This is a genomic window from Streptomyces sp. NPDC001796, from assembly GCF_042892355.1.
Lineage (GTDB): Bacteria > Actinomycetota > Actinomycetes > Streptomycetales > Streptomycetaceae > Streptomyces.
On sequence record NZ_JBIAUC010000001.1, the window covers coordinates 228,990 to 276,123 of the forward strand.

27 protein-coding genes and 2 pseudogenes are annotated in these 47,134 nt (G+C 70.9%); 14 read left to right on the forward strand and 15 right to left on the reverse strand.

The features are described from left to right. Positions 1-314: 314 nt before the first annotated feature. Positions 315-3,008 carry a pyruvate, phosphate dikinase gene (ppdK, locus tag ACFYZE_RS01020; RefSeq protein WP_388986576.1) on the forward strand — a complete coding sequence of 898 codons (2,694 nt, stop codon included), beginning with the start codon at positions 315-317 and terminating at the stop codon, positions 3,006-3,008. 128 nt (positions 3,009-3,136) lie between these two features. Here ppdK and ACFYZE_RS01025 read toward each other — a convergent pair whose 3' ends face one another. After that, complete coding sequence (locus ACFYZE_RS01025; RefSeq protein ID WP_388986579.1) at positions 3,137-3,736, reverse strand: hypothetical protein; 600 nt, start codon at positions 3,734-3,736, stop codon at positions 3,137-3,139. 235 nt (positions 3,737-3,971) lie between these two features. Between ACFYZE_RS01025 and ACFYZE_RS01030 the strand changes: the two genes are divergently transcribed. The 4 genes from ACFYZE_RS01030 to ACFYZE_RS01045 all read left to right on the forward strand — a co-directional run bounded on the left by ACFYZE_RS01030 (position 3,972) and on the right by ACFYZE_RS01045 (position 9,061). Further along, positions 3,972-5,189, forward strand: coding sequence for an NAD(P)/FAD-dependent oxidoreductase (locus ACFYZE_RS01030; RefSeq protein ID WP_388986582.1), 1,218 nt, complete (start codon positions 3,972-3,974; stop codon positions 5,187-5,189). After that, positions 5,189-7,780 (forward strand): nitrite reductase large subunit NirB, encoded by a 2,592-nt coding sequence (gene nirB / locus ACFYZE_RS01035; RefSeq protein ID WP_388986585.1) that lies wholly within the window; start codon positions 5,189-5,191, stop codon positions 7,778-7,780. The genes ACFYZE_RS01030 and nirB overlap by 1 nt, the downstream gene beginning before the upstream one ends. Beyond that, positions 7,777-8,130 carry a nitrite reductase small subunit NirD gene (nirD, locus tag ACFYZE_RS01040; RefSeq protein ID WP_388986588.1) on the forward strand — a complete coding sequence of 118 codons (354 nt, stop codon included), beginning with the start codon at positions 7,777-7,779 and terminating at the stop codon, positions 8,128-8,130. Before nirB ends, nirD begins: the two co-directional genes overlap by 4 nt. A gap of 148 nt (positions 8,131-8,278) precedes the next feature. Then, positions 8,279-9,061, forward strand: a complete 783-nt coding sequence (locus ACFYZE_RS01045) for a sulfite exporter TauE/SafE family protein (protein ID WP_388986591.1) — start codon at positions 8,279-8,281, stop codon at positions 9,059-9,061. 29 nt (positions 9,062-9,090) lie between these two features. Here ACFYZE_RS01045 and ACFYZE_RS01050 read toward each other — a convergent pair whose 3' ends face one another. From ACFYZE_RS01050 to ACFYZE_RS01065, 4 genes are all read right to left on the reverse strand, one after another. Then, complete coding sequence (locus ACFYZE_RS01050; protein WP_388986593.1) at positions 9,091-9,711, reverse strand: class F sortase; 621 nt, start codon at positions 9,709-9,711, stop codon at positions 9,091-9,093. A 157-nt stretch (positions 9,712-9,868) separates the two neighbouring features. Continuing rightward, entirely contained in the window at positions 9,869-10,393 is a 525-nt protein-coding gene (locus tag ACFYZE_RS01055) for a hypothetical protein (RefSeq protein WP_388986596.1), read from the reverse strand. A 261-nt stretch (positions 10,394-10,654) separates the two neighbouring features. Then, on the reverse strand, positions 10,655-11,584 hold the full coding sequence (locus tag ACFYZE_RS01060; protein WP_388986599.1) for an aminoglycoside phosphotransferase family protein: 930 nt from the start codon (positions 11,582-11,584) through the stop codon (positions 10,655-10,657). A 76-nt stretch (positions 11,585-11,660) separates the two neighbouring features. Then, the gene (locus tag ACFYZE_RS01065; RefSeq protein ID WP_388986602.1) at positions 11,661-13,313 is read right to left on the reverse strand and encodes a M4 family metallopeptidase; all 1,653 of its coding nucleotides are present in this window, start codon (positions 13,311-13,313) and stop codon (positions 11,661-11,663) included. Positions 13,314-13,456: 143 nt separating this feature from the next. On the opposite strand from ACFYZE_RS01065, the gene ACFYZE_RS01070 reads away from it, so the two are divergent. Beyond that, positions 13,457-13,885 carry a gamma-glutamylcyclotransferase family protein gene (locus tag ACFYZE_RS01070; RefSeq protein WP_388986606.1) on the forward strand — a complete coding sequence of 143 codons (429 nt, stop codon included), beginning with the start codon at positions 13,457-13,459 and terminating at the stop codon, positions 13,883-13,885. Between the two features lie 48 nt (positions 13,886-13,933). Here the strand turns inward: ACFYZE_RS01070 and ACFYZE_RS01075 are convergent, their stop codons facing one another. Continuing rightward, a complete protein-coding gene (locus ACFYZE_RS01075; protein WP_388986609.1) occupies positions 13,934-17,071 on the reverse strand; it encodes a DNRLRE domain-containing protein in 3,138 nt (1,045 codons plus the stop codon). Between the two features lie 607 nt (positions 17,072-17,678). Between ACFYZE_RS01075 and ACFYZE_RS01080 the strand changes: the two genes are divergently transcribed. After that, positions 17,679-25,445 carry a ricin-type beta-trefoil lectin domain protein gene (locus ACFYZE_RS01080; RefSeq protein ID WP_388987901.1) on the forward strand — a complete coding sequence of 2,589 codons (7,767 nt, stop codon included), beginning with the start codon at positions 17,679-17,681 and terminating at the stop codon, positions 25,443-25,445. Between the two features lie 260 nt (positions 25,446-25,705). Continuing rightward, entirely contained in the window at positions 25,706-26,080 is a 375-nt protein-coding gene (locus ACFYZE_RS01085; RefSeq protein WP_388986612.1) for a hypothetical protein, read from the forward strand. Between the two features lie 116 nt (positions 26,081-26,196). On the opposite strand, the pseudogene ACFYZE_RS01090 reads toward ACFYZE_RS01085, so the two are convergent. The 3 genes and pseudogenes from ACFYZE_RS01090 to ACFYZE_RS01100 form a co-directional block, all read right to left on the reverse strand. Beyond that, positions 26,197-26,460: pseudogene (locus ACFYZE_RS01090) on the reverse strand (DALR anticodon-binding domain-containing protein); the annotation flags it as partial. A gap of 480 nt (positions 26,461-26,940) precedes the next feature. Further along, the gene (locus tag ACFYZE_RS01095) at positions 26,941-27,588 is read right to left on the reverse strand and encodes a DUF1963 domain-containing protein (protein WP_388986615.1); all 648 of its coding nucleotides are present in this window, start codon (positions 27,586-27,588) and stop codon (positions 26,941-26,943) included. A 144-nt stretch (positions 27,589-27,732) separates the two neighbouring features. Further along, positions 27,733-28,662, reverse strand: a complete 930-nt coding sequence (locus ACFYZE_RS01100) for a hypothetical protein (protein WP_388986618.1) — start codon at positions 28,660-28,662, stop codon at positions 27,733-27,735. Positions 28,663-28,885: 223 nt separating this feature from the next. Here ACFYZE_RS01100 and ACFYZE_RS01105 point away from each other — a divergent pair, with 223 nt between their 5' ends. Then, the gene (locus ACFYZE_RS01105; protein WP_388986622.1) at positions 28,886-29,824 is read left to right on the forward strand and encodes a protocatechuate dioxygenase; all 939 of its coding nucleotides are present in this window, start codon (positions 28,886-28,888) and stop codon (positions 29,822-29,824) included. On the opposite strand, the gene ACFYZE_RS01110 is transcribed toward ACFYZE_RS01105, so the two are convergent. The 3 genes from ACFYZE_RS01110 to ACFYZE_RS01120 form a co-directional block, all read right to left on the reverse strand. Next, on the reverse strand, positions 29,772-31,997 hold the full coding sequence (locus tag ACFYZE_RS01110; protein ID WP_388986625.1) for a molybdopterin oxidoreductase family protein: 2,226 nt from the start codon (positions 31,995-31,997) through the stop codon (positions 29,772-29,774). The two genes, ACFYZE_RS01105 and ACFYZE_RS01110, sit on opposite strands and share 53 nt — an antisense overlap. Before the next feature lie 113 nt (positions 31,998-32,110). Further along, positions 32,111-33,580, reverse strand: a complete 1,470-nt coding sequence (locus ACFYZE_RS01115; protein WP_388986628.1) for a membrane-associated oxidoreductase — start codon at positions 33,578-33,580, stop codon at positions 32,111-32,113. A gap of 2 nt (positions 33,581-33,582) precedes the next feature. Further along, complete coding sequence (locus ACFYZE_RS01120) at positions 33,583-34,263, reverse strand: vancomycin high temperature exclusion protein (RefSeq protein ID WP_388986630.1); 681 nt, start codon at positions 34,261-34,263, stop codon at positions 33,583-33,585. A 158-nt stretch (positions 34,264-34,421) separates the two neighbouring features. On the opposite strand from ACFYZE_RS01120, the gene ACFYZE_RS01125 reads away from it, so the two are divergent. The 5 genes and pseudogenes from ACFYZE_RS01125 (at position 34,422) to ACFYZE_RS01145 (ending at position 41,550) form a co-directional block, all read left to right on the forward strand. Continuing rightward, a complete protein-coding gene (locus ACFYZE_RS01125) occupies positions 34,422-35,324 on the forward strand; it encodes a sirohydrochlorin chelatase (RefSeq protein WP_388986633.1) in 903 nt (300 codons plus the stop codon). A 73-nt stretch (positions 35,325-35,397) separates the two neighbouring features. Then, complete coding sequence (locus ACFYZE_RS01130; protein WP_388986636.1) at positions 35,398-36,756, forward strand: deoxyguanosinetriphosphate triphosphohydrolase; 1,359 nt, start codon at positions 35,398-35,400, stop codon at positions 36,754-36,756. Positions 36,757-36,909: 153 nt separating this feature from the next. Then, on the forward strand, positions 36,910-38,175 hold the full coding sequence (locus ACFYZE_RS01135) for an NAD(P)/FAD-dependent oxidoreductase (protein WP_388986639.1): 1,266 nt from the start codon (positions 36,910-36,912) through the stop codon (positions 38,173-38,175). A 47-nt stretch (positions 38,176-38,222) separates the two neighbouring features. Next, positions 38,223-40,127, forward strand: coding sequence for a DNA primase (dnaG, locus tag ACFYZE_RS01140; RefSeq protein WP_388986642.1), 1,905 nt, complete (start codon positions 38,223-38,225; stop codon positions 40,125-40,127). Positions 40,128-40,240: 113 nt separating this feature from the next. Beyond that, a pseudogene (locus ACFYZE_RS01145) lies at positions 40,241-41,550 on the forward strand (sigma-70 family RNA polymerase sigma factor). A gap of 38 nt (positions 41,551-41,588) precedes the next feature. Here the strand turns inward: ACFYZE_RS01145 and ACFYZE_RS01150 are convergent. The 3 genes from ACFYZE_RS01150 to ACFYZE_RS01160 form a co-directional block, all read right to left on the reverse strand. Further along, positions 41,589-43,517: an ABC transporter ATP-binding protein gene (locus ACFYZE_RS01150; RefSeq protein WP_388986645.1), complete on the reverse strand. Its 1,929-nt coding sequence runs from the start codon at positions 43,515-43,517 to the stop codon at positions 41,589-41,591. Next, positions 43,517-45,250, reverse strand: a complete 1,734-nt coding sequence (locus ACFYZE_RS01155; protein WP_388986649.1) for an ABC transporter ATP-binding protein — start codon at positions 45,248-45,250, stop codon at positions 43,517-43,519. The genes ACFYZE_RS01150 and ACFYZE_RS01155 overlap by 1 nt, the downstream gene beginning before the upstream one ends. A gap of 248 nt (positions 45,251-45,498) precedes the next feature. After that, complete coding sequence (locus ACFYZE_RS01160; protein ID WP_388986652.1) at positions 45,499-46,953, reverse strand: FGGY-family carbohydrate kinase; 1,455 nt, start codon at positions 46,951-46,953, stop codon at positions 45,499-45,501. Positions 46,954-47,134: the final 181 nt, after the last annotated feature.

Here is a 47,134-nt window from a genome sequence, read left to right on the forward strand (position 1 = left end):
GAGTGTCACCCCTTGATCGTTCATCGATCGAAAATCAGAAGTGTCGGGACCCGCTCATGTGAGCATCAAACCCCCTCTACGGGCGTTGATGCCTTCAACAAGTGAAAACATCGCCCGGACGCCACTTGCCAAGCCTTGACTTTCGATCCGGTGGCGGACGAGTGGTTACGGGCGCATGACGCGCAAGTGGACGTACCCAGACGCCTTTGATCTGGGTATGTTCCTCGCCGTCAGGGCAGCCACCGCGTCCTCGAGGAGTCGAGACCGTGTCGGAAAACAAAGATCGCCACGTAACAGAGAACGGCGTCGAGGGCATGAAGTTCGTTTACGACTTCACCGAAGGCAACAAGGACCTCAAGGACCTTCTCGGCGGCAAGGGCGCGAACCTCGCCGAGATGACCAACCTGGGCCTGCCGGTCCCTCCGGGCTTCACCATCACCACCGAGGCCTGCAAGGTCTACCTGGACAGCGGCGAGGAACCCCCGGCACTGCGTGACGAGGTCAGTGCGCACCTCGAGGCCCTCGAGCAGAAGATGGGCAAGAAGCTCGGCCAGCCCGACAACCCGCTGCTCGTCTCCGTCCGCTCCGGGGCGAAGTTCTCGATGCCCGGCATGATGGACACCGTCCTGAACATCGGGCTCTCCGACAAGTCCGTGCAGGGCCTGGCGAAGCAGGCCGGCGACGACCGCTTCGCGTGGGACTCCTACCGCAGGCTCATCCAGATGTTCGGCAAGACGGTCCTCGGCGTCGACGGCGAGCTCTTCGAGGACGCGCTGGAGGCGGCCAAGGAGGCCAAGAAGGTCGCCGACGACACCCAGCTCGACGCGGCCGACCTGAAGAAGCTGGTCACCAAGTTCAAGAAGATCGTCAAGACCGAGGCCGGGCGCGACTTCCCGCAGGACCCGCGCGAGCAGATGGACCTCGCCATCAAGGCGGTCTTCGACTCCTGGAACGGCGACCGCGCCAAGCTCTACCGCCGCCAGGAGCGCATCCCGCACGACCTCGGCACCGCGGTCAACGTCTGCTCGATGGTCTTCGGCAACCTCGGCCCCGACTCCGGCACGGGCGTCGCCTTCACCCGGGACCCCGCCTCCGGCCACCAGGGCGTCTACGGCGACTACCTGCAGAACGCGCAGGGCGAGGACGTGGTCGCGGGCATCCGCAACACCGTCCCGCTCGCGGAGCTGGAGAACATCGACAAGAAGTCGTACGACCAGCTGATGCAGATCATGGAGACGCTGGAGAACCACTACAAGGACCTCTGCGACATCGAGTTCACCATCGAGCGCGGCAAGCTGTGGATGCTGCAGACCCGCGTCGGCAAGCGCACGGCGGCCGCGGCCTTCCGCATCGCGACCCAGCTGGTGGACCAGGGACTGATCGACGAGGCCGAGGCGCTGCAGCGGGTGACGGGCGCGCAGCTCGCGCAGCTGATGTTCCCCCGGTTCGACGAGAAGGCGAAGGTCCAGCAGGTCGCCCGCGGCATCGCGGCCTCGCCGGGCGCGGCGGTCGGCAAGGCGGTCTTCGACTCGTACACCGCGGTGAAGTGGTCCCGCTCCGGCGAGAAGGTCATCCTGGTCCGCCGCGAGACCAACCCCGACGACCTGGACGGCATGATCGCGGCCGAGGGCATCCTGACCTCGCGCGGCGGCAAGACCTCCCACGCGGCCGTCGTCGCACGCGGCATGGGCAAGACCTGTGTGTGCGGTGCGGAGGAGCTGGAGGTCGACACCAAGCGCCGCCGGATGACGGTGCCGGGCGGGCAGGTCGTCGAGGAGGGCGACCTGATCTCCATCGACGGCTCGAGCGGCAAGGTGTACCTGGGCGAGGTACCGGTCGTCCCGTCCCCGGTCGTGGAGTACTTCGAGGGCCGGATGCACGCGGGCGCCGACGACGCCGACGAGCTGGTCGAGGCGGTTCACCGGATCATGGCCTTCGCGGACCGCAAGCGCCGCCTGCGCGTCCGGGCCAACGCCGACAACGCCGAGGACGCGCTGCGCGCACGGCGCTTCGGCGCCCAGGGCATCGGCCTGTGCCGCACCGAGCACATGTTCCTCGGCGACCGGCGTGAGCTCGTGGAGCGCCTGATCCTGGCGGACACGGAAGCCGAGCGCGAGGAGTCGCTCAAGCAGCTCCTGCCGCTGCAGAAGCAGGACTTCGTGGAACTTTTCGAGGCGATGGACGGCCTCCCGGTCACGGTCCGCCTCCTGGACCCGCCGCTGCACGAGTTCCTCCCGGACATCACCGAGCTGTCGGTCCGCGTGGCCCTCGCCGAGTCCCGCCAGGAGCCGCACGAGAACGAGCTGCGTCTGCTCCAGGCCGTGCACCGGCTGCACGAGCAGAACCCGATGCTCGGCCTGCGCGGCGTACGCCTCGGCCTGGTCATCCCCGGCCTGTTCACCATGCAGGTCCGGGCGATCGCGGAGGCGGCGGCCGAGCGCAAGGCGGCCAAGGGCGACCCGCGCGCCGAGGTCATGATCCCGCTCGTCGGCACGGTCCAGGAGCTGGAGATCGTCCGCGACGAGGCCGACAAGGTCATCGCGGAGGTCGAGTCGGCGACGGGCACGGAGCTGAACCTCGCGATCGGCACCATGATCGAGCTGCCGCGCGCCGCGCTGACGGCCGGTCAGATCGCGGAGGCCGCCGAGTTCTTCTCCTTCGGCACCAACGACCTCACGCAGACGGTGTGGGGCTTCAGCCGGGACGACGTGGAGGCGAGCTTCTTCACGGCCTACCTGGAGAAGGGCATCTTCGGCGTCTCCCCGTTCGAGACGATCGACAAGGACGGCGTGGGCAAGCTGGTCCGCGACGCCGCGAAGGCGGGCCGCGCCACCCGCCCCGACCTCAAGCTCGGCGTGTGCGGCGAGCACGGCGGCGACCCGGAGTCGGTGCACTTCTTCCACGAGGTGGGCCTGGACTACGTCTCCTGCTCCCCGTTCCGCATCCCCGTGGCCCGCCTGGAGGCCGGCCGGGCGGCGTCGCAGTCGCAGGGAAGCGACCACCGGTAGGGCTTCGGACGGACCCTCACCGAACGCCGGAACCGCCGCCGGTCACCCCGACCCTCACCGACACGGCAACGGTTCCGGAGCACCGAGAGAGGGCGGCACCCCTGTGCGGGGGGTGCCGCCCTCTCGTGTCAGTGCAGGAATCGGTGCAGCGGAGCGGACTCGGTCAGCAGCATGGTGACGCGGTGGGCGAGCCGCTGCCACGCCTCCTCCTGGGCGTAGGAGAGCCGCACGTCCTCGTCCCCGGCCGCCTCCAGCGCGGCGAGGAGGACATCGGTGTCGGCGTCGGGCGCGAGGTCCACCATCGACAGCACCCGCGCCAGCGCACCGACCAGGCCGGCCGCGGACTCGCCGTTCGACGAGACCTCGCCGAGGAACGCGGCGACGCCGCGCGACGGCTCGGGAGGCGCGACGAGGGCCCCGGACAGTTCACGCAGCAGTGCGTACAAAAGGTCCGTCTCTTCGGTGGGCAGCCGAACGACCCGCAGACCTTCGTGCTCCCAGCGGCCGTTCGGCGTCCACACCCGAGGTCCGCGCGCCACCGCTTCGGCCAGTGTCGCCCGGACGCGCCGGAAGGCGGCGAGCCCGCCCGCGAACAGCGCGTGATCACCTCCCTCACGGGGAGCTTCGGCCAGGGGAACCAGCACATGCTGCTCCACCCGATCGCATTGAGCGTCGAGTTCCGGGTCCACGACGACGAGGCGAACTGACGTGCGCTGCTGGTGCTCCATGTCGAACACTCTGCCAGTCGGCTCTGACAACGGCCCTGGGGCGTCCCGCGTTCTCGGCGCCCGGCGCCCGGCGCCCGGCGTCACGCCGCCCCGCGACTCGGCTTCCGCCTCACACCGCGCCCCCGCCCCGCCCCCGGAACCCTCACACCCACCCCCCGCCCCCGCTGAGGGCAGCGTTCCCCGTGGGAAACAGTCGTGATGCGGCCGGGTAACGTCGGCACCGCACGCTCGGCACATGACCTCGAATACGCGTGTGGTGGTGATCGGCGCCGGGCTCGCGGGCGTCCGTCTCGCCCGGCGGCTCGGCGAGCTCGGTGTGCCCGCCCTGGTCGTCGGCGAGGAGGAGCACCCCCCGTACAACCGCGTCCTGCTCGCGGACGTGCTGGCCGGCCGCTACGCGCCCGAGGTGATCTCCCTCCCGGCCCCCGAGCGCCTCGTCCGTTCCCGGGTCACCCGGATCGACCGGGCGGCCCGCGAGATCCACTGCTCGGACGGCGCGGTGATCGCATACGAAACACTCGTCCTCGCCACCGGTTCGAACCCCGTCCTGCCGCCCCTGCGCGGTCTGCTCACCCCCGGTCGGGCCGAGCTGCCCGAGGGCGTCCACGCGTTCCGTACGATGGACGACTGCCTGGGCCTCGCCAAGGCCGTCCGCGCGGGTGTGCGAGCCGTCGTCATCGGCGGCGGGCTCCTCGGCGTCTCCGCCGCCCGTGCGCTCGCCGCCCGCGGCGCCCAGGTGGTCCTGGCCCAGCAGGCCGAGCGCCTGATGGAACGCCAGCTCGACCCCTCCGCCTCGAAGCTGGTGTGCCGCCACCTCACCGATCTCGGCGTCGAGGTCCACACCGAGACCCGGGTGCGCGGCGTGTGCACCCTCGGCGGCGCCGTCCGCACCGTGGAGATGGCCGACGGCTACGCCCTCGACACCGACCTCGTCGTCCTGGCCTGCGGCGTCCACCCCCGCGTGGGCCTCGCCCAGGACGCGGGCCTCGCCGTCCACAAGGGCATCCTCGTCGACGACGAACTGCGCACCTCCGACCCGCACATCCGGGCCATCGGCGACTGCGCCCAGCACGACGGCACGGTGTACGGGCTGGCCACCCCCGCTCTCGAACAGGCCGAGGCGCTGGCGCAGTCGCTGGCCGGAGACCCGGACTCCCGCTACACGGGCACCCGCTCCCTGACCCGGCTCACCCTCGCCGGGCACGACTTCCTCGACCTCGCCGCCTTCGGCGAGACCGAACCCCGCCCCGGCGACGACGTCGTTCAGCTCACCGACGCGACCCGCGGCACCTACAGGAAGGTCGTCGTCCGCGACGACCGCCTGGTCGGCGGCGTACTCGTCGGCGAACTCGGCACCGTCGGCGCGCTCGCCCGCGCCTGGGAGGGAGCAGAGCCGCTCCCCACGGACGGTGCCCCGCTGCTCCACCTGCTCACCAACGATGGAGGCTCCTGATGTCCACGGACACCACCCCCACGATCGTGCTCGTCGGCCATGGCATGGTCGGCCAGCGCTTCCTCGAAGCGCTCGCCGAGCGCGGCCTGACCGCCACGCACCGGGTGGTCGTGCTGTGCGAGGAGCCTCGCCCCGCCTACGACCGTGTCCAGCTCACCTCGTACTTCTCGGGCACCACGCCCGACGAGCTGTCCATGACCGACATGGAGTTCATCGCCACGCACGGCATCGAACTGCACATCGGCGACCCGGCCGAGACCATCGACCGGGAGGCGAAGACGGTCACCGCCCGCTCCGGACTGACGGTCGCGTACGACACCCTCGTCCTCGCCACCGGCTCCTACCCCTTCGTCCCGCCGGTCCCCGGCAAGGACGCCGAGGGCTGTTTCGTCTACCGCACCATCGAGGACCTCCTCGCCATCGAGGAGTACGCGAAGACCAGGGCGACGACGGGCGCGGTGGTCGGCGGCGGTCTGCTCGGTCTCGAAGCGGCCGGCGCGCTCAAGGGCCTCGGACTGAACACGCACATCGTGGAGTTCGCGCCGCGTCTGATGCCCGTGCAGGTCGACGAGGGCGGCGGCGCCGCGCTGCTGCGCACGATCGAGGACATGGGCCTGACCGTGCACACCGGTACGGGCACCCAGGAGATCGTGGTCGGTGAGGACGGCTCCGTCACCGGTATGAAGCTCTCCGACGGCTCCGAACTGGCCACCGACATGGTGGTGTTCTCGGCCGGTGTCCGCCCGCGCGACCAGCTCGCCCGCGCCTGTGGTCTGACGGTGGGCGAGCGCGGCGGTATCACCGTCGACGAGCGGTGCCGCACGGTCACCGACCCGCACGTGTTCGCGATCGGCGAGTGCGCGCTCGCGGCGGACGGCCGCGTGTACGGCCTGGTCGCCCCCGGTTACGAGCAGGCCGAGACGGCCGCCGCGACGATCGCCGCCGACGAGGCGGAGTTCACCGGTGCCGACCTGTCCACCAAGCTGAAGCTGCTCGGCGTGGACGTGGCCTCCTTCGGCGACGCGCACGGCACCACCGAGGACTGCCTCGACGTCGTCTACTCCGACTCCCGCTCGGGCCTGTACAAGAAGCTGGTCATCGGCCGCGACGGCACGCTGCTCGGCGGCATCCTGGTCGGCGACGCGGAGGCGTACGGCACGCTGAAGGCCTTCACCGGTTCGGTCCCGCCGGTCTCGCCCGAGTCGCTGGTGCTGCCCGCGGGCGCCGGGGAGCCCGCCCAGCTCGGCCCGACCGCGCTGCCGGACGACGCGATCATCTGCTCCTGCAACAACGTCACCAAGGGCACGATCCGCGGCGCGGTCACCGAGCACAAGTGCACCACCGTGCCCGAGGTGAAGAAGTGCACCAAGGCGGGCACGACGTGCGGCAGTTGCGTCAAGGTGCTGGGCCAGCTGGTCGACGCCGAACTCGAGGCGAGCGGCGTCGAGGTCGACAAGGGCCTGTGCGGCTGCTTCTCGCAGACCCGCGAGGAGCTGTACGAGATCGTCCTCGCCCTGCGCATCAACTCCTACCAGGAACTGCTCGACCGCTACGGCCGCGAGGGCGCCCGCGGCGGCGACGGCTGCGAGACCTGCAAGCCGGCCGTCGCCTCGATCATCGCCTCGCTCGCCCCGACGATCGGCGCGAGCGGCTACGTCCTGGACGGCGAGCAGGCCGCGCTGCAGGACAGCAACGACCACTTCCTGGCCAACCTGCAGAAGAACGGCTCCTACTCGGTCGTGCCGCGCATCCCCGGCGGTGAGATCACCCCGGAGAAGCTGATCGTGATCGGCGAGATCGCCCGGGACTTCGGCCTCTACACGAAGATCACCGGGGGTCAGCGGATCGACCTGTTCGGTGCGCGCGTCGAGCAGCTCCCGCTGATCTGGGCCCGGCTGGTCGACGCCGGCTTCGAGTCCGGCCACGCCTACGGCAAGGCGCTGCGTACGGTGAAGTCCTGCGTGGGTTCCACCTGGTGCCGCTACGGCGTCCAGGACTCCGTCCGCATGGCGATCGACCTGGAGCTGCGCTACCGGGGCCTGCGCTCTCCGCACAAGCTGAAGTCGGCCGTCTCCGGCTGCGCCCGCGAGTGCGCCGAGGCCCAGTCGAAGGACTTCGGCGTGATCGCCACCGCGGGCGGCTGGAACCTCTACGTCGGCGGCAACGGCGGCGCCACCCCGCGCCACGCTGACCTCCTCGCCCAGGACCTGTCCGACGCCGAGCTGATCCGCCTCATCGACCGGTTCCTGATGTTCTACATCCGCACCGCCGACCGCCTGGAGCGCACCTCGGTGTGGCTGGAGCGGATCCCCGGCGGACTGGACCACGTGCGCGACGTGGTCGTCCACGACTCGCTCGGCATCTGCGACGAACTGGAGGCCCTGATGGCCGCGCACGTCGCGAACTACCGCGACGAGTGGGCCGAGACCATCAACGACCCCGAGAAGCTGGCCCGGTTCGTGTCCTTCGTCAACGCGCCGGACACCCCCGACCCGGTCGTCGGCTTCGTCCCCGAGCGCGACCAGATCAAGCCCGACCTGCAGCTGCTCACCATCGGCACGCGACCCCTGGAAGGAAGCGCCCAGCGATGACCCTGGCACTCGAGACCACCGACCTGAAGATCGAGCTGCGGATCGACGAGGACACCTGGTTCCCGGTCTGCGACATGAGCGCGCTGACGCCGGGACGTGGCGTGGCGGCGCTGCTGCCGGACGGCCGCCAGGTCGCGCTCTTCCGGGACCGCTCGGGCCGGCTGTACGGCATCGACAACCGGGACCCCTTCGGCGGCGCCGCGGTCCTCTCCCGGGGGCTGACCGGCACCCACCAGGGCCGCCCCTTCGTCGCCTCGCCGTTGCTGAAGCAGCGCTTCGACCTGGAGACCGGCCAGTGCCTGGACGACGAGACGGTCAGGGTGGCGGCATACGAGGTGCGGGCCGCCTGAGGACGGCGCCGAGGACCCCTTCCCTCTGTCCGCCGGGCCGGCCACAGGCCCGGCGGCGGGGCCGTCGGCCTCGGACGACCCTCGTGCAACCTCAGAAGACCCTCATATGGATGGACGGGCCACCGACCCCGTCCCTAGGGTCACGATCATGCCCGACATCTCGCTGACCATGGTCGCCGCCCTGTGCCTCGCCGCGCTCGCGGCCGGCTGGATCGACGCCGTGGTCGGAGGTGGCGGACTGCTGCTGCTTCCCGTACTGCTGCTGGGGCTGCCCGGCGGCACTCCGGCGTCGTTCGCGCTCGGCACCAACAAGGCCGTCGCGATCGTCGGGACGACGGGTGCCGCCGTGACGTACGCGCGCCGGACACCGGTCGACGTGGGAACGGCCGTACGGATCGGGATCGCGGCGCTCGCCGGGTCCACGGCCGGGGCGTTCGTGGCCGCCGGGCTGAGCACCGACGTCCTCAAGCCGGTCGTCATGGGGGTGCTGCTCGGAGTCGGCGCCTTCGTGATCCTGCGTCCCGCGTTCGGCACCGCCCCCTCCACCGGGCCGGTCTCCGCACGCCGGGTGCTCGCCGCGATCGGGCTCGCGGGCCTCGGCATCGGCTTCTACGACGGCCTCATCGGCCCCGGCACCGGTACCTTCCTCGTCCTGGCACTCACCGCGGTGCTGCACCTGGACCTGGTGACCGCCTCCGCCACCGCGAAGATCGTCAACTGCTGCACGAACGCGGGCGCGCTCGCCACGTTCGCCTGGAAGGGCACGGTGTTCTGGCAGCTGGCGGTGCTGATGGCGGGCTTCAACCTGGCGGGCGGCATGATCGGGGCGCGGACGGCGCTGAAGCGGGGCAGCGGGTTTGTTCGGATCGTGCTGCTTACGGTGGTGTTCGCCCTCGTCGCGAACCTGGCCTACGAGCAGTGGCTGGCCTGAGCGGTGGTGCCGCAGGTGCCGTGGGCGGTTCAGCGGCTGCCCGTCAGGTGGGCGAAGACGACCACGTTGCCCTGGTAGCCCGTCGCCTTCGAGTAGCCGCCGCCACAGGTGATCACCCGTAGCTCCGGGCGCCCCGCCGCGCCGTACACCTTGTCGTCGGGGAAGTTCCGCGCGGCGTAGACCTCGACCGCGTCCACGGTGAACACGGCGGTCGAGCCGTCGCGGCGGCCGATCTCGATCGTGCTGCCCTTGCTCAGGGCGCCCAGGTCGTAGAAGACCGCCGGGCCCCGGGTGTTGTCGACGTGCCCGGCGACGATCGCGGTGCCGGTCTCGCCGGGTATGGTGCCGGCCTCGTACCAGCCGGCGAGGTTCTTGTCGTCGGCGGGCGGGACGTCAAGGCTGCCCGCACCGGTCAGCCTCAGGCCCATCAGGGGCGCGTCCACGTGGATCGAGGGTATGCGGATGCGGTCGGGCGGGGAGGGCGGCAGCGCGGGCGCGGCGGAGCCCTCGCGGTCCGGGTCCACGGCGCCCTGGGCCGCCGAGGGTTGAGGGGGAGTGTCGCTCCGGTAGGCGCTGTGCAGCAGCCAGGCGCCGGAGCAGAGGGAGACCGCCGTGACGGACGCTATCGCCGCGTTGCCGACCTTGTGCACACGAAGCTCCTTCCGGCAGGGCCAGGGCCCGTCTTTTTGCGGCCGGCCTGATCCGGGAGACAGACCCTGGTCCCGGACCCCCTCCGGGCCGCGAGGGGCGGTCGGACCCGGAGGGGATGGGGACGGCGGTACCGGCGACGGACAGCGGAGGAGTCCGTCAGATCCCGTCGCCTCTCAGTCGGCGATGCAGGAGCCAGGTACCGCCCGCGGCGGCGACGGCGAGTGCCGCCACACCGGCCGCGGTCCGCACGGGGTCGGGGCCGAGTGCACCGCCGACCCCCGTCTTCACGCTTCCTCGCGGACGCGTCTGATCCTTGGCCGCGCTGAGGGTGACCGTCAGGTCGCCGGTCACCCTGGCCCGCCGGCCCCCGGAGCACGTGGCGACGATCTCGTACGTCCCCGGCTGCGCGCCGGGCGGCACCCGGAACCGGCCGATCACGTCCTGCTCGTGCGTGCTGGGCGCGAGCGTGAACGTGCCGCCGCCGACCGCCGTCGCGTCGCCCGCCGCGGATCCGTTCGCGCCGCACGCCGCCGTGTTGACGGTGACCACACTCCCGGGCACGGCCATGGAGGGGAAGACCTCCAGCCTCCCGGTCTCACCGCCGTACGCGGGCGCGGCGGCGAGCCCCGCGGCGGCGAGGGCGAGCGCGGTGCCGGTCAGCGAACGGGCCGTACGTCGCATCGTGGTGCTCCTCGGGCGGGACACGGCCCGCGGCATCACCGGCGTGCCGCTGTGTCGGTCGTGTCCCCGCACTGTCGAGGAAAAGGGCAACGGGCCGCGGCCGCTCGCTGACGATGTGTCAGGAATACGGTGAACGGGTGCCGGGTAAAGGCGGTGGCGGCGGCGTTTGGGCAGGTCAGCGGCGTAGGGGGGCGGGTGGGCGAAGAACACCGGAGGGTGAACGGGGCTGGTGAACAGGGGTGGTGAACGGGTGAGCGGTCGTCAGGCGCCGCATTCCGCCCCCTGTGCGGCCGGGAAACCACGGTCCGCCAGAGCCTCGGTCACCGTCCGGTGCCCCACCGCCGCCAGGACCGGATTGGTCTCCCGGTAGTAGTGCTCCGCCGTCAGGCCGAAGCACAGGGCCCAGACCCGGCCCCGGGCCCAGGTCGCGTCGTCCACGGCGGCCGCCTCGCGGAACAGGTCGCGGGTGCCGCGGGTGAAGACCGCCCACGCGGCCAGGGTGTCGGCCGCCGGGTCGCCCACGCCCAGGCCGCCGAAGTCGATCACCGCGGTCAGCCGGCCCGCGGTCGTGAGCAGGTTCCCTGGCAGCAGGTCCCCGTGCAGCCAGACGGGATCGCCCTCCCACTGCGGGAGCCGGACGACCTCCTCCCACAGCGCGGTCGCCGCGGCGGCGTCCACCGTGCCGTCCGCGCCCAGGTCGCGGATGGCCGCACGGACGTACGCGTCGTTCGCCGCCACCGGGCCGCCCCGCCAGGACGCCGGACCTCCGCTCGCGTCGACGCGCCGCAGGGCCGTCACGAAACGGCCCAACTCCACGGCTGCCGTGCCGAGTTCGGTGATCGGGTCGTCGTAGGCGTTCTTGCCGTCCAGCCAGCGCAGCACCGACCACGGCTGCGCGTACCCGGGTGCCGGGGCGCCTCTGCCCAGCGGCAACGGGACGGTCAGCGGCAGATGCGGGGCCAGCAGCGGCAGCCAGCGCTGCTCCTTGTCCACCTGCCGCGCCCCGTCGGGCCGCCGGGGCAGCCGTACGACCATGTCGTCGCCCAGCCGGTACATGGCGTTGTCCGTCCCGGCGGACGGCACCTCGGTGACCGGCAGCCCGGCCCACCGGGGGAACTGCCCGGCGACCAGCCGGCGCACCAGCGCGGTGTCCACGTCCAGTTCGTCGGCGTGCATCTTCGCGGCGGGCATCGGTCTCCAGCGGGAGTACGGCGGTCGGGTGCCGCAGCGTAGGCAGGGCGGCACCCGGCCCGCCACCGTATTTCCCTCAGCCGACGTTCACGGCGCTCCAGGCCGCCGCCACCGCGTCGTACTCCGTGCTCCCCGCCCCGTACAGGTCCTTCGCCGCGTTCAGCGTCGCCGTGCGGGCGCCCGCGTAGTTCGTGGAGGACGTCATGTAGACCGTCAGCGCCCGGTACCAGATCTTGCCGAGCTTGTCCCGGCCGATGCCCGCCACCGTGGAGCCGTCGCAGGTCGGGGAGTCGTAGCTGACGCCGTTGACGGTCTTGGCGCCGCTGCCCTCCGCGAGCAGGTACGCGAAGTGGTTCGCGACGCCCGACGAGTAGTGCACGTCCAGCTTGCCCACCGAACTGCTCCAGCAGTCCGCCGAATTGCCGTCCTTGGACGGCTTGTCCATGTAGCGCAGCGCCGACTTGCCGAAGCCCGAGCGGACGATCTTCTCGCCGATCAGGTAGTCACCGGGGTCCGAGGCGTTGTTCGCGTACCACTCCACCAGCGTTCCGAAGATGTCGGAGGTGGCCTCGTTCAGCCCGCCCGACTCCCCGGAGTACGCCAGCGCCGCCGTCTTGGACGTCACGCCGTGCGTCATCTCGTGCCCGGCCACGTCCAGCGCCACCAGCGGCCCGAGCGTCGTGCCGTCACCGTCGCCGTACGTCATGCAGAAGCAGTTGTCGTCCCAGAAGGCGTTGTTGTAGTTCGTGCCGTAGTGGACGCGGTTGTAGGAACCCTTGCCGTCGCCCGCGATGCCGCTGCGGCCGTGCACGTTCTTGTAGTAGTCCCAGGTCACGTCGGTGCCGTACTGCGCGTCCACCGCCGCCGAGGAGCGGTCCGACACCGTGCCCGACCCCCAGTGGTTGTCGGAGTCGGTGAAGAGGGTGGCGGGCGCGCGGCTGACGCAGATGGTGGTGAGGAAGCACAGGTCGGTCTTGTTCTCGGCGTCGCCCGTGTACGTGTCGCCCCGCGTGGGGTCCTTGAGCTGGTACGCCGACCCGGACTGCGTCGTCTGAAGCGGAACCGTCCCGCTGTAGAGGGACTTGCCGTCACCGGACGCCGTCTCGATGCTGTCCCAGGCGTCGATCTGCCGCCCGGTCCCGGCGTCCGTGACCACGGTGCGCGCGACCGGGTTGCCGAGCGTGTCCTGCCCGGTGACCTCGGTGCGCCAGGCGAGCCGGGGCGCGCCGTGCAGCGCGTCGACGACGAGCTGCGGCTTGGCGGTCAGGTGCCTGAGCAATTCCCCGGCGTTCGCGGCGCGCAGCGCGGCGGTGGCCAGGTCGGCGGCCTTGGGGGCCTTCACGGCCGGAGTGATGGTCGGCAGGGAAATGGCGCGCCGGGTGGCCCGGTCGGCGCTGCGGTACGACCCGTCGGGCGCCAGATGGAGCACGAAGTCGCCGCCGAGGACGGGCAGCTGACGGTATGTCCGGTCGTAGCGCACATGCCGGCTGCCGTCCGGGTCGATGACGACGTCTCGTACGCTCGTGCCCTGCGCCGGTGTCAGGCCCAGGCGGGCGGCCTCGCGCGCCAACACCGCCGCGGCGTCGCGGATCACGGTGGACCGGCTGGGTCTGGCGGCCGCCTCGGCGGCGGGGGCCGGGGCGAGTGCTGCGGCCAGCAGGGCGGCGGCGGTCGCGGCGGTGCCGGCCACGGTGAGACGGGAACCTCGGGCAGGCCGTATCCGGCTCATCGGTCTCCTAGGGAAGGCGCCCGGGGGCGCGTGGGGAGGGCAGGGGGTGGGGAACCCCCTGGCGTCCCTCCGATTGAAGGGTCCAGGGCGTGTCATGTCCATGGAGCGGCCGGGGAGATGTGTGAGGGGGAAGAATCGGTTCTGTGAGACTGCCGTTCTTCGTCTACGGGACGCTTCGCCCGGGGGAGCACAACCACGCCCTCTTCCTGCGCGGCCGCACCGGCTCCGAGGAGCCGGGCCTGCTGCGCGGCGCGGTGCTGTACGAAGGCCCCGGCTACCCCTACGCGGTGGCGGACGAGGACGGCGGCACGGTCACGGGCGAGATCGTCACCGCGCGGCCCGAGGCGTACGACGGCCTGCTCGTCCTGCTGGACCGTCTCGAGGAGTACGTGCCGGGTGATCCGCGCAGCCTCTACGAGCGGGTGCAGCGGGAGGTGACCGCCGCGGACGGCAGGACCGCCCGGGCCTGGGTGTACCTGGCCGCCCCCGCCGTCGCGACCCGGCTGCGGCGGCGGGGCAAGCTGATCGGGAGCGGGGACTGGCTGAGCCGGCGGACTGTCGGAAACGGGTGAGCCCCGGCACGGGGTGCCGGGGCTCACGCGAGGGAACGGAATCGACCGTCAGCCGAAGGCCTTGATCGTGTTCCAGTTCACCGACAGGACGACCTTCACCGCGGCGTTGGTGTTCGTCCGCGACGGGTTGTAGATCCGCGTGTACCCGTCGGAGGCGAAGCGGGCCCAGATGTCGGGGATGCCGTCCGCGTTGATGTCCGGGATGCCGATGGCCGTCGGCACGTCGACATCCGTCCAGCCGGTGCCGTAGGACTCGTCCTTCCCGGTCAGCGAGTTGGCGGCCAGCTTCAGCGACTCCAGGTCGACGCTGCCGGTGACGGCGCCGGGCTTGCCCTGGCGGTCGTACATGTTGCCGTTGTCCAGGTTGCGCCACAGCAGGTCGGGAGTGCCGTCGCCGCTGATGTCGGTCACGTTGACGATCTCCCGGCGGGCCCAGGCGGTGCCCTCCATCAGGGTCGCGGTCTGGAAGGTGGCGCCGGTGTAGCCGGACAGGGTCCAGAACGCGGTGCCGGCCCGCAGCACCAGGTCGGGCAGCTTGTCGCCGGTGATGTCGCCGACGGCCCTGATCTGCGTCCACGTCGAGGGCGCGGGGGCGTTCGACGGGAGGCGGACCTCCAGGCGCTGGGAGACGTCGTAGCTGCCGTAGCCGTCGCCGGGGTAGAGGTAGAAGTGCCCGTCGGGGGTGACCGCGAACAGGTCGGTGGAGCCGTCGCCGGGGTAGACGTCCTGGTAGTGCGTGATCAGGGCGGCCTTGCCGGTGGCCGGGTCGAACCAGTGGCCCTGCGGGTCGGTCTGCTGGTCCTTCGGCTTGGTGCTGTCGTAGGACGCGGTCAGGCAGTTGTACAGGTCGCCGCCGTCGCCGCCGACGCAGTTGCGCAGGTTGCCGTCGGCGTTGACGATCAGCAGGTCGGGGTAGGGGTCACCGCCGGTGTCCATGGGGCCGTCGGCGGTGTCCCGCGGCGGCACGTAGAAGGTGTAGTCGGTGCGCTGGCTGGCGTTGCCGGCGGCGTCATAGGCGTACACCTGGAGGGTGTTGGGCCCGGCGTGCGCGGGGGACATCGGGTCGACGGTCGCGGTGCCGTTGGTGGCGTTCACGTAGACCGGGTTGTTGCCCTCGAAGGACCAGCGGAACTTCGTCGCGCCCTCGGAGGTGAAGGTCACCGCGCCATGGCCGCCGAACTTCACCGTGGACCAGGTCTGCCCGTCGGGCGTGGCCGCGGGGAAGTCGTCGCTGTCGACGGTGGGCTGCGGCGGGGCGCTGGCGTCGATGTTGAGCCGGCACGGGTCGGTGCCGGGAGGGAAGTACGAGGAGGTCAGGCCGCCGGAGTCCTCCGCGCGCACGTCCCACGAGTAGGTGGTCTTGTCCTCCAGCGGGAACGTGGCGGGCACGGTGTAGGTGGCGGTTCCGCTGGAGTTGGGAGTGACCAGCCAGCCGGACGGGACCGTGCCGCCGGTCTTCCAGAAGCGGAAGCGCAGCTTGCTGAGGTTGCCGTCGGCATCCTTGGCGTTGGCCGACAGCACGATGTTGGTCTTGCCGACGGTCACGCCCGAGCCGCCGACGGAGCAGGTGCCGCCCGGCGTGGTCTTGCCGCCGGTGGGCTCGGAGGGCGGCCGGTTGTAGACGACCTCGAGGGTGGCGCTGGTCGCCTGGAACTTGCGCCACGTCTGCACGTCCGACTCGCTGCTCGCGCGCATGCCGAAGGTGATGTTCGACCAGCCGCCGTCGGCGGCCTTCTGCGCGCCGGCCGTGACCGGGAACGCCTCGTAGTCGTCGGGGCAGGAGCTGGAGGACCAGCCGTGCGCGAAGGAGTGGTGGTCCAGCTGCGTGGACCAGCTCGGCTGCTTGTTCCAGGTGGTGCCCGACGAGATGGCCCCGGTCAGCCAGAACTGGAAGTCACGGGTGGTGCAGGACCAGGAGTGGTTGTTGAGCACCTTGAAGGTGGCCTTGGAGACGTCCGCGCCCTTGATGCTGGTGTCGAACTTCATCCGCCAGAAGGAGCGGGCGGTGCCGCCGGTCTCGTTCTCATAGCCGACGCGGGCGTCGGAGGTGCCGGAGGAGAAGTTGGTGCCGTCCCAGAAGCTCGAGTTCGGGTACGGCTTGTAGGCGACGGTCCAGGCGAGCCAGCCGCTGTTCATGGTCGGGTCGACGAACACCGGGAACTTGACGTCGGCGTTCTTGAACAGCCCGGCCTGCGCGGCGTGCAGGTCGAGGCGGGCGGTGCCGGTGCCGTCGCCGGCGAGCTTGACCGGCATGGGGGCGCTGTGCGCGCCGGGCTCGATGCCGCTCAGGCCGGACAGCTTCAGCACGTCGGTGGGGGTGTCGACCGAGGTGCGCGGGGTGCCCCTGCCCTCGTCGAGCTCGGGGTCGCGGCCGGCGGAGTCCCAGGCGAACGGGGTGGGGATGGAGCCGATTTCCTTGCCGGAGCGGTCCTGGACCAGGATGCGGCCGCTGCCGGCGTCGTTGTGGAAGACGGCCGTCTTGGAGCGCAGGCCGTAGGCCACGGTGGCCAGCGCCGGGGACTGCGCGGCCTCCTTGGTCTTGACGATCAGCAGCTGGGCGAAGCCGCCCTCGGCGCGGGCGACGAGCAGCAGGTCGACGCCGGGCAGCACCTCGGAGTACAGGGCGCGCGGGCCGTCGAGCACCGGCTCGGGCAGGGTGCCGGGCCAGGTGTAGGCGACGGTGTGACCGTCGAAGTCGACCTCGGCCAGCACGGTTTCCCGGCCGCCCGTCAAAGGCGCACGTACAAAGGAGCGGTCGGCGCGGGTGTCCTTGCTGCCGCTGGAGAAGCGGACGGGCTGCGCGGGGTTGACCGGCTGGATGCCGAGGCCGCGCGGGGCGTTCTTCACCCGCCGCAGGTGGTTGTCGATCGGCGCCCACTGACCCGTGGCGGTCTTCGCCCGGGCCGGCGTGGCCGTGATTCGGGTGCGCAGCTGGCCGTCCGGCTGGGCCCACGTCTGGGAGGTGGCCGTGGTGGCCGTCTCGACGAGGACCGGCTTGTGGGTGCGGCGGGCCTCGGCCTGGGCGTCGGCTTCGTCGCGCGGGCCGGTGGCGGCCTGGCGGGCGCGGGTGGCCTTGTCCGCCTGCGGTGGTGAGGCGTCGTCGGGTTGCCACCAGGGCAACAGTGCGGCGGTCAGGGCGGCCAGGACAAGGCCGAGGGTGACAGCCAGCCTGGTGCGCGTGCGCACAAAGGGGCTGAGAAAACGAGGCGGCGCGGACACGGCGGCGTTCTACTCCCGTGTGGACCAGGTGGATACGGACAGCACGAACAGCCCCGGTCGGCGGGCCGCGGGGCAGAGTTGCGCACACGATCACATGAACGTCACGTCCGGTCCACATATGAAGTGTTTATGAAGTTGTGACGAACGAATGGGGCGGCGTTGACTCGGCTTTGACCGTGCCTCAAGTGCGGCTTTTGATCACCTGAAGTGCGGTCATAGGGATGAGTAATCACGATCTTGCCGACTTGTCCTGTAGGTGAGTGTCAGTCAGGTCTCGTCCTATGGCGCAGATCACACAACACTCGGGAACCATCTCGGACGGATCTTGAAACCTGCGGGGGTCATGACAGAAGGTGCGGATTCCATCTGTCGTTTTTCTTTGCATGCCTTGGTGGGGTCGACGCGTATGCGCGCTCAAAGTCCACCGTCATGGCTGAGGCGGTCGCGCCCAGCTATGACGGAGTCACAACGACGGCGCCGCCGGCAAGGCCGCGCGGCGACCGTCCTTTTGTTGTCCACGGCCTTGTTGGTGAGCAGTCTCGGCACGGAGGCATGGGCGATACCCGCCCCCGGCATGGCCCGGGAGGAGGTCAAGCTCCCCGACCTGCCGAAGCCCACGGCGGTTCCGGAGGACCAGGAGGCCGAGAAGAACCTCACCACCGCGCCCGAGGTGCCCGTCGACCCGTACGCGCCGACCGCCGTCACGCCCTGGGCGGAGGATCAGGGTGTCGCCAGTCTGACGCCGGACGCTCAGCCCGGCACCACGGTCGCCGTCGGGAACCTGCCGGTCGCGATCGGTGTGCCCGCAGGCACCGATCCGACGGCGATCGACGGAGACTGGCAGGTCAAGCTGGCCGCTCCGACCGCGTCGCAGGACGCGAACGTCTCCGGCATGATCATGAAGGTCACGCCGCCGGCCGACGCCGACCCGACCGCACAGGTCACGATCGACGTCGACACCACCGGCTTCGCCGACCTGTACGGCCCGCAGGCCGCCGACCGCTTCGGCCTGGTCCTGCTGCCCAACTGCGTCATGGACGCGCCCGACACCGGCGACTGCGCCACCGACAGCGGTGTGACCACCATGTCGGGCAAGAACACCAAGCAGCCCGAGCGGCTGCGCAGTTCGATCAAGGTGGTCCCCGCCGACAAGGCGCCGACCAAGAACAAGCTCGCGAAGAAGGCCACGAAGCGGAAGATCCTCACCGGCTCGGTGCCGGTGTCGAACCTGCTCGGCGGCGACGCCGGTTCGACGGCGTCCAAGGCTTCGGTGCGCACCGCGTCGTACCGCAGCGGCGACGTGCTCCCGGTGGTCGACGCCTCCGGTCCGCAGGTCATCGGCGCGATGGACACCGGCTCCTCCCCCTCCGGCGACTTCACGGCCACCCCGCTGCTGTCGTCCGGCTCCTGGGCGGCCGGCTCCTCCTCCGGTGCGTTCACGTACTCCTACGACGTGCAGGTGCCGCAGACCGCCGGCGGCCTGATGCCGAAGATCTCGCTGGGCTACTCCTCGCAGTCGGTCGACGGCCGTACCTCCGCCACCAACAACCAGGCCTCCTGGATCGGTGACGGCTGGGACTACAACCCGGGCTCGATCACCCGGACCTACGTCAACTGCCGTCAGGACTCCAAGAAGTCCGGCTCGAACAACGCCACGCACCGCACCGCGGACCTGTGCTGGGGTTCGATGAACGCCACGCTGTCGCTGGGCGGTATGACCACCGAGTTGGTCTGGGACAAGGACCAGGGCAAGTGGTTCACCGCCAACGGTGACGGCTCGAAGATCGAGCGGCTCACCGACTCCGGCAACGGCAACGGCGCCCGCAACGGCGAGTACTGGGTCGTCACCACCAAGGACGGCACCCGCTACTACTTCGGCCTGAACAAGCTGCCCGGCTGGTCCGACGGCCAGTCGACCACCGACTCGGTGCTGACCGTGCCGGTGTACGGCAACCACGAGGGCGAGGACTGCTACAAGGCCGGCGACTGGGTCAACTCCGCGTGCACCCAGGGCTGGCGGTGGAACCTCGACTATGTCGAGGACATCCACGGCAACGCCATGTCCCTGTGGTGGAAGAAGGCGCAGAACTACTACGCCCGCAACTTCGACTTCAAGGCGCCGGTCGTCTACGACCGGGACGGCTGGCTCGACCACATCGACTACGGCCAGCGCAAGGACACCCTGTTCTCCGCGACCGCCCCGGCCCGCGTGACTTTCAAGGTGGACGAGCGCTGCCTCCCCGAATCCACGCTGACCTGCTCGGACACCAACTTCGAGGACAAGGACCCGGGCAAGTACCGCATCTGGTACGACACCCCGGCCGACCTGAACTGCAAGCAGGTCACCTCCACCTACACACGCAAGTGCTGGAACGCCGGCCCCTCCTTCTGGAGCCGCAAGCGTCTGGTGCAGATCCAGACCTCCGCACAGCGCCGCACCGACACCACCGCACGCCAGGTGGTGGACCAGTACAACCTCAAGCACAGCTTCCCCGTCCTCAAGACCGGCCCGAACACCGCGCTGTGGCTGGAGTCGATCCAGCGCACCGGCTACGGCCGCAACGGCACCACGGACCGCAGCGTCACCATGAACGCGGTGCGCTTCGAGTCCAACGCCGAGGACATGCCCAACCGGGTGATGCGCCCCAATGACCCGCGCCCCGGCTTCTCCCGGCTGCGTGTCGCGCGCGTCATCAACGAGTACGGCGGCGAGACCGTCGTCACCTACAAGAAGCCCGAGGGCGACTGCGCGACCGGCACCAACCTGCCCGGCAAGAGCGACACCGCGGCGCTGAAGTCCAACACGCGCCTGTGCTACCCGGCGTTCTGGAACCCCGACCCCGAGGTCGAGGACATCGACTGGTTCCACAAGTACGTCGTGGACTCCATCGAGGAACTCCCCAACGTCGACGGAGCGTTCGCGACCAAGACGGCCTACCAGTACAAGAACCCGGGCTGGAAGCTCGCCGACGCCGAGTTCACCAAGAAGTCCACGCGCACGTACTCGCAGTTCGCGGGGTTCGAGCAGACCACGGTGATCACCGGTGCCGACGACGCGTCGATCGGCTCCAAGCGGTCCAAGGCCGTCACCCGTTACTTCCGTGGCATGGGCGACACCGTGTCGGTGAAGGACATCGAGGGCAACGAGATCGCCAAGGACCGCGAGCCGTTCGCGGGCCGGATCGCCGAGGAACTCGACTACGACAACGCCGACGACCCCGACACGGCGTGGGTCTCCCGCTCCGTCACCGTCCCGGAGGCCACCGAGCTGGCCCACCGCGACCGTGACGACGGCCTGGACCCGCTGCGCGCCTGGCGCGTGACCGAGCCGGACGAGATCGCGTACACCAAGTCCTCCACCACGAACACCGACGACAACCGGCCCGAGCGGATCGTCAAGACGCACACCACCTACGAGTCGACCTATGGTCTGCCCGTGCTGGTGGAGTCCCTCGGCGACACCGGCCGTCCCGGCGACGAGTCGTGCACCAAGTCGGAGTACGTCCACAACACCGCCAAGAACCTGATCGGTCTGACCCGGCAGGTCCTGGTCTCCCCGACCACCTGTGCGGCGGCGGACTTCAGCAACCTCGCCACGCTCAGCAGCGGTCTGCGCACCGCCTACGACGGCCAGGCCTACGGCGCCGCGCTCGACGACACCACCAAGGGCGAGGCGTCCGAGACCTGGTCCATCAACGGTGACGGCACCGGCTGGCAGTCCGACGGCACCACCGAGTTCGACGCCGTCGGCCGCGTCACCCGTACCACGGACCAGGACCACAAGACCTCGGGCCTGATCACCTACGAGCCGTCCACCGGCCAGGTCTTCAAGGTGACCGAGACCAACGCGGTCGGCCACTCCGAGACCCGGGAGATCGAGCCGGGCCGTGGCACCACCACGAAGACGACCGACGCCAACAACCACGTCACCCAGGCCGAGTTCGACCCGCTGGGCCGCCTCGAGAAGGCCTGGGCCGCGGACCGCGCCCCGTCCGACACGGCCGTGCCGGACTTCCGCGCCGTCTACACCGTGCCGGAGTACAAGGAGAACGAGGACCGCAAGCCCTCCTACGTCACCACCTACACCCGCGGCTACAACGACCGCATCGAGACCTCCGTCACCCTCTACGACGGCCTCGGGCGGGAGCGGCAGCAGCAGGAGCAGGCGGACGGCGGCGGCTGGCTGATCACCGACACGCTGTACAACAGCTCCGGTGAGGTCTGGCAGACCAACAACGCCTACCTGACCTACCAGGCCACGCCGGGCGAGCTGTTCACCCCGGACGCCGACACGCAGGTCCCCAACATCACGCGCTACACCTACGACGGCTCCGGCCGCGTGCTGCAGGAGACCCCGGTCCTCAAGGTCGCGGACCCGCAGACCGGCACGGTCAGCTCGCAGGAAGTCCCGGAGCGGGCCACCAAGTACCAGTACGGCCTGGACTGGTCGAAGGTCGACAACCCGACCGGCGCCTCCGACTACCGCGTCTACACCGACGCCCTCGGCCGCACCTCCCGGGTCGACACCTTCAACCCGGACGCGCCCGGCGGCTTCACGTCGATGAAGTACGAGTACGACGCGCGCGGCATGCTCGTGAAGGCGACCAACTCGGCCGACTCCACGCATCCGTGGACATGGACGTACGACCACCGCGGCCGTCAGTCGACCGCCACCGACCCGGACTCGGGCACCGTGTCGACGTGGTACGACAACCACGACCGGGTGCAGCACAGCAAGAACGCTCGTGGCATCGACGTCTGGTACGCCTACGACCAGCTGTCGCGGCCCACGGAAGAGCGCCTGAACAGCTCAACCGGCACGCTGCTGTCCCAGTTCACCTACGACCTGGCGCCCGGCGGCAAGGGCATGCCCTACACCGCCACCCGCTACACCGACGGTGACGCCTACACCCAGCAGGTCGACGGCTACAACAAGGACTACCAGCCGACCTCGACCACGCTGACCCTGCCGGACACCCTGGCCACCGCCTGGGGCCTGGACAAGTCGTACACGTACTCCTACAAGTACAGCGACAACGGCATGCTCGAGGAGTCGACCCTGCCGAAGATCGGCAAGCTCGCCTCCGAGAAGCTGGTCGTCCGCTACAACCAGGACGGCAAGCCGCTCTCCATCTCCGGCAAGGACTGGTACGGCTCCGAGACCGTCTACGACCCCTACGGCCAGGTGCTGCGCTCCACGCTCGGCGCCCAGCCCTACCGGGTGTGGACGCAGAACACCTACGACGAGTCCAGCGGTGAGCTGAAGGACCAGCAGGTCTACCGGGAGAAGGGCGCCACCAACGGCGGCGACACCTCCCTGCTCCCAGGCAACCTCGTCTCGAAGCGGTCGTACACCTACGACCCGGCCGGCAACGTCACCTCCATCTCGGAGTCGGCGACCGGTATCGAGGAGCGGCAGTGCTTCGCGTACAACCCGCTGGGTGAGCTGAAGACGGCGTGGACGGCGAAGGACCTCACCTCCAAGCCCGACACCGCCTGCGCGAGCACCAAGAACACCGACGGCACGCTGAACGTCGCCGCCGGCAAGGACAACTCCGGCTACTGGCAGGAGTACGAGTACGACCTGCTCGGCAACCGCACCAAGCTGACCGAGAAGGACCTCACCGGCACCACCGCCAAGGACGCCACGACCACCTACGCCTACGGCAAGGCCGACGGCACCCAGCCGCACACGCTGACCAAGGTGTCGAAGACCTACACCACCCCGCAGGGGGCGCAGGTCAAGGCCGAGGCGGAGCGTCTGTACGAGCTCACCGGCGAGACCAAGACGATCACCTCGCTCCAGAACGGTGACAAGCAGTCGCTGAGCTGGACCTACGACGGCAAGATCGACCGCATCACCGGCGCGGGCAGCGGCGGCAAGACCCCGTACGTGGGCCTCGCCGACAAGTGCCTCGACCTCAAGGGCGGCCTGGCCGTGGCGGGTACGGCGATCCAGCTGTACCAGTGCAACGGCTCCATAGCGCAGAACTGGCGCTTCAGCCCCACCCCGGGCGGGACCAACCCCGACCAGGGCACGCTGAACGTCTACGACAAGTGGTGCGTCCAGCCCGCCGGCAACACCGCCGGGTCGGCCGTCCAGCTGCAGAAGTGCGACGGCTCGGCCGGCCAGGAGCTCAAGCGGAACGCGTCCGGCCAGTTGACCCACGTGTCCTCGGGCCTGTGCCTGGCGGTCCAGGGCGCCAACTCGGCGAACTCGACCCCCATCGTGCTGGCCACCTGTGACGGCACGAAGGCCGAGCAGCTGTGGGCGCCGCAGAACGACACCCGTTACATCTACGGCCCCGGCGGCGAGCAGCTGCTGACGATCAAGGGCAAGCAGGCCACGCTGTCCCTGGGCGAGGCGGAGGTCACCGTCCAGAAGGGCGGCGTCCTGGTCAACACCCAGCGCACCTACGACGCCCCCGGCGGCGCGGTGATGCGGTACGCCTACGGCACCGCCAGCGAGAAGCTGGTCGCCATCACCGGCGACCACCAGGGCAGCCCGTACGCCGAGGTCGCCCTCGACGGCGGGATGTCGGTCCGCATCCGCAAGCAGGACCCGTTCGGCAACCAGCGCGGCGCCGACACGACCGGCACCAACCGGCAGGCGCACACCGGGTTCCTCGGCGCCACCGACGACAACGCCTCGGGCTTCGTCGGGCTGGGCGCGCGGTTGTACGACCCCGTGGTGGGCCGCTTCCTGTCCGCCGACCCGCTGCTGGACCTGAACGACGTCCTGCAGTCCAACGGGTACGCCTACGCACACAACAACCCGGTGACGTACGCGGACCCGACGGGCGAGTCCATCGCCCTGACCGCTTCCGAGCGGGCCGCGGCCCTCGCGGGCGCGGGTCTGTCGGCGGCGCAGGTCGCGCAGGCGCAGGCGATGCAGGGCAAGTCCCTCACGTCCGTGATCCTCGCCGTGGCGTGGGAGACGCTGAAGGACTTCATCGGCATCAACGACGCCATCGCCTGCTTCGGCGGTGACATGTGGTCCTGCATGGGCATCGTGATCGACGCCATCCCGTGGGGGAAGCTCGGCAAGATCCCGGCGGTGATGAAGGCCGTCAAGCGCACCATCAAGGCGGTCGAGTCCTTCCGCGCGGCCAAGAAGGCGGCGGAGATCGTCCTGAAGGCGGCGAAGGCGGCCGAGAGGGTGGCGCTACGGGCCAAGAAGCTGGCTATCGAGCGAGCGAAGAAGCTGGCGGCGCAACGGGCGAGGAAGAAGGCGGCGGAAGAAGCCAGACGAACCGCCGACAAGGCCCTCGACCTCGCCAAGAAAACCGGCAACCCACGCCAGAAGCACGCCGCGGCCGAGGCAGCCCCGAAGGTGCACTCCCACGGAGGCGGAGGCAAGGGCGGCGGCGACTCCCATCCGGGAGGCAAGGCCGGCGGCTCCTCCAAGAGCAAGGGAGGAACCAGCGGCAGCGGCGGCTCGGGCAAGGCCGAGGGCGGCGGTGGCTCCTGCCCGATCAACAACAGCTTCGTGCCCGGCACCAAGGTCCTCATGGCCGACGGTTCCACGAAGCCGATCGAGCAGGTCAAGGCTGGCGACAAGGTCGTCGCGACCAACCCGAGGACCGGCGAGACCCGTGTCGAGACGGTCGCGGCCGAGATCAAGGGTCACGGCCTGAAGCACCTGGTCAAGGTCACGATCGACGTCGACGGAAAGAAGGGCGGTAAGACGGCTCAGGTCACCGCGACCGACGGCCACCCGTTCTGGGTGACCGAGCTGCACGCGTGGATCAAGGCCACGGACCTGAAGTCCGGTGAGTGGCTGCAGACCAGTGCGGGCACGTACGTCCAGGTCACGTCGGTCGAGCGGTGGACGAGCCGAGGGGCAACCGTCCACAACCTCTCGGTCGGCGATGCCCACACGTACTACGTGCTGGCCGGCGTGGCACCGGTTCTCGTACACAACTGCGGGAACGGTGGCGGAGCCGATGCCGACCACCTTCAGGACATGGTGGACGACATGACCGGCATCGCCGGCGCCGGCGCGGGCTGGCGCACCCAGGGTGCTCTCCACGCCGACACCCCGGCCGGAGGACTGGACATCGTCGCGGTGGGAGCGCGTGCGGACCTCACCCAGAGGCAGTGGCAGGCCCTCCCCGATCTCGGGACAGGCACGCTCGCCATTCGCGTTCCTCAACCGGCGCGAACGGTACGCTCGGAGAACTTGTGGCATGCCGAGGTGAAGTTGTGGACCGAGGCGGCGGGTATTCTCCAGATCCAGCCGCGCCTCCTGGTGGTCAGCAGACCGATCTGCCCCGCCTGCGCGAACTTCCTGTCGCGCAGGGGTGCCACCATCACATCGGCGACCACAGCCGAGTGGTAGCCAAGTGACCTGGGCGGTGCGGGGCGGAGGAAACTCCGCCCCGCACCGCCGTTTCCAGTACATAAGGACGGAGAACACACATGCCGGACTCGCCTGAAGGGCCCGACTTGGCCTACAGCGCCTCCTTGGTCCTCCGTATCGGAGGCGCGGCCTTCGTCGCGTGTCCTGATGAACGCCATCAAGCCGTGTACTACCGCGTGGACGCCGGGGTCCGCGCCGTATGGAGGCATCTGCGTGGATCCGAGATCGACCCTGACCTCGTGAGCGCGGCCGAGAAAGCCAACCGCAAGCTGGGGGAGCAGGCTGCGGCCCTCACCGTGCCCGAGGAGTTCGTCACCGGCTTCCGCGACCTTGCGGCCGCCTCGCTCGGGCAGTTGGCCCGAGGCGAATCAGTGTCCCGGCAGGAGCTGTCCACTCGGGCCGTCGAGACGGTCGGCTTCCTCGAGAGAGACCTGGGGAGTGCGACGGGCGCCGTGGACTTCGAGCGGTCCTGCCAGGCAACCACCGAGTCGCTGCTCGAAGGCTGGGGCGACGACCCGTCGGCGACGTTGAGGCGGGTACGACGCGAGACCGATGTATGGGCTCTTGCCTATCAGCGGTACGTGAGGCCTGAACTGGGCCAGTACCACGGCTGACCACAACGGCAGTCCCCGCCAGCACCTTCGCCGGTCGGGGCCTCCATGCGGCATCGAGCCATGAGTAAGCCCCGTCGAGTGATGCCCGACGGAACTTGCTTGATGGTCGGTCGGCGTCAGAGCCGCTCAGGCGTCCGGATGCCCAGCAGGGCATGCCCTGGTGGAGGGTCTTCGCCGTCACGTCGCACAGGAACAGGCGGTTCTCGACCTGGGTCGTCGTTTCGACCTTCAGGGCAGGGAACTTGTCGTAGAGCGACGTGAACAGGTACGCCAGCTGGTACACGCCGTCATCTTGTGGGGGCGTACTCCGCCGCCGCATCAGTGACGACCTCCGCGAACGCGTTCACGTGCGGAACCAGCGCCCGCTCCGCCGCGTGCAGTGTCTCGGATCCGGTCCGCGCGCTCGCTTTGGCCTACAGCGCGTGTCCGGTCCTTCGGATCGGCAGCGTGGTCTTCGCCGCGGGCCCCGACGATCTGCTTCGAGCCGTGTACTACCGCGTGGATGCGGACGTCCGCGCTCGAAGCGGTGATGAATGCGCTCCCCGCCGGGGTACACCCGATGCCTTGGCCTAGTCCGCCGGTGGTTTCAGGCGGCGCGAACGTCAGGCCGCCGGGTACGCAGTGCAACAGTTCTCGCAAAACCGTTGCGCGGGCTGACCCTCCCGGTGGCTCGCCAACAGCGGCGGTCCGCCCGTGACGGGCCTCATCAAGGCGAGGAACACACCGACCTGGGCGGCTTCGATGCGGTCCTGCGGTGCCGGTGTACTGCCGCTGTACTCCTGCCGAGGACCGGCCGTTGCGGCGTCGGCCCGCTCGCCCGTGCCGGTACCGGGGACATCCTGCTTCCGCGGGTGCTCCCTTCAGCACTGCCAGAGGAAGCAGCCTTCCTCGCACGCCGTGCATGCGAAGGCGTATCCCCGGCCGCCCCCACCGAAGTTCAGCGCTGTCCGATGGTCGTGACCTTCTTCCAACTGCGCCACGAAGCCCATCGAGTGCCCGCACGAACGACAGGCGGGGGTCTCGTCGGCCTGAAGCCACGATGGAACCCCGCCCAATTGTCCTAGTACCTCCTGCTCAGAGCGTCCATGAGCCTCGGCCCAACGACGTCGCGCGGCATCATAGGAGGCCCCGTCCATCGCCGTGCGATCAATGCCGCAGGTCTCGGGAGACAGAGTCTCCCCTTCTGTCGGTACCACGGCAGCCGTGAGACCGGAGGAGGGCAGGACCAGTGCCCGGTTGCCGCCGGCGAAGGGATCCCATTCGGCGCAGAGCCCTGGATCGTTCTGGCACATGAAGACGGACAGGATGTGCGGCGGCGTATCCGCGGCTGACGCGGGGCCTTGAGCCGTGGGGGCATCGACCGGAAGCTGCGCTATGAACATCATCGGGCCGGCACATGTGGTGCAGCATGGCCAGTCGAAGGCGGCGGGTACCAGGGGAATCCCGCCGGTGCGCGTACCCAGGGCCATGTCGTCGACCGGGCCGGCATATGTCATCAGCGTCGGCATGGCCGAGAGCCTAGTGCCGGATGAACCGCGATCCGCTCCGCGGCCTGTCCCGCCTCGGAGCAGCGCTCGCGCAGTGTGGCCGGGCCGTCGGCGTGGCGTACGGCATGGAAGACGACCAACTCCTCGATACCGGCTCCGAGTCGGTCAACGCGAGCTGGGCTCGGGAGCCTCCGGGTTCTCATCGAACAGATCCTCCGCCCGCTCCACCGTGCCGGCACGGTCGAGCCAGTCGTCGAGGCGGGCAAGGTCGGTGCAGGCGGTGATGCGCTCGCGTACGGTGTCGGAGGCCGCAAGCCCGCGCACTTCCAGGACGCGCAGAACGCCCTGGGCCTTGCCCTTGGCCTCGCCCTTGGCCTCGCCCTTCGCCTCACCGTCCAGGTAGGCCTCCTCGAAGACCGTGCCCCTGCCCGGGAAGTAAGTGACGACCATCTTCTCCAGCTCCCTCCACGTCTCACGGGCCGGAGTGTCCTCCAGGCCGATTTCCACCAGTTCCGACCAGTACTTGGCCGTGGCTTTGTCGAACGACCGCATTCCGCGCGCCAGCAGTTCCAGTATGGGCGCGATGTCCTCGCTTTCGCTGTGCACGATGACACTGAGCGTCGCCAGCGCCGGCTGCCGCGCCACCTCCGACTCGTCGGTGATCCGCGCGACCGTGTCCGGTCCGAGGACGAAAGGACGGGTGACCTGGGTCTTCCAGGGGCCGACGCGGCACTCGAACGGCCCGGCCGCCCATGTCGCGGTGGAGCGGTTGCGACAGACGGCGACCAGCAGCACCGGCAGCTCGAACTTGGCGTACAGGTAGCTCACGTAATAGGCCCAGTTGGTCCCCTTGTCGGGAGACCGTCTGGTCTGGGCCTCGATGGCGAGCAGAAAGCCCTCGCCGTCGGACGGCTCGACCTTCAGCACCGTGTCCACACGGCGCTCCAACGGTTTGATCTCCGTCGCGTCGGGGGTGATCGGTTCGATGTCCGCCTTCACGGGCGGCGGCAGCCCCAGCGCCTCGAAGACGGGAGCGAGGACCTCCGGATGGTCCTGGAAGATCCGGTGGGAGGTCTCATGGGTGGCGGTGACCATGCGCACAGCCTTGGCGAAGCGCAGGCACGGCTGCCGGGCGACGGAGAGGCGTTCACTCTTTCGAGTAACGGAAAAACGATCAGGCGACTGTGGTCAGTTCACCACACCGCCTCGCCCCGCACGCTTCTCCGGCGCCCCCACACGCCTGCGTGCGTCGCCCGTGTGGGCTACCACCCCGTGCGCCCCCGCTCACCGTCGCGCCGCGCCACCTAGGGTCCCGGCCATGACCGATAGCGACCTCACCCGGCGGCGTGCGCTCATGCTGGGCGGTGCCGCCGCGGGTGCCGTCCTGGGGCTTGGGACCGGCGCCTGCTCGTCCTCCCACCGGCACGCGCCGGACGCCCACAAGGCACCCGACGCGGAGCTGTGCGTGCTGAACCCGAGCGTCACACAAGGGCCGTACCACCTGGCCGACGCGCCCTTCCGCAGGGACATCACCGAGGGCAAGGAAGGGGTCCCGCTCACCGTACGGCTCACCGTGCGCGACCAGCCCCACGCCTGCGCCCTCCTGAAGGACGCGGCCGTCGAGATCTGGCAGTGCGACGCCTGGGGCTACCACTCCGGCTTCCCCGGCGCGCACCCGGGCGGCACGACACCCGCCGAGAGCCACTTCAACGGCACCGCCTCCACGACGTACCTGCGCGGCTTCCAGACCACCGGTGCCGACGGCGTCGCCGAGTTCACGACGATCTTCCCCGGCTGGTACACGGGGCGCGCCCCGCACATCCACGTCAAGGTGCACACCGGCGGCAAGAAGACCGCCGGCACCTACAAGGGCGGCAGGGTCAACTGGACCGGGCAGCTCTTCCTCCCCGACGGCGACGCCGACGCGGTGTACGCCAGGGCCCCGTACACCAAGCACACCGGCACCCGTACCCGGCTCGCGCACGATCCGGTCTACCGCGGGGGCGGTGCCGGTGACGGGCTGATGACGGTCACCGGGGACGCCGCGACGGGCTTCGTCGCGACGCTGACCGTCGGCATCGACCCGACCCGGGAGAACGCCGGCGCGGGAGGCGCCTCCACCTCCCCCCTGCCGAGCGCGTCGGCCGGCAGCACGGCACCGCCGGACAGCGCGGCGAGCGCGTCCCGTACGCCCTCCGCCGGCGTCACTGCCTCTGGTCCTGGCCCAAGCGCTCCAGCCGTACCGCGCACACCTTGAACTCGGGCATGCGGGAGGTGGGGTCGAGGGCCGGGTTGGTCAGCGTGTTGGCGCGGCCCTCGCCGGGCCAGTGGAACGGCATGAAGACGGTGTCGGGCCGGATGGCACGGCTGATCCGCGCGGGCGCGACGGCCCGGCCGCGCCGCGACACCACCGCGACCGCGTCCCCCTCCACCGCGCCGAGCCGCTCGGCCAGCCGCGGGTGCATCTCCACGAACGGCCCGGGCGCGGCGGCGTTCAGCTCCGCGACACGCCGCGTCTGCGCCCCCGATTGGTACTGCGCCACCACACGCCCGGTGGTCAGCAGCACCGGGTACGCGTCGTCGGGCTCCTCGGCGACCGCCCGGTACGACACGGCGGCGAACCGGGCCCGGCCGTCCTCGGTGGCGAACCGCTCGAGGAAGAGGCGGGGAGTGCCGGGGTGGACGCCGGGCGCCCGTTCGCCGGAGGGGCGCGCCGGGACGTCGTGGTCCGCCCGGTCGTCGTGGTCCGCCGGGTCGTGGTCGTCCGCCGGGTCGTCGGGGAGGACGTCCAGCGAGGCGTCCTCTCCTTCCTCCGAGTCGGCGGCCGGTGCCGGGCACGGCCAGAACACCCCGTTCTCCTCGGCCAGCCTGCGGTAGGTGATCCCGGAGTAGTCCGCCGGACCGCCCGCGCTGGCGCGGCGCAGTTCCTCGAAGACCTCCTCCGGGTCCGTGGGGAAGCCCTTCTCCACGCCCAGGCGGGCTGCGAGTTCGTGCATGACCTCCAGATCGCTGCGCACCCCGGGCGGCGGGGTCAGCGCGCGGCGGCGCAGCAGGACCCGGCCCTCCAGGTTGGTCGTCGTGCCCGTCTCCTCCGCCCACTGCGTCACCGGCAGCACGACGTCCGCCAGTTCCGCCGTCTCGGAGAGGACCACGTCGCACACCGCGAGGAAGTCCAGCGAGCGCAGCCGGTCCTCGATGTGCGCGGCGCGCGGGGCCGACACCACGGGGTTGGAGCCCATGAGCAGCAGCGTGCGGATGTCCGTGCCGAGGGCGTCGAGGAGTTCGTAGGCACTGCGGCCCGGGCCCGGCAGGGAGTCCGGGTGCACGCCCCACACCTCCGCCACGTGCCGGCGCGCCGCCGGGTCGGTCAGCTTGCGGTAGCCGGGCAGCTGGTCGGCCTTCTGGCCATGTTCCCGGCCGCCCTGCCCGTTGCCCTGCCCGGTCAGACACCCGTAGCCGGACAGGGGGCGGCCCGCGCGCCCGGTGGCCAGGCACAGGTTGATCCACGCGCTCACCGTGTCCGTGCCCTTGGACTGCTGCTCGGGCCCGCGCGCGGTCAGCACCATCGCGTTCTCCGGCGCGCAGAACAGCTGTACGGCCTCCCGGAGTTGCGGAACGGACACCCCCGTGATCCGTTCCACATACTCCGGCCAGTGCGCCATGGCCGCCGCCCGCGCCTCCTCCCAGCCGCTGGTGCGCTCCCGGATGTATTCCTCGTCCGTACGTCCCTCCGCGACCACCAGGTGCAGCAGACCGAGCGCCAGCGCGAGGTCCGTCCCCGGGCGCGGCGCCAGGTGCAGATCCGCCTGCTCGGCCGTCCGCGTCCGCCGCGGGTCGACGACGATCAGCGTGCCGCCGTTCTCCTTGAGCTCCGTGAGGTACCGCAGCGCCGGCGGCATCGTCTCGGCGAGGTTGGAGCCGACGAGGATCACGCAGCCCGTCTTCGGGATGTCCTCCAGCGGGAACGGCAGCCCCCGGTCGAGCCCGAACGCCTTCGTCCCCGCGGCCGCGGCGGACGACATGCAGAACCGCCCGTTGTAGTCGATCTGCGAGGTGCCGAGCACCACCCGCGCGAACTTCCCGAGCGTGTACGCCTTCTCGTTCGTCAGCCCGCCCCCGCCGAACACGCCGAGCGCGTCCGGCCCGTGCTCCGCCCGCGCGCGCGAGAGCGCCCCGGCGATACGGTCCAGCGCCTCCTCCCAGGTGGCGGGCCTGAGCTCGCCCCCGGACCGCACCAGCGGCGAGGTCAGCCGCACCCGCGACGACAGCACTTCCGGCGCCGTACGGCCCTTGCCGCACAGCGCTCCCCGGTTCACCGGGAAGTCGGCACGCTCGGCCACCTCGACGCCCCCCTCGGGCGTGGGATTGAGGTTCATCCCGCACTGCAGGGCGCAGTACGGGCAGTGCGTGGGCGTCGAGGTGGTCTGCATGCCGCTCAGCGTGCGTCGGGCGTGTTACACACCGGGACGCCGCCCGTTACACGGCCGGGACCAGGACCTCCCCGCCGGGCCCGGGGCGGCGTGAGGTACGCAGGCCGGCGCTTCTACTGCCGGTTCAGCGAGCGTGTCACGCCCGCCGCGATCGTCGTCGCCAGCACCCAGCCGGTGGCGATCAGCACGTACGACAGCCACTGGTACCAGCCGCGCGGCGCGTACGCGCTCTCCTGGCCGAAGTCGATGATCGGCAGCAGCAGGTCCAGGGTGTAGAAGAGCGGGTTGAACTCGGGCGCCTCCGAGGGCTTGAGCGCGGGCGGACGGTGCACCGCGAAGGCGAGCGTGCCCGTGCACAGCAGCACCAGCAGCCAGCCCGCCGCCCGCATCGGGCGGAAGCCGTAGCCCACGGCGGCGTCCTGCACATACCCCCACAGCCGGGCGTACCGGGGGAGGGTGCGCCGGTGGCGGCGGAGCTTGGCCAGCTGGACGGTGCGGGCGGCGGCGTCGTCGCCCACCGTGCGGTAGGCCGTGGTCAACTGCTCGTACGGATACGGGAGATAGCCCAGCTCCTCGCGTTCCAGCAGCGGCAGGCGCCGCTCGGCCGGAAGGTGCGGAGTCAGGACGCGGTAGCTGCACCCGTCGATCCTGACCCGGTCGGGCCACACCTCGGGCGGCACATGCAGCAGCTCCAGCTGGGCCCCGCGCAGATTGACGGCGCCCTCGATGGGCGCCGCCTCCCTGAGCCACAGCTCGCCCACGACACTGCTGCTGGCGCGCAGGGCCTGGCCGTCCGGGTTGGACAGGCGGGCGTACGCGAGGTTGAGCTGGCGGGGGATCCGGGCACCGCTCAGATTCACCCGGCCACGGGTCCGCAGCCGCATGGCGTGCAGATCGGTGCCGACCGTGAGGACCTCGGCGTGCAGTGCGGTGCCGCCAGGGGCGTACAGCTCCGCGTCGTTGAGGTTCACGTGACCGCGGACGACTGCCCCGTTCAGGTGGACCTTCCCGTGCGCGACCAGCCCCGGGGCCCACACGTCCGTTCCGACCTCCGCGTGGTTGAGCTGGAGCACGGCCTCCTCCGGGACCTCGCCCGGGCTGCCCAGCCGCGCCCCGTTGGCGAACAACGCTCCGGACAGCTTCGCCCCGGCGAGCCGTACCGGCCCCGTGACCCGGCAGCAGGTGATCCGTACGACCCCTTCGGCGCGCAGGTTCCCGGCCGTCAGCCCCGGCAGCACCGAGTCGCTCAGGACCAGGGCGACGACCTGTGCCCCGTACAGGTCGGGGGCCTCCTCGAAGTGGCAGAAGCGCAGCCGCACGGGGTGGCCGACCGTCCCGTACTTGAGGTCCAGCCGCCCGGTGATGCGCGCACCCCGCACCTTCAGCCCGGCGATCCGGCCGTCCCGCTCCGGCCCGTCCAGCAGCAGCGCCCGCAGCACCTCCGCCCGCAGGGTCCGCTCGGGCCCCCACGAGGCGCCCTCGGTGGGGTCCTCGTCCTCGCCCTCCCGGAAGTCCACGCCCTCACCGAGCGGGAAGGCCTCCCACACGCGGCGCTCGGCAGGCGTCAGATCCGTGATCTCCACGCTCAGCCCCGTGCCCCCGCCAGCGCCTTCGTGACCCCCTGCTCCTTCGGCCCGAGGAACGTCGGGTCCGGGTGGAACAGCGCGTCCAGGGCCGCCTTGCCCGCCGCGAAGACCTCCCGGGTGCCGCCGTAGTACCAGGTCACGTCGTGCCTGTCGGCCACCCCGACGCCGTACGACGTCACGCCCGCCGCCTGGCACAGGGCGACCGCGCGGCGGATGTGGAAGCCCTGGCTGACCAGGACGGCCCGATCGACACCGAAGATCTTCTTCGCCCGGACGCAGGAGTCCCAGGTGTCGAAGCCGGCGTAGTCGGTCACGACCCGCTCGCGCGGTACGCCGTGCCGCGCCAGGTACGCGCGCATCGCGTCCGGCTCGTCGTAGTCCTCGCGACTGTTGTCCCCGGTGACCAGGACGACCTTGATCCGGCCCGCCCGGTACAGGCTCGCCGCCGCGTCCAGGCGATGGGCGAGGTACGGCGACGGCTCGCCGCCCCACAGGCCCGCGCCGAAGACCACGGCGACATCGGTGCGCGGCACGTCCGCGGTGGTGCGCAGCCGGCCGGCCGTGGTCAGGTACAACCAGGTGGCCGGCAGCAGCGCCAGTACGCACAGCGCGGCCAGGACCTGAACGGCCCTGCGCTGTCCGGCGCGCGTGCGCGGCAGCCTCGGTCTGCGGATCTTCATGCCCGGCATGCCAAGAGGGACGCGGCGAACGGCCATCCGGTTCGCGCCTCCCTCGGCGACCCGCTCACACGCTCCGCGCCCGCGCCGTGAAGCGCCGGAAAACAACCCGGTCACGGCCGCGCAACGGCGCGGCAACCTGCTGCCGCCAGGATCGGTGCATGACGGCGTCGAACCTTCCACCCGACGAGTCCCCCCTGCGCCCCCGCGGCCGGCCGGCCGGTGGCGCCCACCTCGACAGTACGGCGCAGCTCATGAACCGGATCACCAGCCAGCTCGGCAGTCAGCTGAGCCTCGTCTCGCTCGACGGCAGCCGGCGTCCCGCCCCGCCCGCGCTCGTCCTCGTGGCCCACGGCAGCCGCGACCCGCGCGCCCCGGCGACCGTGAGGACCCTCATGGAACGGGTCCGCGAGCTGCGCCCGCACCTGCCGGTGCGCCTCGGGCACATCGAGCTGAACGAGCCACTGCTGCCCGACACCCTCGCCTCCCTGGGCGACGCTCACGCCGTCCTCGTACCGCTGCTGCTCAGCCGCGGCTACCACGTCAAGAAGGACATCCCCGAGGCGGCGGCAGCGGCGCGAGCCCACACGCGCGTGGCTGCCCCGCTCGGCCCGCACCCGCTCCTCGTGGAGACCCTGTACGCCCGGCTGGTCGAGGCCGGCTGGCCGGCCTCCATGAGCGAGGCCCGGCGCCGTGCCGGCGCGGTGGTGCTGGCCGCCGCCGGCTCCCGCGACCCCGCATCCGCCCTCGACACCCGCCGCACCGCCCAGCTCCTCGCCGAACGCCTCGGCGTCCCCGTCGTCCCCGCGTACGCCTCCGCCGCCGCGCCCACCGTGCCCCAGGCGGTCCGCGCGCTGGCCGCCCGCGGCCGCCACCGGGTCGCCGTCGCGTCGTACTTCACCGCGCCCGGCCGTTTCCACACGGAGTGCACCGAGGCCGCCCCGTGGATCGCGGCTGCCCCTCTCGGCGACCACGCGGCGATGGCCCGCCTGGTCCTGCACCGCTACGACCAGGCCCTCGCGACCCCGGAGGCGGCCACGGAACCCGCGCTGGCATCGGCCTGAGGAACGCCTGACGCTCCGGCGAGAAACGGACGACGACATCCCGATTGTCCGTGGCTGCGATTACTGTCAGGTCATGGACGGGATCGCACCGAAGGCCCACGAGACCCCCACACGCTGCGAGAACGGCTCGGCGTACGACGCCTCGGACACCGAGCGCTGGGCCGCCGAGCCCGACAAACGCCCCGGCCGCACCGCCTTCCAGCGCGACCGCGCCCGCGTGCTGCACTCGGCCGCGCTGCGCCGTCTGGCGGGCAAGACCCAGGTCGTCACCCCCGGCACGAGGAGCGAGGCCTGGGACGCCAGCCCCCGCACCCGGCTCACCCACTCGCTGGAATGCGCCCAGGTCGGCCGGGAGCTCGGCGCCGCCCTCGGCTGCGACCCGGACCTGGTGGAGGCCGCCTGCCTCTCCCACGACCTCGGGCACCCGCCCTTCGGGCACAACGGCGAACAGGCGCTGAACGAGTTCGCTCACGACTGCGGCGGCTTCGAGGGCAACGCCCAGTCCCTGCGTCTGCTCGCCCGCATCGAGCCCAAGCGGTTCGTCCGCAGCGTCTGCACCGGTGAAGTCGTCAGCGTCGGCCTCAACCTCACCCGCGCCGTCCTCGACGCCGCCACCAAGTACCCCTGGCCGCGCGGCGCCCACCCCACCGACCCCTCCTCCGCGAAGTTCGGCGTCTACGAGGACGACCGCCCCGTCTTCGACTGGTTCCGCAAGGGCGCCCCCGGCCACCGCACCTGCTTCGAGGCCCAGGTCATGGACTGGTCCGACGACGTCGCCTACTCCGTGCACGACTTCGAGGACGGCCTGCACGCCGGATACGTCGACCCCGGCAGCCTGCACGCCGAACCGGAGCGGCAGGCGGTCTTCGCCGTCGCCCTCGGCCGGTACGTGCCCGCGGACACCGACCCCGAGGAACTGGCCGAAGCCCTCGACCGGCTCCTCGCCCAGCAGTGGTGGCCGAGCGAGTACGACGGCTCCGCCATCGCCCAGGGCCGCCTGAAGGACGCCACCAGCCAGCTCATCGGCCGCTTCTGCCTGGCGGCGGAGGGCGCCACCCGGGCGGCATGGGGGCACCTCCCAGGCCGTTCAGGCTCTGGGGGAGGCAGCGGGCGTCTTACCAGATACGCCGCCGAGCTGGTCGTACCCCGCAGCACCCGCATGGAGTGCGCGGTCCTCAAGGCGGTCGCCGACCTGTACGTGATGCAGCGCGCCGAGCAGGAGCGGATCCGCGCCGACCAGCGCGTCGTCGTCGCCGAACTGGCCGAGGCGCTCACCGCCCGCGCACCCGACGGACTGGAGCCGCAGTTCCGGGCGCTGTTCGAAGAGGCCGCCGACGACCGCGCCCGCAAGCGGGTGATCGTCGACCAGATCGCCTCGCTCACGGACGCCTCGGCAGGCCACCTGCACGCGCGGCTGACAGGGCGCGCATGAGCCGCACACGGCCCCCACGTGACCGGTTCATGACGGCGGCACGTGACGGCCGGTCGTGCCCTTCCCTGGCCTGATCGGGGCACTCCCTCTTCCCGCAGCCCGCTCCCGTGCGGGAGGCTCGCATATGGCGACATCCTTACGAGGAGGCATCAAGTGGTCGACGCGGATCAGACATTCGTCATCGTCGGAGGAGGTCTCGCCGGCGCCAAGGCGGCCGAGACGCTCCGAGCGGAGGGCTTCAGCGGCCGCGTGATACTGATCTGCGACGAACGCGACCACCCGTACGAACGGCCTCCCCTCTCCAAGGGGTACCTGCTCGGCAAGGAGGAGCGCGACAGCGTCTTCGTCCACGAGCCCTCCTGGTACGCGCGCAACGACATCGAGCTGCACCTCGGACAGAGCGTCGACGCCATCGACCGCGCCGCGAAGACGGTCCGCTTCGGCGACGACGGCACGCTAGTCCACTACGACAAGCTGCTCCTCGTGACCGGCGCCGAGCCCCGGCGCCTGGACATCCCCGGCACGGACCTCGCGGGCGTCCACCACCTGCGCCGGCTCGCCCACGCCGAGCGCCTCAAGGGCGTCCTCACCGCCCTCGGCCGGGACAACGGCCACATCGTGATCGCGGGCGCCGGCTGGATCGGCCTCGAGGTCGCGGCGGCGGCCCGCGAGTACGGCGCGGAGGTCACCGTCATCCAGTCCGCGCCGACCCCGCTGCACCACGTCCTCGGCCCGGAGCTGGGCGAGCTGTTCGCGGAGCTGCACCGCGACCACGGGGTCCGCTTCCACTTCGGGGTGCGGCTCACCGAGATCATCGGCCAGGACGGCATGGTGCTGGCCGCCCGCACCGACGACGGCGAGGAGCACCCCGCGCACGACGTGCTCGCCGCGATCGGCGCGGCCCCCAGGGTCGCTCTCGCGGAGGCGGCCGGGCTGGAGCTGGCCGACCCCGCACACGGAGGCGGTATCGCGGTGGACGCCGCTCTGCGCACGTCCGACCCCGACATCTACGCGGCCGGTGACGTGGCGTCCTTCCACCACCCCCTCTTCGGCACCCGGCTGCGCGTCGAGCACTGGGCGAACGCCCTGAACGGCGGCCCGGCCGCCGCCCGCGCGATGCTCGGGCGCGAGGTGACGTACGACCGGGTGCCGTACTTCTTCTCCGACCAGTACGACGTGGGGATGGAGTACTCGGGGTGGGCGCCGCCCGGGACGTACGACGAGGTGGTCATCCGGGGCGACGCCGGCAAGCGGCACTTCATCGCCTTCTGGCTGAAGGAGGGCAGGGTGCTGGCCGGGATGAACGTGAATGTGTGGGATGTCACGGACCGCATCCAGAAGCTGATCCGGGAGCGGACGGTGGTGGACCCGGAGGCGTTGTCGGACCCGGGGGTACCGCTGGAGAGCCTGACCCCGTGACCGGACGGGAAGCCCTTCCTGTCACACCACCCCCGTAGAATCTCCTCGTGGCAGGACGGATCAACGACGAGGACGTGAAGGCGGTACGGGACGCTGTCCCGATCGACGCCGTCGTGTCCGAGTACCTCCAGCTGCGCAACGCCGGCGGGGGAAACCTGAAGGGGCTCTGCCCCTTCCACGACGAGAAGTCGCCGTCCTTCCAGGTCAGCCCCAGCAAGGGGCTGTTCCACTGCTTCGGCTGCCAGGAGGGCGGCGACACCATCACGTTCGTGATGAAGGTCGACCACCTCTCGTTCTCGGAGGCGGTCGAGCGCCTGGCCGCCCGGGCGGGCATCACGCTGCGGTACGAGGAGGGCGGGTACAACCCCACCCACCAGCGCGGCGAACGCATCCGCCTGGTGGAGGCCCACCAGCTGGCCGCCCAGTGGTACGCCGAGCAGCTCGACGCCAGCCCGGAGGCCGAGGCGGGGCGGAAGTTCCTGGCCGAGCGCGGCTTCGACCAGGCCGCCGCCGTGCACTTCGGCGTCGGCTACAGCCCGCAGGGCTGGGACCACCTCACCCGCTACCTCCGCGGCAAGGGCTTCAGCGACAGGGAACTGATCCTCTCCGGCCTGTCCCAGGAGGGCCGCCGGGGCCCCATCGACCGCTTCCGCGGCCGGCTGATGTGGCCGATCCGGGACATCGGCGGCGACGTGGTCGGTTTCGGCGCCCGCAAGCTCTACGAGGCGGACACCGGACCGAAGTACCTGAACACCCCGGAAACGCCGATCTACCGCAAGTCCCAGGTTCTGTACGGCATCGACCTGGCCAAGAAGGAGATCGCGAAGAGCAGCCGGGCCGTGGTCGTCGAGGGCTACACGGACGTCATGGCCTGCCACCTGGCGGGCGTCACCACGGCCATCGCGACCTGCGGCACGGCCTTCGGCGGCGAGCACATCAAGATCCTTCGGCGGCTGCTGATGGACAACGGCAGCGCGCGTGTCATCTTCACCTTCGACGGCGACGCGGCCGGCCAGAAGGCGGCCCTGCGCGCCTTCGAGGACGACCAGAAGTTCGCCGCCGAGACGTACATCGCGATCGCGCCGGACGGCATGGACCCCTGCGACCTGCGGCTCGCCAAGGGCGACGAAGCGGTCGCGGACCTGGCGGAGCCGCGCACGCCGCTCTTCGAGTTCGCGCTGCGCCAGATCGTCGGCCGCTACGACCTGGAGACCCCGGCGGGCCGGGCGGCCGCGCTGGACGAGGCGGCGCCGGTCGTGGCCCGCATCAAGAACAGCGGCGCGCAGCACGAGGTGGCGGTCCAGCTCGCGGGCATGCTCGGCATCCTGGACACGCAGTTCGTGGTCAAGCGGGTGGCGCAGCTGGCCCGTTGGGCACGCGACCGGGGCGGCAGGGGCCCGGCGCCGACGGGACCGCGCCCGGCGGAGCGCTACGAGGCGGCGCACCGCCCGGCCGTCTCCGGCCCGGCGCTCACCCTTCGCAACCCGGTCTACGCGACCGAGCGTGAGCTGCTGAAACTCGCCCTCCAGCAGCCGGAGTTGGTGTCGCCCGCGTTCGACGCCTACGGCGTCGACGAGTTCACGGCGGCGCCGTACGCGGCCGTACGGCAGGCGATCATGGAGGCGGGGGGCGCGGAGTGGGGCGCGCAGGACCCGCAGGAGTACCTGGTCCGGGTCCGCGAGGCGGCGCCCGACGACACGGTGCGCGCGATGGTCACGGAACTGGCCGTCGAGGCGATCATGCGCAGGACGGTGGACGAGGTGTACGCGGGGACGGTCCTCGTCACGGTCCGCCGCCGCGCGGTCGAACGCCGGATCCGCGACATCCAGTCCACCCTGACCCGCCTCGGCACACACGGCGACCCGGCCCAACTGGCGGCGGTCCAGAACGAGCTGTGGGTACTGCAGCAGTACGACCAGGCGCTGCGGGAGCGGGGGGCCGCCGCACTGTAGGCGGCGTACCGCACACCCGTGCGGCAGCGTAACCACCCGGTCACGGACCGGACTCAAAAAGTGGGCGCACAACCCTCGTGGCGGTGATGTGTCGTACTCCACACTGGGTTCCGGTGCCTGAGTCCTCGGAGCGCGGCCGGCCCGCCCACGACGGCGGGTCCTACACCCCCGCGGTTCCGCTCACCGACGTACCGCTGCCGCACGCCTGAAGCAGCGACATCCCTGGAGGTCGCCCCCCGTGCAGACCCAGACCCTCACCCAACCGGACATCCTGAACGACGAGCCGGGCGCGGAGGCCGACGTCCTCCCGGCGGTTCCGCCGCAGAGCCGGCTCGCGCACCACTCCCAGACGGAGGCCGAGCCCGAGCCACCGGGCCCGTCCGAGTTCGCCGAGTCGCTCGAAGCCGTCGAAGCAGCTGAACCCGACGAGGTCGTCGAACCCGTCGAAGCAGCTGAACCCGACGAGGTCGTCGAACCCGTCGAAGCCCTGCGCGACCGTGCCGACACCAGTGGCCCCTCCTCCGACCTGTTCCGCCAGTATCTGCGCGAGATCGGCCGCATCCCGCTGCTGACGGCCGCCGAGGAGGTCGAACTCGCCCGCCGCGTCGAAGCCGGCCTGTTCGCCGAGGAGAAGCTCCTCACCACCCCCGGCCTCGACACCCGGCTCGCGCTCGACCTGGACCGGCTCGTCGTCATGGGGCGCATGGCCAAGCGGCGGCTGATCGAGGCCAATCTGCGTCTCGTCGTCTCCGTCGCGAAGCGGTACGTCGGCCGCGGGCTGACCATGCTGGACCTCGTCCAGGAGGGAAACCTCGGTCTGATCAGGGCCGTCGAGAAGTTCGACTACGCCCGCGGCTACAAGTTCTCCACGTACGCGACCTGGTGGATCCGCCAGGCCATGTCCCGCGCCCTCGCCGACCAGGCCCGCACCATCCGTGTCCCGGTCCACGTCGTCGAGCTGATCAACCGGGTCATCCGCGTCCAGCGCCGCATGCTCCAGGAACGCGGCTACGAGCCGACCCCGGAGGAGGTCGCCGCGCATCTGGAGCTGCCCAGCGAGCGGGTCAGCGAGGTACTGCGGCTCGCTCAGGAGCCCGTCTCCCTGCACGCGCCCGTGGGCGAGGAGGACGATGTGGCCCTCGGTGACCTCATCGAGGACGGCGACGCCACCAGCCCGGTGGAGTCCGCGGCGTTCCTGCTGCTCAGGGAGCACCTGGAAGCGGTCCTGTCCACGCTGGGGGAGAGGGAGCGCAAGGTCGTGCAACTGCGGTACGGACTCGTCGACGGCCGCCCCCGCACCCTGGAGGAGATAGGCCGCATCTTCGGTGTCACCCGCGAACGCATCCGCCAGATCGAGTCCAAGACGCTGAACAAGCTGCGGGACCACGCCTTCGCGGACCAGCTCAGGGGCTACCTGGACTGAAGGGGCCGCCCGTGCGGGCGGCCCCCGGCGGACCGGGGTCAGTCGACCTCGGCCACAGCCTGCGCGAACTGCGCCTTGTACAGCCGTGCGTACGCCCCGTCCGCGGCCAGCAGCTCCGTGTGCGAGCCCTGTTCGACGATGGAGCCGTTCTCCATCACGAGGATCGTGTCGGCGTCCCGGATCGTCGACAGCCGGTGCGCGATCACGAACGACGTCCGCCCGTGCGCCAGCTTCGCCATCGCCTTCTGGATCAGCACCTCGGTCCGCGTGTCCACGGAACTCGTCGCCTCGTCCAGCACCAGGATCACCGGGTCCGAGAGGAACGCCCGCGCGATCGTGATGAGCTGCTTCTCACCCGCGCTGACCCCCGTCCCCTCGTCGTCGATCACGGTGTCGTAGCCGTCCGGCAGCGTACGGATGAACCGGTCCGCGTGGGCCGCCCGCGCCGCCTCCTCGATCTGGCCGCGCGTGACCTCCCGGGAGGCGCCGTAGGCGATGTTCTCCGCGATGGTGCCGCCGAACAGCCAGGTGTCCTGCAGCACCATCCCGATCGAGGACCGCAGTTCGTCCCGGGACATCTTCGCGATGTCGACCCCGTCGAGCGTGATCCGCCCGCCGGTGACGTCGTAGAACCGCATCAGCAGGTTGACGAGCGTGGTCTTGCCCGCTCCCGTCGGGCCGACGATCGCGACCGTCTGCCCCGGCTCCACCTTCAGCGACAGGTTCTCGATGAGCGGCTTCTCCGGGTCGTAGCGGAACGACACGTTCTCCAGCGCGACCTGCCCGCGCAGCTCCTCCGGGCGCAGCCCGCGCTCGGGGTCGGCCCCCTGCTCCTCCGCGTCCAGCAGGTCGAAGATCCGCTCCGCCGATGCGACACCCGACTGCACCAGGTTCGCCATCGACGCGACCTGCGTGAGCGGCATCGAGAACTGCCGCGAGTACTGGATGAAGGCCTGCACATCACCGATCGACAGGGCGCCCGACGCGACCCGGAGACCGCCGACCACCGCGACCAGCACATAGTTCAGGTTGGAGACGAACATCATCAGCGGCTGCATCACACCGCTGTTGAACTGCGCCCGGAACCCCGCCTCGTACAGCGCCTCGTTCTGCTCCGCGAACTGCTTGGCCGACTCCTCCTGCCGACCGAACACCTTCACCAGCGTGTGCCCGGTGTACATCTCCTCGATGTGGGCGTTCAGCTTGCCGGTGGTGCGCCACTGCTGCACGAAGTGCGGCTGCGACCGCTTGCCGACGCGGGTCGCGACGAAGAACGACAGCGGCACGGTCACCAGGGCGACCAGCGCCAGCAGCCACGAGACCCAGAACATGACCGCCAGCACGCCGACGATCGTCAGCAGCGAGTTGATGAGCTGGCCCATCGACTGCGACAGCGTCTGCTGGATGTTGTCGATGTCGTTGGTCGCGCGGCTGAGCACCTCACCGCGCTGCCGCTGGTCGAAGTACGACAGCGGAAGCCGTGACAGCTTCGCCTGCACATCCTCGCGGATGCGGTAGATCGTCCTGTTGATGGCCCGGTTGGAGAGCCTCGTCGACACCGCCATCAGCAGACCGGCCACCAGGAACGTGCACAGTGCGAGCAGCAGGACGTTCCCCACGGCACCGAAGTCGATGCCCTTGCCCGGCGTGAAGTCCGTGCCGGAGAGCATGTCGGCGATGCCGCCCTGGCCCCGCTTCCGCATGGAGTCGAGGACCTGCTCCTTGCTCAGGCCGGCCGGCATCTGACGGCCGATGATCCCGGCGAAGACCAGGTCCGTCGCCTTGCCCAGGATCTTCGGTCCGACCACGGACAACCCGACGCTCAGCACACCGCAGAGCAGCATCACGATCATGGTGGGGCGTTCGGGTGCGAACTGGGCGAGGAGCCGTTTCCCGGACCCCTTGAAGTCCATCGAGCGCTGGTCGGGGCCGCCCCCGCCCATCATCCCCCGCATGGGCCCGGCCATCAGGCAGCCTCCGCTTCCGTGAGCTGGGAGAGCACGATCTCCCGGTAGGTCTCGTTGCCCGCCATCAGCTCGTGATGGCGGCCGGTGCCGACGACACGGCCCTCGTCCAGGACGACGATCCGGTCGGCGTCCCGGATCGTCGCCACCCGCTGGGCGACGATGACGACGGTCGCCTCGGCGGTCTCCCGGGCGAGCGCCGCCCGCAGGGCCGCGTCGGTGGCGTAGTCGAGCGCGGAGAAGGAGTCGTCGAAGAGGTAGATCTCCGGGCGCTGCACCAGGGTGCGGGCGATCGCGAGGCGCTGCCGCTGGCCGCCGGAGACGTTGGTGCCGCCCTGCGCGATGGGGGCGTCAAGGCCGTTCTCCAGCTCGGAGACGAAGTCCTTGGCCTGCGCCACCTCCAGCGCGTGCCACAGCTCCTCGTCGGTGGCGTCCGGATTGCCGTAGCGCAGGTTCGTGGCGACCGTGCCCGCGAACAGGTACGGCTTCTGCGGTACCAGCCCGACCGTCTTGGCCAGCAGCTTCTGGTCGACCTCCCGTACGTTCACGCCGTCCACGAGGACCTCGCCCTCGGTGGCGTCGAACAGGCGGGGGATCAGCCCGAGCAGGGTGGACTTGCCGCTGCCGGTGGACCCGATGACGGCCGTGATCTCACCGGGCCGCGCCACCAGGTCGATGGCCTTGAGCACCGGCTCCTCGGCACCCGGATAGCGGAACCCGGCATCCCGGATCTCCAGATGACCGTGCCGGCGCAGTTCGGTGACGGGCGCGGTGGGCGGTACGACGCTGGAGGAGGTGCCGAGGACGTCCTGGATGCGCTCGGCGCAGACCTCCGCGCGCGGCACCATCATGAACATGAAGGTGGCCATCATCACGGACATGACGATCTGCATGAGGTAGGCGAGGAACGCCGTCAGGTCGCCGATCTGCATGCCGCCGCTGTCGATGCGGTGCGCGCCGAACCAGACCACGGCGATCGAGGAGAGGTTCACCACGGTCATCACGATGGGGAACATCAGCGCCAGCGTGCGGCCGGTGGCGAGGGCCACGTCGGTGAGCTCGGTGTTCGAGCCCTTGAAGCGCTCCTTCTCGTAGTCGTCGCGGACGAAGGCGCGGATGACCCGGTTGCCGGAGATCTGCTCGCGCAGCACCCGGTTCACCGTGTCGAGGCGGACCTGCATGCTGCGGAACAGCGGCCGCAGCCGTCGCACGATCAGCGTCACGGAGATGCCGAGCACCGGCACGACGGCGACCAGGACACCGGACAGCGGCACGTCCAGACCGAGCGCCAGGACGATGCCGCCCACGCACATGATCGGCGCCGACACCATCAGGGTGAACGTCATCAGGGCGAGCATCTGCACCTGCTGCACGTCGTTCGTGGTGCGGGTGATCAGCGACGGCGCGCCGAAGTGACCCACCTCACGGGAGGAGAACGACTGCACCCGGTCGAAGACGGCTGCCCTGATGTCCCGGCCGACGGCCGACGCGGTCCGGGCTCCGAAGTAGACGGCGCCCATGTTGCACACGACCTGGCCCATCGAGACCCCGATCATGAGGCCGCCGAAGGTCAGGATGTAGTTCGTGTCCCCCTTCACGACACCGTTGTCGATGATGTGCGCGTTCAGGGTGGGCAGGTAGAGCGTGGCGCAGGTCTGCAGGAACTGCAGCAGCACCAGCAGGGCTATCGGTTTCTTGTACGGACCCAGATGGGTCCTCAGAAGTCGTATGAGCACGCGTGGTCTCTCGGAGTGGTCGACGAAAAGGGAGGCGGTCGGTGGTGCACCACGCCCTATCGTCGGACACTCCACCCGCGTTACCTCAACCGATTAAGCCGACAGCGGTCCTACGACCGAGCGGACTCGGCCTTCGGACGTAGTCCTGAAGGGTGGCGACGTGCCTCACCGTTGCCCGGCCGCCATGCGGGTGACGCGGTGTGAGATGGGCGACATGTCCGCGGCTACGGCCGGCACGCACACCGCGTCTACGGGCGGAACGCTCCCGGATGCGTCTGCTCGCGTACCGACACGTACTGCTGCCGTACGGCCTGGCCCACCGCGAGTTCCTCGCCCGGCTCCAGGACCTGGGCCGCCGCGCCCTGCCACGGGGGCGGGGTGCGCGGGTCGAGGGTGCCCTGGGAGACGCCGAGCGACCAGGCCGCCTGGCGGGCCGCGCCGATGGCAGCGTAGTCCGCGGGCTGGGGGACGACGACCTGCGCGCCGAACAGCGAGGGCGCCGCGGCCTGCACGGCGGGCAGTTCCGCGGCGGCGCCCAGCAGGAAGATCCGCCGCACCTCAACGCCGCGCCCGCGCAGCACGTCCAGCGCGTCCGCGAGCCCGCACAGCATGCCCTCGAACGCGGCTCGCGCCAGGTGCTCCGGCTTCATCGACTCGCGCCGCAGCCCGGCCAGGGTGCCCGCGGTGTGCGGCAGGTTCGGGGTCCGCTCGCCTTCCAGGTAGGGGAGCAGGACGAGCCCGTGCGAGCCGGGCGTCGACTTCATCGCCAGGTCGGACAGCGACTCGAGGTCCGGCAGGCCGAGGAGTTCGGCGGCGCCGCGCAGGGTGCGCACGGCGTTGAGGGTGGTCACCACCGGCAGGTGCATGCCCGTGGCGTCCGCCAGCGAGGTGATCATCCCCGAGGAGTCGACGAGCGCCTCGGGGTGGACGGCCATCACGGACCCGGAGGCGCCGAGCGAGACCACCGCGTCGCCGAGCCCGATGCCCAGACCCAGCGCGGCGGCCATGGTTTCCCCGGTGCCGGCGGAGATCAGCAGCCCCTCCGGTGTCGTGCCGGCCGCGTCGGAGGGGCCGATCACCTCCGGCACGATGGCCTGGTGGCCGAGGGCCAGCTCGACGAGGTCGCTGCGGTAGGCGCCGGTCGCCGCCGACCAGTACCCGGTCCCGGAGGCGCCGCCCCGGTCGGTGGTCCGTCTCACGGGTCGGCCGAGCAGCTGCCACACCAGCCAGTCGTGGGCCTGCATGAGCACGGCGGTCCGGAGCGCGTTGTCGGGTTCCGTCTTGGCGAGCCAGCGCAGCTTGGTCACGGGCTGCGCGGCCTGCGGGACGCAGCCGACGGCCTCGGCCCAGGCCTGCCGGCCGCCGAGCGCGTCGATCAGGTCGGCCGCCGCGACCTGCGCCCGCTTGTCGCTGCCGACCAGCGCGGGCCGCACGGTGGCGCCCTGCGTGTCGAGCGGGACCAGCGCGTTCGCCTGCGCGGAGACACCGATGGCCTGCACGCCCTCCAGGAGCCCGCCGCCGGCCGCCTCCCCGAGTGACAGCAGCCAGGCCTGCGGGTCGATGTCGGAGGGACGGCCGCCACCCTCGGGGGTCTCCACCGGATGCGGCGCATACCCCTGCCTGAGCACGGCCCCCGTGTCCGTGTCGCAGACGACGATACGAGTGAAATCGGGTGAACTGTCCAACCCGGCGACTATCCCCATGGCGGAAATTCTGCCGTACGGAGGGGGGTGGACGTGGGGGGGGGGGGGGGGGGGGGGGGGGGGGGGGGGGCGCCGGGCCCGGGCGCGCCCGCCCCCCCCCCCCCCCCCCCCCCCGCCGCCCCCCGGGGGGGGCGCCGCCCCCCCGGGACCCAAACCCCACCGCAGCCGGGGGGGCAGGGAG

What these genes read in the sequence shown, in the direction of transcription:
- ACFYZE_RS01125 (WP_388986633.1), top strand. Translation starts at nt 34,422, where the DNA reads ATGACGGCGTCGAACCTTCCACCCGACGAGTCCCCCCTGCGCCCCCGC.
- ACFYZE_RS01100 (WP_388986618.1), bottom strand. Translation starts at nt 28,662, where the DNA reads ATGGTCACCGCCACCCATGAGACCTCCCACCGGATCTTCCAGGACCAT.
- nirD (WP_388986588.1), top strand. Translation starts at nt 7,777, where the DNA reads ATGACCCTGGCACTCGAGACCACCGACCTGAAGATCGAGCTGCGGATC.
- ACFYZE_RS01130 (WP_388986636.1), top strand. Translation starts at nt 35,398, where the DNA reads ATGGACGGGATCGCACCGAAGGCCCACGAGACCCCCACACGCTGCGAG.
- ACFYZE_RS01105 (WP_388986622.1), top strand. Translation starts at nt 28,886, where the DNA reads ATGACCGATAGCGACCTCACCCGGCGGCGTGCGCTCATGCTGGGCGGT.
- ACFYZE_RS01025 (WP_388986579.1), bottom strand. Translation starts at nt 3,736, where the DNA reads ATGGAGCACCAGCAGCGCACGTCAGTTCGCCTCGTCGTCGTGGACCCG.
- nirB (WP_388986585.1), top strand. Translation starts at nt 5,189, where the DNA reads ATGTCCACGGACACCACCCCCACGATCGTGCTCGTCGGCCATGGCATG.
- ACFYZE_RS01120 (WP_388986630.1), bottom strand. Translation starts at nt 34,263, where the DNA reads ATGAAGATCCGCAGACCGAGGCTGCCGCGCACGCGCGCCGGACAGCGC.
- ACFYZE_RS01065 (WP_388986602.1), bottom strand. Translation starts at nt 13,313, where the DNA reads ATGAGCCGGATACGGCCTGCCCGAGGTTCCCGTCTCACCGTGGCCGGC.
- ACFYZE_RS01030 (WP_388986582.1), top strand. Translation starts at nt 3,972, where the DNA reads ATGACCTCGAATACGCGTGTGGTGGTGATCGGCGCCGGGCTCGCGGGC.
- ACFYZE_RS01095 (WP_388986615.1), bottom strand. Translation starts at nt 27,588, where the DNA reads ATGCCGACGCTGATGACATATGCCGGCCCGGTCGACGACATGGCCCTG.
- ACFYZE_RS01080 (WP_388987901.1), top strand. Translation starts at nt 17,679, where the DNA reads ATGGCCCGGGAGGAGGTCAAGCTCCCCGACCTGCCGAAGCCCACGGCG.
- ACFYZE_RS01060 (WP_388986599.1), bottom strand. Translation starts at nt 11,584, where the DNA reads ATGCCCGCCGCGAAGATGCACGCCGACGAACTGGACGTGGACACCGCG.
- ACFYZE_RS01110 (WP_388986625.1), bottom strand. Translation starts at nt 31,997, where the DNA reads ATGCAGACCACCTCGACGCCCACGCACTGCCCGTACTGCGCCCTGCAG.
- ACFYZE_RS01045 (WP_388986591.1), top strand. Translation starts at nt 8,279, where the DNA reads ATGCCCGACATCTCGCTGACCATGGTCGCCGCCCTGTGCCTCGCCGCG.
- ACFYZE_RS01150 (WP_388986645.1), bottom strand. Translation starts at nt 43,517, where the DNA reads ATGGCCGGGCCCATGCGGGGGATGATGGGCGGGGGCGGCCCCGACCAG.
- ACFYZE_RS01160 (WP_388986652.1), bottom strand. Translation starts at nt 46,953, where the DNA reads ATGGGGATAGTCGCCGGGTTGGACAGTTCACCCGATTTCACTCGTATC.
- ACFYZE_RS01055 (WP_388986596.1), bottom strand. Translation starts at nt 10,393, where the DNA reads ATGCGACGTACGGCCCGTTCGCTGACCGGCACCGCGCTCGCCCTCGCC.
- ppdK (WP_388986576.1), top strand. Translation starts at nt 315, where the DNA reads ATGAAGTTCGTTTACGACTTCACCGAAGGCAACAAGGACCTCAAGGAC.